The following is a 57,671-nucleotide window of genomic DNA, read 5'->3' as shown; positions in this document are numbered from 1 at the left end:
AGCGCGACCTGCGCGCTGTCCACGTCCGACAGCGAGTACTGGTACTCGGTGGCCGCCACGCGGGTATCCAGGGTGACGTCCTGCACCGGCTTGAGATACAGCGCCACGCCGGGGATGCCGGCCACGGCCTTCTGCAGGCGCGGCAGGATCTCATCCAGGCCATCGCGGTCGCCGCGCTCCTTGAGCACGATCGACAACTGGCCCTGGTTGAGCGTGGGGTTCATGGTGCCGGCGCCGATGAAGGCGGACACGCCGGTCACCGCCGGATCGCTGCGCAGGGCTTCGGCCACGGCCTTGGTGCGCTGCTCCATCTGCGGGAAGGCGATGTTCTGGTCGGCCTGGACCACGCCGGTGATCAGGCCGGTGTCCTGTTCGGGCAGCAGACCCTTGGGGATCACGATGTACAGCACCACGGTCAGCACCAGCGCACCGGCGGCGACGGCCAGGGTCAGCGGCTGGTGATCGAGCACCCAGTCCAGGCTGCGCTCGTACAGGCCGACGGTGCGCGACCACACGGTGGTCTTGCCGGCCGCGGCGGCACGCTCGTGCGCGTCTTCGCCTTCGGGCAGCGCGTCCGGCTTGAGCAGGTAGGCGCACATCATCGGGGTGAGCGTCAGCGAGATCAGCATCGACAGCGTCACCGCGATGCTCAGCACCCAGGCGAACTCATGGAACAGGCGGCCGGTGACGCCGGGCATCAGCAGCAGCGGCAGGAACACCGCCACCAGCGAGATGGTCAGCGAGAGCACCGTGAAGCCGATCTGCTGCGCGCCGATCTCGGCTGCTTCGGGGCCGCTCTTGCCCTGTTCGATGTAACGCACGATGTTCTCGATCATCACGATCGCATCGTCGACCACGAAGCCGGTGGCCACCACCAGCGCCATCAGTGAGAGGTTGTCCAGCGACATGCCGGCGAACGCCATCACCCCGAAGGTGCCGGCCAGCGACAGCGGCACCGCCACCGAGGGAATGATGGTGGCCCACAGGCGGCGCAGGAACACGAAGATCACCGCCACCACCAGGCCGATGGTCAGGATCAGGGTGAACTGCACTTCATGCACCGAGGCGCGGATGGTCTCGGTCCGGTCGTTGAAGATCTCCAGGTGCACGTCGGCCGGCAGCACGTTCTGCAGCTGCGGCAGCAGCGTACGGATGCGCTCGACGGTCTGCACGATGTTGGCACCGGGCTGGCGGCGCACTTCCAGCAGCACCGCCGGCTTGCCATCGGCCCACGCGGCCAGCTGGTCGTTCTCCACGCCATCGACCACGTTGGCGACATCGGACAGGCGCACCGGGCGGCCGTTCTTGTAGCTGATGATGGTGTCGCGGTACTCGGCGGCGCTGGTCAGCTGGTCATTGGTGCCGATCGAGTAGGACTGGGTCTTGCCGTTGAGCGAGCCCTTGGGCGCGTTGACGTTGGCCTGGGTCAGCGCGCTGCGCAGGTCTTCCAGGGTCAGGCCCATGTTGGACAGCTGCGCCGGGTTGACCTGGATGCGCACGGCCGGGCGCACGTTGCCGGCGATGGAGACCAGGCCCACGCCCTGCACCTGCGACAGGCGCTGGGCGAGGATGGAGTCGGCGTAGTTGTTGACGTCGCGCAGCGGGCGCGTGTCGGAGGTGAGCTTGAGGGTGACGATCGCCGCATCGGCCGGGTTCACCCGGTTGTAGACCGGCTGGTAAGGCAGCGAAGAGGGCAGGGTGGCCTGGCGGATCGCGGCCTGTACATCCTGCGCGGCGATGTCGATGTCGCGGTCCATCGAGAACTGCAGGATGATCGTGGACAGCCCCGCCGACGAATCGGAGGTCATGATCTCCAGCCCGGAGATCTGTCCGAACTGGCGCTCCAGCGGCGTGGTCACCAGCGAGGCCATGGTGACCGCGTTGGCGCCCGGGTATTGGGTGGTCACCACCAGGCTAGGCGCATCGATCTCGGGCAGCGCCGACACCGGCAGCTGGCGGTAACCGAGGATGCCGAGCAGCAGCAGGCCTGCCATCAGCAGCGAGGTGGCGATCGGGCGGCGGATGAAAATCGTCGAAAAGCCCACGGGCGGGTCCTTGCTGGTGCGTCGTGCTGCGTTGGATCAGGCGAACGCCGGCGCTTGGGCCGGCGTCAGGAACGTGGGGCGGGCGCGATCAGCGCGGACCGCCACCGCGGCGTCCACCGCCACCCTGCTGCTGGGCGGCCTTGAGCTCGGCTTCGGTCGGTGCGGCCGGGGTCTCGCCCGGCTTGAGCGCGGTGACCTTGGCGCCCGGCTTGAGCCGGAACTGGCCTTCGCTCACGACCCGCTCGCCGCCCTTGAGGCCCTCGGTGATCTGCACCTGGCTGTCGCCGACTTCCACGCCGCTCTTGACCGTCTGCATGGCCACGGTGCTGTCCGGCTTGACGATATAGACGTACTCGCCGTCCGGGCCACGCATCACGGCCTGGGTCGGAATGACGACGCCGCCGGCGATGGTGCGCAGCTGCATGCGGACGTTGACGAACTGGCCCGGCCACAGCGAATTGTCTTCGTTGTCGAACAGGGCGCGCGCGCGGAAGGTGCCGCTGTCGCTGCTGATCTGGTTGTCGACCACGTCCAGCTTGCCGCCATCGGTCAGTACGTGCGCATCGTTGCGGTCCAGCGCGGCGATGGCCACCGCGCCGGCGGCCTGGGCCTGGCGGACGGCGGGCAGCTGACGCTCGGGCAGATTGAACACGACGTGGATCGGGTGGATCTGGGTCAGGGTCACCAGCGCGGTGCCGGCGCTGACGATGTTGCCGGCATCAACCGCACGGATACCGGCGATGCCCGAGATCGGCGCCGTCACGCGGGTGTACTGCAGCTGCACCTGGGCGGCGCGCATGCTGGCTTCGTTGGCCGCCACGGCACTTTCGAACTGGGCCACCTGGTTGCGCTGGGTATCCAGGTCGGTCTTGGCCACGTACTGGCGGTACTCGGCCGAGTTCGAGCGCTGGTAGTTGGAGCGGGCGGTGGCGAGCTGGGCCTGGTTCTGGCGCTTGGCCGCCGCGGCCTCGTCGTAACTGGCCTGCAGGGTGCGCGGATCGATCTGGGCGAGCAGGTCGCCCTTCTTCACTTCCTGGCCTTCCTTGAAGTTCAGGCTGATCAGCTGGCCGCCGACCTGCGGGCTCACGGTGACGGTGTTCATCGCCGCGACCGTGCCCAGTGCGCTTGCATAGACCGGCACGTCCTGGCGCGCCGCCTCGATCACCGTGACCGGCACCGGGCCTGCGTTGGCCGGATCACCGCCCTGGCGCCCTTCGGCTGCCGGACCTGCCGCGTCTCCCTTCTTGCCGCCCATCAGGCGCACACCCACGACGGCAACCACCAGCACTGCGACCACCAGCAGCACGATCTTCCAGAAACGCGACATTCAATAACTCCTGAGGGGGCTGGCGGAGGGCGGGGGGCCCCGGTTGGCTAGGCGCAAAGCATACTCGTCGCCCGTGGCCTTTCATGCATGACGGATGGGACGGGCGATCAGACCGGATGTGACGGGTGAGGTTCCCCCATGAACGTTCGCCGGGGCAGAAAGTTACACCGCGGCGGTTCCGGATGCCCTACATTCAGGTTCGACCGTTGCCCTGCCCCGTGGAGACCTGCAATGCCCCGTCTGTCGCTGCTGATGTCCGCCCTGCTGCTGGCCACCCCCGGCCTGGCCGCCGCCGCCCCCGCCGAACGCCCCGAAGTGGCGGCCGCCGCGACCCGCCTCAAGGCCCAGGTGATCGACTGGCGCCGCGATTTCCACCAGCACCCGGAGCTGTCCAACCGCGAGGAACGCACCTCGGCCAAGGTCGCCGAGCGCCTGCGCGCGATGGGCCTGAAGCCGCAGACCGGTATCGCCCACCATGGCGTGGTGGCCATCATCAAGGGCGGCAAGCCCGGCCCGCGGATCGCCCTGCGCGCGGACATGGACGCCCTGCCGGTGACCGAACAGACCGGCCTGCCGTTCGCCTCCAAGGCCACCAGCACCTACCGCGGCGAGACCGTCGGGGTGATGCACGCCTGCGGCCACGATGCCCACACCGCCACCCTGCTGGGCGTGGCCGATGCGCTGGTGAAGATGCGCGCGAACCTGCCGGGCGAAGTGATGCTGATCTTCCAGCCCGCCGAAGAAGGCGCGCCGCCGCCGGAAGAGGGCGGTGCGGCGCTGATGCTCAAGGAAGGCCTGTTCAAGGACTTCAAGCCGGAAGCCGTGTTCGGCCTGCATGTGTTCTCCAGCGTGCCGGCGGGCCAGATCGCGGTGCGTGGCGGCCCGCTGATGGCGGCCTCGGACCGGTTCGGGATCAAGGTGATCGGGCGCCAGACCCATGGCTCGGCCCCGTGGAACGGGGTGGACCCGATCGTGGCCACCGCCGACCTGGTCGGCACCGCACAGACCATCGTCAGCCGCCGTGCCAACCTGTCCAAGCAGCCGGCAGTGGTGACCTTCGGCGCGATCAAGGGCGGCATCCGCTACAACATCATTCCCGATGAAGTGGAGATGGTCGGCACCATCCGCACCTTCGACGAGGGCATGCGCCAGCAGATCTTCGCCGACCTGCGCAACGTGGCCGAGCACACCGCGGCCGCGCACGGAGCCAAGGCAGAGACCGAAATCTATGAGTCCGAGGGCAACCCGGCCACGGTCAATGATCCGGCCCTGACGGCGCGGATGCTGCCGAGCCTGCAGGCCGTGGTGGGCGAGGGCAATGTCTACGAGCCGCCGCTGCAGATGGGCGCCGAGGATTTCTCGCTGTATGCCCAGCAGGTGCCGGGCATGTTCTTCTTCGTCGGCTCTACCGGCGAGGGGATCGATCCGGCCACGGCCCCGGCCAATCACTCGCCGAAGTTCCTGCTCGATGAGAAGGCGCTGGACGTAGGCCTGCGCGCGCTGCTGCAGGTGAGCCTGGATTATCTCAACGGGACGGCGGCGGCGCCTGGCGCAGGCTGACGTCAGCCGACGGCGGGCGGACGGCAGGTCCCGGCCGGTGGCCGGGGCCACAACCGGCGCCGGCGGGAGGGTTCGGATCCTTCCGCCGGCCGGGGAGGCCGTCACCCGGTCGCCGTGGCCTTTCGTTTCGCCGCCGGACGCCGCCTGCGTACCGGCGTAAAATGGCGGCATGAATACCCCCCAGGACTCCAGCCTCGGTCGCGAGGTGGCTTACCCGTCGCAGTACGATCCCGGTCTGCTTTTCCCCATCCCGCGCCGCGGCGCCCGCGAAGAGATCGGCCTGGACGAGGCGGCGCTGCCGTTCGTCGGCCATGACCGCTGGCAGGCCTATGAGCTGAGCTGGCTGGACGGGCGCGGCAAGCCGCGCGTGGCGGTGGCCACGGTCAGCGTGCCGTGCACCTCGCCGAACCTGATCGAATCCAAGTCATTCAAGCTGTACCTCAATTCGCTCAACAGCACGCGCTTCGACGATGACGCGGCTGCGCGCCTGTGCATCACGCGCGATCTGTCGGCCTGTGCGGGGGCGGTGGTGACGGTCGTGTTCGGGGTGCCACCGCTGGTGGAAGACGCCGAGGGCGAATCGCTGGACGAGCGCGACGTGGCCATCGAGCGCTACGGCCCACCGGCGCCGGAATTCCTGTTCGCCTATGCCGATGACGTGGTCACCGAGACATTGAGTTCGGCGCTGCTCAAGTCCAACTGCCCGGTCACCGGCCAGCCGGACTGGGCCAGTGTCAGCGTGCGCTACCGCGGCCCGAAGATCGACCGCGACGGCCTGCTGAAGTACCTGATCAGCTACCGCGAACACGCCGAGTTCCATGAGCAGTGCGTGGAGCGGATCTTCAGCGAGATCACCCAGCGCTGCCAGCCACAGTGGCTGGAAGTGGAAGCGCGCTACACCCGGCGCGGCGGGCTGGACATCAACCCGTGGCGGGCCAGCCCGGGCATCGCTGCCCCGGCGCGGACGGTCCGCGACCTGCGCCAGTAGGCGTTCCGCACGTCTTCACATCCACGCCATGCCCCATTAACAAGGGCTGTGACACCGTGCCTCCCATGTCGTCAATCAAGACGGGAGTGTATGGATGAGTACCGATAAGAAAGTCGACTTTTCCGGTGTCAGCGCCAGCGTTGACACCACCGCGCAGAAAGTCGATCAGGTCGATTTCTCGGGTGTGACCGCCTCGGTGGATACCACCGCGGAGAAGGTCGGAGGCACCTACACGGTGCAGAAGGGCGATTCGCTCTCGAAGATCGCCAAGCAGGAACTGGGCGATGCCAATGCGTGGAAGCGCATCTTCGAGGCCAACCGCGACGTGCTGGACGACCCGGACAAGATCCAGCCCGGCCAGACCCTGAAACTGCCGCCCAAAGCCTGATCCACTTTACTGCCCACCATCACACAGGGAGCAACCTCCATGAAGAAGTCGTCCATCAGTACTGCCGTTCTCGCTGCGCTTCTGGCCACCGTGGCCCTGGCGGGCTGCAAGAAGAAAGAAGACACCGCCGATAACAACGCACAGCCGGCGGCGACCGCGCCTGCCGCGCCGGCTCCGATGACCGAAGCCGCGCCGCAGCCGATGACCGCTGCCACCGGCGTGACCGTTTCGACCGTCACCGTGGGCAAGACCGCTGCGGCGGACAAGACCGTCAGCTCGGCCGCATTGTTCGCGCCGAAGGACGACATCATCGTCTCGATCCGCACGGACGGCAGCGCCAACAACGCCAACGTCGCGGCCAAGCTGACCTTCCAGAACGGGCAGGTCGCCGGCGAGCAGAACCAGGTGGTCAATACCACCGGTGCCGAGACCACCAACATCTCCTTCAAGAATGCCAATGGCTGGCCGGCGGGCAAGTACCGCGCGGAAGTCACGGTAGATGGTAAGGCGGCTGGATCGCCGCAGGAGTTTGAGGTCAAGTAAGCCTAGACGCCGACTCTCTCCCGGCAACAGGCTCACGATGGACGCAGCCGCGAGGCTGCGTCTTTTTTATGGGCGTCTTCCGGACCACAGCGTTCCAGTACGTTTGCGTATGGGACGGCTTTGCTCCGGGGGGCTGAAAACGCGACAATGCGGGGGTTTCCCGCCGTGCGCGCCGTTGGTTGGCGCGGTCCCCGGGGAAAGTGCGGGCCCGCTGTGCCAGGCCCTGCACGCGACACGGTTGCACGCGGCCCGGCATTGCCGTCGGCCATCATTCACGAGATCTGCAAGAGAGCCCTGATCCCCCATGTCGAACACGCCCAAGATTCTCTACACGCTCACCGATGAAGCCCCGTTCCTGGCCACGCAGTCGCTGCTGCCGATCGTCGAGGCCTACACCGCCACCGCCGGCATCGCCGTGGAAACCCGCGACATCTCGCTGTCCGGCCGCATCCTGGCCCTGTTCCCGGATTACCTGAAGGACGACCAGAAAGAGGCCGACCACCTGGCCGAACTGGGCCAGCTGGCGACCACCCCGGACGCGAACATCATCAAGCTGCCCAACATCAGCGCCTCGGTCCCGCAGCTCAAGGCCGCGATCAAGGAACTGCAGGACCAGGGCTTCGCGCTGCCGAACTACCCGGACGTGCCGACCGACGACGTCTCGCGCGACATCAAGGCGCGCTACGACAAGGTCAAGGGCAGTGCGGTGAACCCGGTGCTGCGCGAAGGCAACTCCGATCGCCGCGCGCCGCTGTCGGTCAAGAACTACGCGCGCAAGCACCCGCACCGCATGGGCAAGTGGTCCAAGGACTCCAAGTCGCATGTCGCGCACATGGATGGCGGTGATTTCTACGGCAGCGAGAAGTCGGCCACGCTGGCCAACGCCGGCAGCCTGAAGATCGAACTGTTCAAGGCCGACGGCAGCAGCGTCGTGCTCAAGGAAAAGACCGCGGTCAAGGCCGGTGAAATCGTCGATGCCGCCGTGATGAGCCGCAATGCGCTGGCCTCGTTCGTGCAGGCGCAGATCGCCGATGCCAAGGCCAAGGGCGTGCTGTTCTCGCTGCACCTGAAGGCCACCATGATGAAGGTCTCCGACCCGATCATGTTCGGCGTGGTTGTCGAAGAGTTCTACAAGGACGTGCTGGCCAAGCACGCCGACGTGCTCAAGCAGGCCGGCTTCGATCCGAACAACGGCATCGGCGATCTGTTCGCGCGCCTGCCGCAGCTGCCCGACGCCACCCAGGAAGCGATCAAGGCCGACCTGGCGGCCGAGTACGGCAAGCGCCCGGGCCTGGCCATGGTCAATTCGGACAAGGGCATCACCAACCTGCACGTGCCCAGCGACGTGATCGTCGACGCCTCGATGCCGGCGATGATCCGCGACTCCGGTGGCATGTGGAATGCCGACGGCAAGCTGCAGGACACCAAGGCCGTCATTCCGGACCGTTGCTACGCCGGCGTATACCAGGCGGTAATCGACGATTGCCGCACCCACGGTGCCTTCGACCCGGCCACCATGGGCTCGGTGCCCAACGTGGGCCTGATGGCGCAGAAGGCCGAGGAATACGGCTCGCACGACAAGACCTTCCAGATCCCGGCCGACGGCACCGTGCGCGTCACCGACGAGGCCGGCAAGGTGGTGTTCGAGCACGCCGTGCAGACCGGTGACATCTGGCGCATGTGCCAGACCAAGGATGCGCCGATCCAGGACTGGGTGAAGCTGGCCGTCAACCGCGCCCGCCTGAGCAGCACCCCCGCGGTGTTCTGGCTGGATGCCAACCGCGCGCACGACGCACAGGTGATCGCCAAGGTCGAGACCTATCTGAAGGACCACGACACCAACGGCCTGGACATCCGCATCCTGGCGCCGGTGGAGGCGACCGCCTTCTCGCTGGACCGCATCCGCAAGGGTGAGGACACCATCTCGGTGACCGGCAACGTGCTGCGCGATTACCTGACTGACCTGTTCCCGATCATGGAGCTGGGCACCAGCGCCAAGATGCTCTCCATCGTGCCGTTGATGGCCGGTGGTGGCCTGTTCGAGACCGGTGCCGGTGGTTCGGCCCCCAAGCACGTGCAGCAGTTCGTGGAAGAGGATTACCTGCGCTGGGATTCGCTCGGTGAGTTCCTCGCCCTGGCCGCTTCGCTGGAACACCTGGGCAACCGTTACGACAACGCCGGTGCCACCGTGCTGGCCAAGACCCTGGACCAGGCCAACGGCCAGTTCCTGGACAACGACAAGTCGCCGTCGCGCAAGCTCGGTGGCATCGACAACCGCGGCAGTCACTTCTACATCGCGCTGTACTGGGCCCAGGCCCTGGCCGCGCAGGACGACGATGCCGCGCTGAAGGCCCGTTTCGCGCCGCTGGCCAAGGCACTGGCCGAGAACGAGCAGGCCATCGTCGGTGAGCTGGCCGCGGTGCAGGGCAAGGCGGTCGATATCGGTGGCTACTACCGCCCGGACGTGGCCAAGGCCAGCGCCGCGATGCGCCCCAGCAGCACCTTCAACAGCGCGCTGGCTGCGCTGTAAGGCAGCGGTCCCGCCATTGCGGTGATCGATGAAGAACCCGCGCTCCGGCGCGGGTTTTTTCATGCTGGGCAAGCGCCCCGTCGCTGCCGTATGGTGGCAACAGGTTCCCTGGAAGTGGCTGCATGCGCGCTCGCTGTTCCTGCCGGTTATCTCACTGCGCTGTACGGGGTGCCGCATGAACATGGCAGCCGATGCGCTGGCGCGGCTGATCCGCGATGGCTTCGAGGACTACCATGCGCGCTTCGCGGCGATCAGCCGGCGCGCGCGCCAGCGTTTCGAACAGAGGGACTGGGCCGGGGCCCGGCAGGACGCCGTGGAGCGCATCGGGCTGTACGACCTGTGCATCGCCGGGACCGTCGATGCCCTGCGCCGCGCAGCGGGCGCGGACATCGGTGAGCGCGCGCTGTGGCTGCGCATACGCCCCGCCTACGCTGCACTGCTGGCCGGCTTGATCGACGCCGAGCTCTACAAGACCTTCTACAACACACTGGCGCGGCGGTTGTTCGCCACCCGCGGTGTGGACGGCGCGATCGAGTTCATGGCGATGGACGTGGAGCCCTCCGATGCCATTACCCATCCGGTCGCGCGACACAGCTACACGCTCTCTCACACGCGCCCGGCGGACGCGTTCATGCGCGTGCTCGGCGACTATCGGTTCGATGTGCCGTATGCACACCAGCTGCGCTGCGCCGCGGCGGTGGCCGTGCGCCTGCAGGACGATCTGGCACATTGGGGCGATTACCCGGTGCGCAGCATCGAACTGCTCGATACGGTGTTCTATCGTGAGCGCCGCGCCTATCTGGTGGGGCGCGTCTTCGGCGAGCATCGCTTCTCGCCCTGCGTGATCGCACTGGTCCATGACGAGCGCGGCCTGCGCGTCGATGCGGTGCTGAGCCGGCGCCGCGATCTCGCGCATCTGTTCGGTGTCTCGCGCAGCTACTTCCAGGCCGATCTGGCGACCGTTGGCGACGCGGTGGTGTTCCTGCGCAGCCTGCTGCCGGGCAAGCCGGTCGATGAGATCTACACCGTGCTCGGGCGCGCCAAGCAGGGCAAGACCGAGCGCTATCGCACGTTCTTCCGTCACTTCCAGGACCAGCCCGGCGAGCAGCTGGTGCACGCCGATGGCACGCCCGGCATGGTCATGGCGGTGTTCACCCTGCCCAGCTATCCGCTGGTGTTCAAGCTGATCCGCGACCGTTTCGCCTGGCCCAAGACCATGACCCGGCACCAGGTCGAAGAGAAGTATGCGCTGGTATTCAACCTGGACCGTGTCGGCCGGCTGCTCGACGCGCAGCCCTATCGGCACCTGCGCTTCCCGCGGTCGCGTTTCTCCGCGGCGCTGCGCGAGGAACTGCTGACCCAGTGCGCCGGCAGCGTGCATGAGGAGGGCGAGGAACTGGTGATCGCGCTGTGCTACGTGCAGCGGCGCTTCCGTCCGCTCAATCTGTATCTGCGCGAGCAGACCGCCGAGGCGCGTCGCATTGCCGCGCTCGACTACGCGCAGGCGATCACCGACATGGCGCGCAACAACATCTTTCCCGGCGACATGCTGCCGAAGAACTTCGGCGTGTCGCGGCATGGGCGTGCCGTGTTCTACGACTACGATGAGCTGTGCCTGGTCACCGAGTGTGCCTTCCGTGCCTGGCCGGCGCCGCGCAACGAAGAGGAAGCGCTGGCCGACGAGCCATGGTTCCAGATCGGCCCCCAGGATGTGTTTCCCGAGCGCTTCTGGATGTTCATGGGGCTGCCGGCGCCCGAGCTGGCCGCGGTGCGCGAGCACTTCGGGCATCTGTTCGATCCGGCCTGGTGGCAGCGGCTGCAGGCCGGTTTCGCGGCCGGTGATTTTCCGGATACCCCGCCGTACGCCGGGGCGCTGCGGCTGGCCTGATTGTCCACCCGATTCCCACTGCGCTACGCTGTCAGGCATCCACAAGGAGAGAGTGCGATGCGTTGTTCCCCTATTCTTGCCCTGGCATTGGCCTTCAGCGGCGTGGGCATGGTCGCGGTCCCTGATGCGGACGCACAGACCAAGCGCGAGGTGCGCGAGCAGGCCGAAGCCAGCATGGTGCTTACCGGCGAGATCGATATCGGCACCGAAGGGCAGGTCGAAGCGTTCCGTCTGGACAAGCGCGCGCAGGTCGACGAGACCATCGTCACCTTCGTCGAAAATGCCGTGAAGACGTGGCGTTTCGCCCCGGTGCTTGTGAATGGCCAGGCCGTCAAGGCACGTACCCCGGCCACCATCCGCCTGGGTGCGAAGAACAACCCCGATGGCACCGGCCTGATCACGCTGCTGGCAGCGAATTTCGAAACGTACGACGAAACCTCGACCGACAACGTCACCAAGGTGAAGATGACGCCGCCGGTGTATCCCGAGGATGTCTTCAACGCGCGCGGGCGCGGCGATGTACTGCTGCTGATACAGGTCGGGCGCGACGGGAAGGTGCTGGATGTGGCCACCGAGCAGGTCAATCTTCGTGTGATCGCCAACGAGGCGAACATGCGGAAAATGCGCGACAAGCTGGCCCGCATGTCGATGGGCGCCGCACGTAAGTGGACCTTCAAGGTGCCCTCTACCGGAGATCAGAAGGACGAGGCGAGCTGGACCATCCGGGTGCCGGTGCGATTTTCGTTCAGCGATGAGGTGGAGCGCTACGGCCGCTGGGATGCCTACATTCCCGGCCCGCACCAGCAGGCCCCGTGGCGCAGCGACAAGGCACTGAGCGCCGATGCCAATGCCGACCTGCTGCCCGCCGGCGGCGTGTTCATGGCCGACGCCGCCAGCAAGGCGCCGAAGCTGCTGACGCCGCTCGGCGGCTGAGGCTGACAGGAGCGCGGGCGTCGCGCCCGCGGTCCCTCAACTAACGCCCGGACTGCCGGGCTGCGGGTACACCACCGTGCGATTGCGGCCCTGTTCCTTGGCCATGTACAGCGCCTTGTCGGCCAGCCGCAGCGCCTGCTGCGGATCGTCGTGGTAGGTCGGGTAGTGGGCCACTCCCAGCGACACGGTGACCGTGCCGACCTGTTCGAAGACTTCGGCGGCGACCTGCACGCGCAGGCGCTCGGCGACCTGGGCAGCGTTGGCGGCATCGATGCCCGGCAGCAGGATCAGGAATTCCTCGCCACCGTTGCGGCAGAGCAGGTCGGTATCGCGCGCGTCGTCGCGCATCAGCTGCGCGATGCGCAGGATCACCGCATCGCCGACAGCGTGCCCGAAGCGGTCGTTGATGGTTTTGAAGCGGTCGATATCCAGCGCGATGATCCCGAACGGCTGGCCGCGCGCCTGCCAGTCTTCCAGGCCCTGCTGCAGGCCACGCCGGTTCTGCAGGCCGGTGAGCGGGTCGGTCATGCTGGCACGGTTGAGCTTGCCGATGCGGTCCTGCAGCAGGTTGAAGCTGTACAGCAGGGCGGTCTTGAGCTGGGCGACCTCGTAGTACCAGGCACGGATGCCGGTGACGTGGCGGATCGCGATGCCGGTGTCGCGGTTCTGCACGTTGCGCGCCAGCTGCCACAGGGGCAGCGAGATGCGCCGCGCAAACCACCAGGTGATCAGCAGCGACAGGATGCCCAGCGGGATCGCATTCCAGATCACCGAGGACATCAGCTGCGACAAGGATGCCAGGGTGGCCGTGGTCGGGCGCTGGGCCACCACGCCCCAGCCGACACTCGGTACCGGGGCGTAGCCGGCCAGCATCTGCACGCCATGGGTATTGCGCACCTGCTGGGCGCCCGAGTGGCCCTGGGTGACTGCCTGCACGGCCGGGTTCTGCAGCGCGAACTGGCCGACCCGGTCCTGCTCGATGTGGTACAGGATGCGGCCATTGCGGTCGACCACGTACAGGTAGGAACCATCGCGGTAGTAGTGCTTGCCCAGCAACGACTGCAGGATGCTGCGCTGGCGCAGGTAGATGGTGCCGCTGACGTAGCCCTGGTACTGGCCCTGCGCGGAGAAGATCGGGTGCGAGATCGCCACCAGCAGCCGGCCGGTGGCCGACTGGTACGGATCGCTGATGAACGGCGCACGCCGGGCGAGGGCGTCGCGGTTGCCGGCACTGTTGAGCAGCACGCCCTGCAGGGCAAGACTCTGCGGTGAGGTGGCCAGCACGGTGCCCCCGGCATCGACGATCAACACCGAGTTGAAGCTGTTGGTCTGCAGCTGCAGGCGGGCGGCCTCGGCCTCCAGCGCCTGGCGATCATGCCGGCGCTGGCCGAGCAGGGTGGCGCTGTAGGCCACCTGCTGCTGAGCGGAGAGCACGAAGTTCTGGGTCGATTCGGCGAGCTTGCTGGCGTACACGCGGTTGGCTTCCAGCGTGTTGCCGATCAACTGTTCGCGCTGCACGCGGTAGCTGGCATGCAGGGTGTTGGCCAGGGCGATGATCGCGCTGAGCAGGGCCAGGGCAAGGATCAACGTGCCGAGGTTGAGGCGGGCGGACAACGGGCGCATGCGGTTCACGGGCAGCAGGGTGCAGCACCAACCGGAACACGCGGATGGAACGGCAGCAGCGAAGCAGTCAGGAGCGCACGACACAGTGCCGAACCGGTGCGCGTGCCGCGCCCGCCTTTCGACGACCCCGCCCCCGGGCGGTCAACAACTCTTTGGGCGGCGATTATTGCGGATTACACCCCCACGTGGGTGAAGTGGGCACCGCGGTGGCGGCCTTCAGCGTTCCAGGCGCCTGCGCAGTACGCCGCGCAGGTGATCGGCGCCGGCCTGGTCCAGTGGTCCGAGCACACCGCGTACGGCCTCGGGGATGTGCGCGGCGGTGTGCTCATCGGCCTGGAAGACGTAATGCTGGAACATGGCCTGCCAGTGCGCGCGCTGCGCCGGCGGTAGGTCGCGGAGCGCCAGCAGCGAGAGCATCAATGCGTTCATCGGGGCATCCATCCACGCCGGCACCGGCCGCCACCAGTAATTGACCAGCACGTTGAACGCCTCCAGCCCTTCCATGTGGTGCCACCACAGCGATGGAATGAACACGGCATCGCCCGGCCCCAGCTCGGCCACCTGTGCGTGCGCCAGCGCCGCGCTGAAGCGCGGGAACCGCACCAGGTCCGGTGCGGCGAAATCGACCAGGCTGACCGCCTGCCCGGCCGGCGTGAAATCCAGTGGCCCGATATACAGATTGCCCACCTGCGATGGGGGGAACAGGGTGACGCGGCGGCGGCCGGCGGCTACGCAGGCGAGGTTGTCCGGCACGTCCTGGTGGGCGGCGATGCGCGAGCGGTTGCCGATCCAGATGCTGGCCAGCGGATCGTCCACCCCCAGTTCCAGCGCATTGGTCTGGCGGAAGCCAGGCAGGAAGCTGTCCAGCGTGGTCGATGCCACATAGATCGACGGCGGTGCCGGTGCCGGCGCGTACTTGAGCAGGGTATCGAGCACGACCTTCAACGGGATCTGCTCGCGGCGGAAATTGAAGCCACTCATGTCCGCGTTGTAGAACACCCGTCCCCGGGCCTCCGGTGGCGCCGTGGTGGCAGTGACCGGCAGCGCGCCGTGATCGAACTGCTTGAGATGGTCAACCGCCGCCTGCGCGGACCGGGTCGCTGCGGCGACCAGCGGCCACCCGGCCACCAGCCCGCGGATTACCTTCGGCGTGGTCCAACCGGGCAACTGCGCGTGCAGCTGCGCCGGATCCAGATCATGCAGTTCCTCGATCGGGCCGGGCATGGCGGACATCGGCATCCTGATGGCAGGGGCGGGTGGCGCCCACGGTAGCGCGCAGGTGAGGGAAGCGGAAGGCCGCGGGATGAGCGCGGCCTTCCGGTGCTGGAGCTCGGCAGTACCGACTCAGAACTTGTAACGGACGCCGAACATGTAACGCGGGCCGGTCTGGGTGGCGTAGCGCAGCATGTTGGTGTGGCGCGAGTAGGTGCGCATGGTCTCGTCGGTCAGGTTGATCGCTTCCAGGCTCAGGGTCAGCTGCTCGCTGACCGCGTAGCTGATGTTGAGATCAAGCTGGCCGTAGGCTTCGGTGTAGTTCGGGTTGGGGCCCTGGCCGCCGATGCCGTTGAGGAACTTGTCGCGCCAGTTGTAGGCCGCACGCACCTGCCAGGCGTTCTTGTCGTAGAACAGCACCGCGTTGGCAGAATCGCTGAGGCCGATCATCGGATACTGGTCGCCCAGGCTGAGGTTGTCGAAGGTCAGGCCGGACTTCACCTTGGTGTAGTTCGCCGCGACGCCAAAGCCGGACTGGCCGAACAGATGCTGCACGGCCACTTCCCAACCCTGGAGGTGGTCCGAACGCTGGTTGGCCGGCAGGGTGACGTCAAACCCGGCAATCGGATCACCCGGCTGGCCGACGATGCTGCCGGTCTGCTGCCCTGCGGAATTGACGCCGGTGGAGGTCACGCCCGGGTCGCCGGCATGGTTGGTGAAGATGTAGTTGCGGATGCACACCGTATCGGTGGCCACGCAGCCCGATGCCAGTGCCTCGTTCCAGTAGGCGCCGCCCACGGGGGTGTGCAGGCTGCCTGCATCCTCACGCGCGATCGTATTGCTGATGAAGTTCTTGATGTTCTTGCGGAAGAAGCCGACCGAGGCGTAGCTGGCCTCTCCGTAGTACCACTCCAGCGAGAGATCGAAGTTGTCCGAGAGCAACGGCTCCAGTGCCGGGTTGCCACGCGAGCCGGTGCCGCCCTGGGTGCGCACGATGTTGTCCAGACGCTGCCCGCTTTCAATCTGCGTCCAGCCTGGACGGCCGAGACTGCGGCTGTAGCTGCCGCGCAGCGCCAACGATTCGCTCAGGTCCAGCTTCAGGTCGAGATTGGGCAGGATGTAGTCGTACTTGCCCTTGCCACCCACGAAGGCGCCTTCGTCGGCGTAGGTGATGTTGAACTCGTTGAGCGAATTCCAGCTGATGGAGGTCGGGACGCGCACCAGCGCCTGCGATTCCACCTCGGTTTCTTCGTAGCGCACACCCGCGGCGATATGCAGCGGCATGTTCCAGTCAAAGGTAGTGCGGTATTGCAGGTAGGCGCTCTTGGACGTTTCCGTGGTGCGGATGTCCTCGGAGTATTCCGTCGGGGCGACATAGCAGGTGGGGCAGGCCGGCTCCACGCCATTGGCCACCTGGGCGGCACGATCGCGCAGGCGGTCGAAATCGAACACCAGGAACTGGCCCGTCAGGCGCGGATCGTTGTGGCCGGAGAACGCCTTGAAGTACTTGGCCATGTCATCGGCGTACCAGATGCTGTCATCGTAGTCCGCAGGCGTACCGACGCCGCCCCAGCTGTCTCGCTGCATGATGGCCGCCGCCGAGCGGTTGTCCACCTTGGTGTGGCCCACGCCGAAATCCAGCGCGGAGTAGTCGGCAAAGCGGAACACGCCCTTGGCCTGCAGCTGCTCCACTTCAGACTTGTTGTAGCTGTTCTGGAAGACCGAGCCGGTCACCAGGGCATCCGATGCCTGGATGCCGCCAGGAGGCAGTGCGATGTTGATGATGGGGAGGTCGCCGCTGTAATCGACCGTGGTCTTGCCACGCACGTAAGCGGCGACGCCCAGCACGCCCGCCGAGCCGTAGGGGCCATCGGGCTGCGATTCGGCACTGGCGCGGTTGTAGTCGAAGGTCATGTCCAGCGCGTCGTTGACCTCCCACTCGACGTTGAAGCCCACCGCTTCCATGTTGTTCTTGGTCGCCAGCTTCATGCCGCCCATGGCCACGTCGCCGTTGACCACGTCTTCGCTGTAGACGATCGGCGCGGCAACCGGGCCGTTGGTCCAGGTGCTGTCGCCGGGGCCGTAGTTGAACCACACCGACAGTTCGCTGCGCTGCTGCTGGACCTTGTTTTCGACATAGGTGTAGTCCAGCGTGGTGGTCACGTTGTCCAGCGGCTTCCACTGGAACGTGGCCTGTCCGTTGGTGCGCTGGCGCTGTACCGCATTGACGTTGTAGGCCGAGTTCTGCGGGCGGCCATAGATATCATCGGGGCCCGGGCGGTTGGTGATCCGGTCGGCATAGCCCGTGCCGGGTTGTGGCAATGCCCGCCAGTCGGTGGTGTCGCTGCCACGAAGCGTCGCCCAGCCTTCGGCCACGGTCGCCTGGTTGAAGCCCGAGTCGCGTTCCTGGTGGCTGGCACTGAGTGCAACGCCGAAGCGTCCGTCGGCGTAGGTCTGGCTGAAGATGCCCGACAGCTCGCCGGTGATGTTGGACCCTTGCAGCGTGCGCGGCACATTGTCGTTGGAGGTGTCGTGCACCGCCTTCAGGCCCAGGCTGACGACCGGCGCCGCCTCCAGTGGACGCAGCGTCTTGATGTTGATGGTGGCGCCGATGCCGCCGGTCGGATTGTCGGCGCGGGTGGTCTTGTAGACCTCCACAGCCGAAATCGATTCGGAGGCGATGTTCGCAAAGTCGAACGATCGCGAGCCGTTCAGGCCGGCACCGCCGTTGCCGAGGTTGGACGCCGGCATCTGCCGGCCGTTCAGGAGCACCAGGTTGTAGTCCGGGCCGATGCCGCGGACGGTCACCTTGGAGCCCTCGCCGCTGGAGGTACGGTCGATCGACACGCCGCTGATGCGCTGCAGCGATTCGGCCAGGTTGGTATCCGGGAACTTGCCGATGTCCTCGGCAACGATGCCGTCGACCACGCCCTGGCTGTCGCGCTTGAGGTTCATCGACGAGGTGAGGCTGCCACGGATGCCGGTGACCTGCACCGCATCCAGCGTGGTGGGGTCGACGCCATTCGGGGCTGTCGTGGAGGTTTCCCGGCCCGCGGAATCCTGCGCCCAGGCCGGGCCGGCCAGGACAGCGAGAAGTGCGGAGGTGAGCATCGCCTTGCGGGGTACGGCCTTGTACGTCTTCATGATGATCCCTCCCCAGGGAATTCGATCGTGGCGGTTCTGCGTTGTGTCGGCGCGGGTTCCAGTGCGCACGGCCCGGATTGGAGCCATGGTTGACAGCGTTGTCAACAAACGACGTCCGCGCTGCGCTTTGCCTGGCCATCGTCACGCGTTCCACGTTGCCTGCACATCGGGCACCTGCGCGGCGGAAGCACTGCAACGCAGGCGTTGTGGCCCGATTTCACCGGGACGTCGGCCGCCGGAAGGAGGATGCACATGCGTTGTGCAGTGCAGAACGAAACTGCGCGAAGTGATTTGCGTGAGCGCACCGCAGCATCGCGGGCCACGGGCAGCGGATGGCTGACAGCGCTGGACAATCGCGGTCCAAGCAGGTTCCATGTCTGGCCGCCGACTGGCCGGCTCTCCCAATCTGGAAGGACATGCAATGGACACTCCTGCTGCCGTCCGCGGACAACATGTGCAAAGCAATGGCGTTGCACTGGCCGTGGTCACCGCCATCTTTTTCATGTGGGGTTTCCTCACCTGCCTCAACGACATCCTGATTCCGCACCTGAAGGCGGCGTTCGCGCTCACCTGGGTGCAGGCGATGCTGGTCCAGTTCACCTTCTTCGGCGCGTACTTCCTGATGTCCCTGCCCGCCGGGCGCCTGGTCGCGGCGGTGGGCTACAAGCGCGGCATCGTTGCCGGCCTGGCCATCGCCGGTGTGGGCGCGCTGTTGTTCTGGCCGGCGGCACAGGCGCATGTGTATGGCCTGTTCCTCGGCGCGCTGTTCGTGCTGGCCACCGGCATCACCGTGCTGCAGGTCGCTGCCAATCCCTATGTTGCGCTGCTCGGTCCGGAGCAGACCAGCTCCAGCCGGCTGACCCTGGCGCAGTCGATGAACGCGCTGGGCACCACGATCGCGCCGTTGTTCGGCGGCCTGCTGATTCTCTCGGCCGCGCCGCGCACCGCCGATGAACTGGCCCTGCTGCCGCAGGCCGAGGCACTGGCTTACCGCGCCGCCGAGGCGCAATCGGTGCAGCTGCCGTACTTCGGCCTGGCCGTCGCACTGTTCGTGCTGGCGGTGGCGATCTGGATGTTCCGCCTGCCGGCCATTCCCGGCGTGGAAGGCGCGGCCGCCACCGGCAGTGGCCGCCTGCGCGATGCGCTGCGCCATCGCCACCTGCGCTATGGCGTGCTGGCCATCTTCTTCTACGTGGGCGCGGAGGTCTCGATCGGCAGCGTGCTGGTCAATTTCCTTTCGATGCCCGGTATCGGTGAGGGGCTGACCGAGCAGGAAGCCACGCGCTACGTGTCGCTGTATTGGGGGGGGGCGCTGGTCGGCCGTCTGCTGGGTGCGGCATTGCTGACCCGGCTGGACCCGCGCCGCATGCTGGGGGTCTTCGCGTTGATCGTGATCGCCCTGCTGACGGTGACGATGCTCGGCAGCGGCAACCTGGCCAAGTGGAGCGTGGTCAGCATCGGCCTGTTCAACTCGATCATGTTCCCGACCATCTTCGCGCTGGCCATCGCCCGCCTGGGCACGTTGACTGGGCAGGCCTCCAGCCTGCTGGTGATGGCGATCGTGGGCGGCGCGGTGATCCCGCTGGCGATGGGCTGGCTGGCCGACCATCACGGGCTGCAGGTGTCCTTCCTGCTCCCGATGCTGTGCTACCTGTTCATTGCCTTCTACGCCTGGCGCGGTTCGCGCCACAGCCACTGAGGCAGTCGCTCAGCGGCGACGCGGGGGGTGCGTGGATTCGCGCACCAGCACCGCATGGTCGACGGTGACCATGACCCCGGCCTCCGGGGAGCGGATGCGGTCGATCAACTGCTCGGTGGCCAGCCTGCCCATGGAGGCGGTCGGCTGGCGCACGGTGGTCAGCGCCGGGTAGATGTGCCCGGCGATCGGCGTGTCATCGAAGCCGCAGACCGACAGGTCGCGGGGAATGCGCAGGCCGCGCTGCCCGGCGACGCGGAACACCGCGGCGGCCATGTCATCGTTGGCGGCGAAGATCGCGCTCGGCGGCTCCGGCAGGTCCAGCAGTGCATTGGCGGCCTCGATGCCGGATTCGAACGAGAACTGCCCGTTGACCACCAGCGCCGGATCGTAGGCGATGCCGTACTGGCGCAACGCCTGGCGGTAGCCGGCCAGGCGCCACTGGCAGGCCCCGTGCGCGCGCGGGCCCTTGATATGGCCGATGCGGCGATGCCCCTGCGCGACCAGATGACCGATCAGTTCAACCACTGCGGTGGTCTCATCCATGCGCACGCCGATGCAGCCGTCCGGATGCCGCGGTGCGATGGACGCATACGGAATCTCATGCTCTTCCAGGTAGGCCAGCACCACCGCGTCATCGGTCAGCGGCGGGATCAGCACCACCCCGTCCGGGCGCGAATTCTCGAACAGCGCAGCCAGGTCGGGAAGGGTGCGGCGCGCCGTGCCGACCGGGCCCAGGATCAGGTTGTAGTGGTGCGCATGGCACGCCTCCAGCATCCCGTTCTGGATCTCCATCAGGTAGTTGCGCGAGGGATTGTTGTAGACCAGCGCCAGTGCATACGAGCGCTGCCCGGCCAGGCTGCGCGCGGAGAGGTTGGGCTTGTAGCCCAGGCGCGTCACGGCGGCCAGCACCCGCTCCCGGGTTTCCGCGCGCACGTTGGGCTCGTTGTTGAGCACGCGGGAGACCGTCTTGATCGATACACCCGCAACGGCGGCGACATCCTCGATACGACTACGCATGGTGCGGGGGTTCCTCTCGGAGGGGCGGGCGGCCAGGTGCCGATGGTAGTGCGCGTGTGTCACATCGATGTTGCCGATGCAGGCGGATGTTGCCATGCCGCCGACGTGCGTGGCGGGTTCGGGTTTTCCATGCCGCGATGCAGCAGTTCAAGCACGGCCTGGACATCATCTCCGGTGGTGATCCCCGCTGCAGCGGGACGCCGGTCGCAAGCGGGGCCGCGGGCGGTTGACAGCGTTGCCATGGGCTTATATGACAGCGCTGTCAGAGAGGGGCGCTGACCGCTGCCCGGCTGCGGTCCCGCCCGTTCCGTTCGCGCGTATTTCATCAGAGGAAGATGTCCAGTGACCAGCTCCAACAAGACGATTCTCGCCACCTGCCTGCTGGCTGCGCTGGCCTCGACGGCCGGTGCCGCACCGGCCACCGGTGAACGCCTGAAGGACTGGCCCCGTGTGACCAGCGCGATCGGGCCGGATGCTGCGCTGGAGGCGCGGGTGCAGCAGATCGTGGCGCAGATGACGCTGGCGCAGAAGGTGGGCCAGATGACCCAGCCCGAGATCAAGATGATCACGCCCGACCAGGTCCGCCAGTACTACATCGGCTCGGTCCTCAATGGCGGCGGCTCCTGGCCGGGCATGGACAAGCACGCCACGGTCGCGCAGTGGCTGCAGTTGGCCGATGCGTATCGGGCGGCCTCGCTGGCCACCGATGCGCGCACGCCGATCCCGGTGATCTGGGGCACCGATGCGGTGCACGGCCACAACAACGTCTACGGTGCCACGCTGTTCCCGCACAACATCGGGCTGGGCGCGGCCGGCGACGCCGCGCTGATCGAGCGGATCGGCCGGGCCACCGCACACGCGGTGCGCGCCACCGGCATCGACTGGGTGTTCGCGCCGACGCTGGCAGTGGCGCACGATCCACGTTGGGGGCGCACCTACGAAAGCTATTCCTCCGACCCGCACGTGGTACGCGAATTCGCCCAGGCCTACGTCAGGGGTGCGCAGGGGCGCTTCGGCGACGACGGCAATGTCGTTGCCACCGCCAAGCACTACATCGGCGATGGCGCGACCGACAGCGGCCGCGACCAGGGCGAAGCGCTGGTCGACAAGGCCACCATGATCAACGTGCATGGGCAGGGCTACTACGGTGCGCTTGGCGAAGGCGTGCAGACGGTGATGGCCTCGTTCAACAGCTGGAACGACCGCAGTGGTGGTATCGACTACGGCAAGATGCACGGCAACAAAGCGCTGCTGACCGGCGCGCTGAAGGAGAAGATGGGCTTCGACGGTTTCGTCGTCTCCGACTGGAACGGGATCGCCCAGGTGCCGGGCTGCCGCAACGACAGCTGTGCGCAGGCGATCAACGCCGGCATCGACATGGTGATGGTGCCCGATGACTGGAAGGCCTTCATCGCCAACACCATCGCCCAGGTGGAGAGCGGGGAGATCCCGATGGCGCGCATCGATGATGCGGTCACCCGCATCCTGCGCGTGAAGCTGCGCGCGGGCCTGTTCGATCACAAGCCGTCCGACAGCCGTCATGCCGGTGACGTCGCCGCCGTGCAGCACCGTGAGCTGGCGCGCCAGGCCGTGCGTGAGTCGCTGGTGCTGCTCAAGAACGAGGCGAAGGTGTTGCCACTGCGCCGCGATGCGCGGGTGATGGTGGTCGGCAAGAGCGCCGACAACCTGTCCGATCAGTCCGGCGGCTGGTCGCTGACCTGGCAGGGCACCGAGAACCGCAATGCCGATTTCCCCACTGCCGATTCGGTGCTGGGTGCGCTGCGTGCCGAACTTGGCGCACAGAAGGTTGCCTACAGCGCCGATGCGACGGCGCTGGATCCCGCGCAGTTCGACGTCGTGGTGGCCGTGATCGGCGAGACGCCGTATGCCGAAACCAACGGCGACATCCTCGCGTCCGATCCGGTCAGCCACAGCCGTGCCTATCCGCAGGATCTGGCCGTGCTGCGCGCGGCCCAGGCCAGTGGCAAGCCGGTGGTGACCGTGTACTTCTCCGGGCGCCCGATGTACACCAACGACCTGCTCAACCACTCCCAGGCCTTCGTGGCGGCGTGGCTGCCGGGTACCGAAGGCAAGGGCATCACCGACGTGCTGGTGGCTGGCAAGGACGGCAAGCCCGCGCATGATTTCCGCGGGCGCCTGAGCTTCCCGTGGCCGGGCGTGCCGTGCCCGGCGCCGATCGACCGTCCGGATCCGAAGCAGCCGCCGCTGTTCGCGCTTGGCCATGGCCTGAGTTACCGCACCCCGGGCAAGGTCGACCGCCTGCCCGAAGCCAACCCGGACAACTGCGGCGAGGTCACCACGCTGCCGATCTTCAACCGGGCCGACACGCCGCCGTTCGCGCTGCATGTGGCGGCCGCTGGTGCCACCCAGCCGCTGGGCAACGACCTCAACGCCACGTTGCGCTGGCCGGCCGCCGCGCCGGTAGTGCAGGTACGCACCGTGCAGATCAATACCCAGCAGGATGCCAAGGAAGTGACCTGGCTGGCGCCGGCGCAGTTGATCGCACGCAGTTCCTCGCGGCGCAACCTGGGCGCGCTGGCACGCAACCACGGCGCGCTGCAGTTCGATGTGCAGCTGGTGCAGCGCCCGGTGTCGCCGGTGAAGGTGAGCATGCAGTGCGGTACCGGCTGCGAGGGCGGCGTGGATATCGCGCCGGTCCTGGCCACCCTGTCGCCGGGGCAGAAGCAGACCGTGACCGTACCGCTGGCGTGCTTTGCCAAGCAGGGCGTGGACCTGGGTGCGGTGGAAGCACCGTTCGTGGTGAGCGCCGACAAGCCGTTCGCGGCGGCGTTCACCCAGGTGCGTGTATCGGTGGATGCAGACAACGCGGCGGGCGGGGTGCGCTGCCCGTAACGCGCCACCGTCGGATGCTGGCCAGCGCCGCGTAGCTCTGCGGCGCTGCGCCGGGTCCCGATGTTGGTGGGGTGGTGCATTTGCAACTTTTTGCATGGCCAGCACGGGATGTCGCCGCTCAAAATCGTGGGTTTCGAAGAGACCCACCGTTCATGCGACGCCTACTGAAAACGCTGCGGGTCATGCCCTATGCGGTGCACCGCCCGCATTTCATCGAGCCGCATCTTGCACGGACGCAGCAGCTCCTGCAGGACGGCGACTTCGCTTCTGCCGATGCCGTGCTGGCGAGCCTGCCGGCCGAGACGTACGAGTCTCTGGTGTGGCGCATATGCCGGGATCGCCGCGCCCCTCACTGGCTGACGACGTGGTCTGCGCAGCAGCCATCCTCCACTCATCCCCCGCTGATAGAGGCGTACATGGATGTTTGGGGCGCGTGGGTGGTGCGGGGCGAGACCTATGCGAATGCCATTTCTTTCCTGCGCCGAAGACGCTATCCGAAGATCATGGCACAGGCCTACGAGAAGTTTGTCCGGATCGTTGAACACGATCCGGACAACGCCATGGCGTTGGCGGGTTTGATTCATTGTGACGTCGTCATAGGCATCGGTGAAGGACAGCGCGATGCCTGGCTTAACCGGCTGCTTGAGGCAGGGCACTTTCACGGTCCCGCCATTCATCAGTATGCCCGGGGAACCCTTCCCAGGTGGGGTGGATCGCATGACGAGCATGTGCAGTTCGCCGGTTGGATCGTGGAGCACGCACCTGCCGGGAGCTGCTCGCATGTCGTGGCGGCGCAGGCCATACTGGATGACGCGTTCACTACATCCGAAGAGATCACCGATATCCGGAAGATCGCCGGACACCTTGCCGACGATGCGGTCGCGGCGTGGTTGCGCCGCGCCCTCCTGAAATGGGCCGACGCTACTCCGGTTACATTGGCTGCCCGCATCGGGGAAATCGGCACCCGCAGTGACGATGCCTATGATGGGGTATGCCTTGAAACATTCGCGCTTGCTGCGTACTTCGCCGGTGCGAACGAGGAATCACGACTGCTGTTCAAGGCGCTGCGCGGACGGTTGCAGATCGATGACTGGGAGAACTTCATTCCGCCCATGCCGATGTGGTTGTACGCCATCACGTCGAAGCGACGCGGTGCGAGACGGGTTCATGATCGCGTGTGCCGCGCCTTGGGGCTGGACCCGCGCGATGTATGCATGTAATGCAAAAAAGGCCCCGCGATGCGGGGCCTTTGTCTGTTCGCCTGAAGCGCCTATCAGCGCTTCATCGAACCGAAGAACTCGTCGTTGGACTTGGTGTTCTTCATCTTGTCGAGCAGGAATTCCATCGCGGCCATTTCATCCATCGGATGCAGCAGCTTGCGCAGGATCCAGATCTTCTGCAGCAGTTCGGGTTCGATCAGCAGGTCTTCGCGGCGGGTGCCCGAGCGGTTGATGTCGATCGCCGGGAACACGCGCTTTTCCGAGATGCGGCGGCTCAGGTGCACTTCGCTGTTGCCGGTGCCCTTGAACTCTTCGTAGATCACCTCGTCCATCTTGCTGCCGGTATCGACCAGCGCGGTGGCGATGATGGTCAGGCTGCCGCCTTCCTCCACGTTGCGCGCGGCGCCGAAGAAGCGCTTCGGACGGTGCAGGGCGTTGGCGTCCACACCACCGGTGAGCACCTTGCCGGAGCTGGGCACCACGTTGTTGTAGGCACGCGCCAGGCGGGTGATCGAGTCGAGCAGGATCACCACGTCCTTCTTGTGCTCGACCAGGCGCTTGGCCCGCTCGATCACCATTTCGGCGACCTGCACGTGGCGGGCGGCCGGCTCGTCGAAGGTGGAGCTGATGACTTCGCCGCGCACGGTGCGCTGCATTTCCGTCACTTCTTCCGGGCGCTCATCGATCAGCAGCACGATCAGGTGCACGTCCGGATGATTGGTGGTGATCGCCGTGGCCACCTGCTGCATCATCATCGTCTTGCCGGCCTTGGGCTGGGAGACGATCAGCGAACGCTGACCCTTGCCCTGCGGTGCCATCAGATCGAGGATGCGGCCGGTGATGTCTTCGGACGAACCGTTGCCGCGTTCCAGGGTGAAGCGCTTGCGCGGGAACAGCGGGGTGAGGTTCTCGAACAGCACCTTGTTCTTGGACGCTTCCAGTGGCTCACCGTTGATGGTGTCCACGATCGACAGCGCGAAGTAGCGTTCGCCGTCCTTCGGGAAGCGGATGCGGCCGGACAGGTGGTCGCCGGTGCGCAGGTTGAAGCGGCGGATCTGGCTGGGCGAAATGTAGGTATCGTCCGGGCCAGCCAGGTAGCTGGCTTCGGCCGCACGCAGGAAGCCGAAGCCGTCGGGCAGGATTTCCAGCACGCCGTCGGCGGCGACGCCGTCACCATGACGGGTCAGCACCTTGAGCAGGGCGAAGATCACGTCCTGCTTGCGGGCACGGGCCACGCCTTCGGAGATCTGCAGCTGCTCGGCGATTTCCAGCAGCTTTTGTGCCGGCATGCGCTTGAGGTCGCTCAGCGAATAGACCGGGAAGCCCTCGGGCACATTGGCCTGCTGGCTGCGCACGAACGGCTGCTGTTCGCCGTTGTCCTGCGGCATGCCGTCATCGTTGTAGCGATCGCCACCGCGGTTGCGGTCACGGCGATTGCGGAAACGGTCGCGGCGGTTGCCTTGGCCCTGACCCTGGCCTTGGCCTTGGTTCTGGCCCTGACCCTGCTGGTACGGGTTCTGCCCGCCCTGCTGGTTCTGGTTCTGGTGCCGACCATTCTGGTTGCGCTGGCCACCGTCGCCGGTGTCCTGCTGACCACCGCCCTGCGAGGGCGATGCGTCGCCACCGGCAGGAGCTGCCGGCGCCGATGCCTGCGGGGCTGCCGAAGGAGCAGCAGCCGGCGCCGGCGCGTCAGACGCGGCAGCCAGAGGCAGAGCGGGTTGTGAGGGGGGGGAACCTGCTTCGGCAGCGGTGTTGGCGGCGGCCTTGGCGACGCGCGGCTTGCGCACGCGCTTCTCGGCGGGCGCGTCGGCGCTCCCGGGTTCGGAAGTAGTGATATCGGACAAGTGCTGGATTCCTCGCTAGAAGGTGCGAGCGCCCGGCAGGGCGGCGAACGTTGGGAAAGGATCTGGAAGGAAACTGCGTCCAGAAGATGCGGCGCGCGAATGCGGCCGGATATGCCGACACTAACACCGGCTCGCGGCAGCGCGCAAGCCGGGTGGGGCAGGGTCATTCATGCGGGCGATGGGCCCGCGTGGCAGCCGGACGGGACCGGCTGCCTGCAGCGATCAGGCCAGGGCCTTGTCGAGCATGCCGGCCAGCTGGGCCTTGCCGACGGCACCGATCTGCTGGGCCTGGACTTCGCCGTCCTTGAACACCAGCAGCATCGGGATCGAGCGCACGTGGTACTTGGCGGCCAGGGCACGGTTCTGGTCCACGTTGACCTTGGCGATCTTGGCGCGGCCGTTGTAGGCGTCGGCCAGTTCGTCCAGGGCCGGGGCGATCATCTTGCAGGGACCACACCATTCGGCCCAGAAATCGACCAGCACCGGTTCCTTGGAATTCAGCACTGCGCTATCAAAGTCGGCGTCGCCGACATGTACAACCTTGTCGCTCATCTTGGTTTCTCGTCTGGTAATGCACCCGGCAGGGCCGGAGGAAGTTGAATTTGGGCAACGCCAACCGGGCGTCACCCTCGTCTGGTGCCTCGTGGCCGCGGGCGGCCAGCGGTGCGTTCGGCGGATGCCTGGACGCTCACGGGGCGCAGTGTACCGCTATCGCCGTGACCGGACAGACGCTGGTTGGAAAGAAGCGTCCCGTGATCGCCCACCTGCGTTATCGCGACGATCCTGGTTGATATGCGGGGGCCGGCACGACGCTTCCAGCCCCTTGCGCCGCCCCGTTCAACCGGCGGCAGGGCCGGTGAATGCGAGGTGGAGAGCCTTCCAGGGCCTGAAACCTGCCGCAAAAAGCACGCCGGGCGGGCATTCTCATGGCGCTGCGCGACGGGTGATCCCGGTTTGACGCCGACATTGCGCTAAACTGGGGCATTGTGCGGCGCCCTGGACCTGGAGTCCGGCCCTGCCAATCCCGGCGCAGGGGCCGTTTGCGACGGTGCCCCCCAAGATTGCAAGCCACCCCGCACCTCTGCCGGGATGGCCTTACCAAGACGGACTCATGAGCGACAAACCGCTGACCGATTTGACCTTCTCCTCCTTCGAGCTGCATCCGGCCCTGCAGGCCGGCCTTGAAGGAGCCGGATTCACCCGTTGCACGCCCATCCAGGCGCTGACCCTGCCGGTCGCGCTGCCCGGCGGCGACGTCGCCGGCCAGGCCCAGACCGGTACCGGCAAGACCCTGGCCTTCCTGGTCGCCGTGGTGAACCGCCTGCTGACCCGCCCGGCGCTGGCCGACCGCAAGCCGGAAGACCCGCGCGCGCTGATCCTGGCGCCGACCCGCGAGCTGGCCATCCAGATCCACAAGGACGCCGTGAAGTTCGGCTCCGACCTCGGCCTGCGCTTCGCGCTGGTCTACGGTGGCGTGGATTACGACAAGCAGCGCGAGATCCTGCAGCAGGGCGTGGACGTGATCATCGCCACCCCCGGCCGCCTGATCGACTACGTCAAGCAGCACAAGGTGGTCTCGCTGCATGCCTGCGAGATCTGCGTGCTCGACGAAGCCGACCGCATGTTCGACCTGGGCTTCATCAAGGACATCCGCTTCCTGCTGCGCCGCATGCCCGAGCGCACCACGCGCCAGACGCTGCTGTTCAGCGCCACGCTCAGCCACCGCGTGCTGGAGCTGGCCTATGAGCACATGAACGAGCCGCAGAAGCTGGTGGTGGAGAGCGAATCGATCACCGCCGCCCGCGTGCGCCAGCGCATCTACTTCCCGGCCGACGAAGAGAAGATCCCGCTGCTGCTGGGCCTGCTGTCGCGCAGCGAAGGCGCCCGCACCATGGTGTTCGTCAATACCAAGGTGTTCGTCGAGCGCGTCGCGCGTTCGCTGGAGAAGGCCGGCTACCGCGTCGGCGTGCTGTCCGGCGATGTGCCGCAGAAGAAGCGCGAAAGCCTGCTCAACCGCTTCCAGAAGGGTCAGCTGGAAATCCTGGTGGCCACCGATGTGGCCGCCCGCGGCCTGCACATCGATGGCATCAAGTACGTCTACAACTACGACCTGCCGTTCGATGCGGAAGACTACGTGCACCGCATCGGCCGCACCGCGCGTCTGGGCGAAGAGGGTGATGCGATCAGCTTCGCCTGCGAGCGCTACGCGATGGGCCTGCCGGACATCGAGGCCTACATCGACCAGAAGATTCCGGTCGAGCCGGTCACCAGCGAGATCCTGACCCCGATTCCGCGCGCGCCGCGTGCACCGTCGCCGGAAGGCGAGGGTGATGCCGAGGGCGACGAAAACGAGAGCGTCGGGCAGATCTTCCGTGAAGCGCGCGAAGCGCGTGCGGCGGAAGAGCAGCGTCGTGGCGGTGGCAGCAGCCGCGGCGGCAAGCCGTCCGGCGGTCGTGGCGAGCGCCGCGCCCCGGGTGAGCGCAGTGCCGATGGCAAGCCACGCCGTGAGCGCAAGCCGCGCGTGGAAGGCGAGCAGCCGGTGGCTGCCGCCGCCGATGCCGCCGCCAAGCCGCAGCTGGCCCCGAGCGCCGCGCCGTCTGCCGAAGGCAGCCCGGCCGTGGAAGGCGAGCGCGCCCCGCGCAAGCGTCGTCGCCGTCGCCATGGCCGTCCGGTCGAAGGTGCCGAAGGCGCGGCAGCCACCGGCCCGGTGACCCCGGTGCAGGTGACCGCCAAGCCGATGCGCGGCACGCCGGCCGCCGATCCGGGCGCCTCGTTCCTGACCCGCCTGGGCCGCAAGATCCGCCGGATGCTCTCCGGTTCGTAAGACCGGACGGCTGAGGTAGTGCCGGCCGCTGGCCGGCGCTACCGATCAGCCCCCATCAGGTTGCCGTTACCTACGCACCACCCTCGTCCTGCATAATCAGGGGATGAGCGTCCTGCGTTTTGACAATGTCAGCAAACAATATGCCGGCGGCCACCAGGCACTGGTGGACGTCAGCTTCGATGTCGCCCCCGGGGAGATGCTGTTCGTTACCGGTCATTCCGGTGCGGGCAAGAGCACCCTGCTCAAGTTGATCCATCTCGACGAGCGGCCCAGCCGCGGCGCGGTGATCTTCGATGAGCGCAACCTGCTGAAGGTGCGCGGCGGCAGTATTCCGCGGCATCGGCGCGAGGTCGGTGCGGTCTACCAGGACCACCGCCTGCTGATGGACCGCAGCATCGCCGAGAATGTCGCCCTGCCGCTGATCCTGCGTGGCACCCGTCGCAACGAGATCGGCAAGCGCGTGCGCTCGGTGCTCGAACGGATGGGCCTGGGCCATCGCGAAAAAGCGCTGCCCTCGCAGTTGTCGGCCGGCGAGCAGCAGCGCGTCGGCATCGCCCGTGCGATTGTCGGCGAGCCCAAGCTGCTGGTCGCCGATGAACCAACCGGCAATCTCGATCCGACCCTGGCGGCAGAAATCATGGCGTTGTTCGCCGAACTGCCCGACCGCGGCACCAGCGTGCTGGTGGTCAGCCACGATCTGGCCCTGCTGCGGCGCATGCGCAAGCGCGTGCTGATCCTGGACCACGGCCGCCTGGTCGATGACATCTCGCCGCAGGACCTGGCCGAATGAACACTCCGGTGACCAAAGAAACCGCCGCGCCTTCGCGTCTGGGCGTGTGGCTGCACCATCATGGCCACAGCGTGGTCTTCAGCCTCGGCCGCGCCTGGCGCAAGCCGTGGGCGACCCTGCTCACGGTGATGGTCATGGCGCTGGCGCTGGCCCTGCCGCTGGGCCTGTCGATCGCGCTGGACAACCTCAAGCACTTCGCCGGCAGCGTGCAGCAGTCGCGCGACATCAACCTGTTCCTCAAGACCGATGCCGGGGCCGATGCGGCCGGCCAGGTCGCCCAGACCCTGCGCGCCCGCGCCGACGTGGCCAAGGTGACCGTGCAGACGCCGGAGCAGGGGCTGCAGGAGCTGCGCGAAAGTGCCGGGCTCGGCGAAGCGATCGATGCGCTGCACGACAACCCGCTGCCGACGCTGCTGATCGTGACCCCGGCCGAGGGCGCCGATGACGCGCGCCTGGCGCAGTCGCTGGAAGGCCTGCCGCAGGCCGACCTGGTCCAGCACGATGCACTGTGGCGCAAGCGGCTGGATGGCTGGCTGGGCTTCGGCACGCGCCTGGTGCAGGTGTTGTCGGTGCTGCTCGGCCTCGGTGCCGCGCTGGTGGTCGGCAACACGGTGCGCCTGGATATCCAGGCCCGCCGCGATGAGATCGGCGTGCTGCAGCTGCTCGGTGCCAGCGATGGCTTCATCCGTCGCCCGTTCCTGTACCTGGGCGCGTGGTACGGCCTGGGCGCCGGCGCGGTGGCGCTGGCCCTGATCGGTGTCGCCGGGCTGGCGCTGCGCCCGCCGCTGGCCGCGCTCTCGCACAGCTATGGCAGCCCGTTCGTGCTGCATGGTCTGGACCTGCTGCATTCCTCGTTCGTGCTGCTCGGCACCGTGGTGCTGGGCTGGCTGGGCGCCTGGCTGGTGACGGGGCATTTCCTGCGCCAGACCCGTCCCACCGAAACCTGAGCCCCGCATGCGCCCGCAAGCCCTCAAGCACCTCGTCGACGACGCACCGCGCGTGATGGTCGTCGACGGCTCCCGGCTGGTCCGCAAGTTGATCGCCGATGTGCTGCAACGCGAACTGCCGGCGGTGGAGGTGGTGGGCTGTGCGAGCATCGCCGAGGCGCGGGCGGCGCTGGATGCCGGCCCGGTCAGCCTGGTCACCACCTCGCTCACGCTGAGCGATGGCGACGGGCTCGACCTGGCGCGCATCGTGCGCGACGCCGCGGGGCAGGCCTACGTACCGGTGATCGTGGTCTCCGGCGATGCGCAGCAGCATCTGGAGCAGCGTCGCTTCACCGAGTACGTCACCGATTATTTCGACAAGGCGCTCGGTCACGAAGCGCTGGCCACCTTCATCCGCGGCTATGTGCAGCCGGAGACGATTCCCGGCGCGACGATCCTGTACGTTGAAGACAGCCGCGTCGTCGCCGAGGCGACCAAGCGCATGCTCGAACGGCAGGGCCTGAACGTGCTGCACGTGCTGACCGCCGAAGATGCGTTCGCGCTGCTCACCGCCGAGTCGCTTGGCCGCAGCAGCCATCGCATCGACCTGGTGCTGACCGATGTCACGCTCAAGGGCGAGCTCAGTGGTCGCGACGTGGTGCAGCGCGTGCGCGTGGATTTCGGCTACGGCAAACGCCGCCTGCCGGTGCTGGTGATGACCGGCGACGGCAATCCGCACAATCAATCCGGTCTGCTCCAGGCCGGTGCCAACGATCTGGTGCAGAAGCCGATCGAAGAGCGGCTGCTCATCACCAAGGTGCTGTTCCAGCTGCGTCTGTCCCGCCTCAACGACAAGCCTGCAGTGCGATGAATGACGATGTAGTACCCAGCATCCAGCTCGAACCGAGCTGGAAGACGCGTATCGGTGATTACCTGCTGCGCCCGGACATGCGGGAGTTGTCCGCTTTTCTGCGCCAGCGCAAAGCGGCCGGAGCCCAGGTGTTCCCACCGGGTCCGCAGATCTTTGCCGCCTTCGATGCCACGCCCTTCGACCAGGTCAAGGTGGTCATCCTCGGCCAGGATCCGTATCACGGGTACGGCCAGGCGCACGGCCTGAGTTTCTCGGTGATGCCGGGCGTGCCGGTACCGCCGTCGCTGCTCAACATCTACAAAGAGATCGAGGCCGATCTGGGCATCCCGCGCCCGGACCACGGCTGCCTGCTGCCGTGGGCGCACCGCGGGGTGCTGCTGCTCAATGCGGTGCTGACGGTGGAGGCGGGCAACGCCGGCTCTCACCGGCGGCGTGGCTGGGAGGGCTTCACCGACCATGTGGTGGATACGCTCAACCGCGAGCGCGAGGGCCTGGTGTTCCTGTTGTGGGGCAGCTACGCCCAGCAGAAGGGCAAGGTCATCGATACCGGCCGGCACCGCGTGCTCAAGGCACCGCACCCTTCGCCGCTGTCGGCGCATCGCGGCTTCCTGGGCTGCCGCCATTTTTCGATGGCCAATGAGTACCTGCAGCGCCGCGGCAACGCGCGCATCGACTGGTCGCTGCCGCCGCGTGCCGCGCTGGAACTGCCGGCCTGAGCGCCCGGCCGTGGCCTACACGGCCAGCATCTCGATGATCGACTGCGCCACCTGCCGCTTGCGCGGTGGCAACCGCCGCAGCAGCGACAGGATGTTGCCCTCCAGGTCATCGCGCACGTAGTCCTGTGCGGGCGCGGTCAACATCAGTTCCTCCCCGCTGGCCTTGCACACGCCGCGACCGGTGGCCAACCACTCGAATCGCACCCGCGTACTGACGGCGATGTGCACCAGGTGCGACACACTCGGATGCGTTCCTCCCCGGCGCTCCCATTGCGCGACGGCACTGCGCTTGACCCCGGTTTCCACTGCCAACTGCGTCTGTGACATCCCTGCGCTGGTGCGTGCTGCGCGAATTCGATCCGACATCGCCAACATGGCCTTCCCCTTTCTCGTTCCTTGAACAGTGGATGGTTATCGATACTTACCGGGCAGCGATTCTTTTTTCGGTCTGTACAGAACTGCTTGCCGCCCTTGCCGTTGCAATCGCTCCGCCGATGAATCCACGAGCGACAGTGAAACTTCCCCCTGCACGCGACACGGCCGGTTTGACGGTTTACCTGCGTGCACGTAGTTAATCCCTCAAGCCGGCCATGACGCGCCGGGACATCCAAAACATCGGAAGCAGGCCGATGCCTGTCGATCATGGTCGGTATCCACCGGCCCGTGAAAGACCGCTTCGGCCAGGACGCAGGGGATGGCCGATGGATAAAGTTTCTGTTGTGAAGTTGGCGTTACGGCGATTCAGTTTGAGAGCGGTTTCGCTGTTATTTGTGATGCTGTTCGCATTAAGTGCCGGTATTTCATCGGCCGCCGCGCAATCGGCCTGCACGGCTGGCGCCTGCGTGAGTGCAGGCCCGCGCCTGGCCTCGATCGATTCCACCCAGAGCCCGGTGCTCAATCTGCTGTTCGGTGCGTTGCTGCCGGGCACCGCGGTCAATCTCAGCGTGGCCGACTGGAACAACCTGGCCGGGGCGAACATCAATCTCAACGCGCTGCTGACCCAGCTCAACGGCGGCGTGGTGGTCAGCGATCCCAGCCAGGTGCTCAACGCCAGCATCACCCTCGGCCAGTTGCGTGCGGCGATGGTGCAGGTCCTGCAGGCGGACGGGCAGACCGCGGCCGCCAATGTCCTCAATGCGTTGCCGCTCGGCGCGGCGGGCGTAGGCGGCAGCATCCGCCTGGCCGACATCCTGCAGATCGCACTGCCCACCGGCTCGCTGGCGACCGTGCGCCTGAACGTGCTGGACCTGCTCACCGGCGGTGTGCAGCTTTACAACTTCCGCAACGTACTCACCACACCCACGCCGATCACGGTCAACACCGCGGCACTTGGCCTCAACGGCGTGGCCAACGTGCGCCTGTGGCTGCAGGTGGTCGAGCCGCCGGTGTACACCTGCGGCGCGGCCGGCGCGGCGTTCCACAGCGCGGCGATCCGCATCAAGCTCGATCTGGACCTGGTGCAGGGTTTGAACACGGGCACGCTCTCGGCGGCGCTCAGTGGCCTGAACCTGCTGGGCGTCACCCTCTCCAACACCAGCATCACCGCCGATGTCCTGCATCTGCAGGTCTACGCCGATGTCGCACGCGCCGAAGGAGCGATCTCGGCGATCAACCTGGTCGGCAACGCGGTCACGCTGCAGGCGCGTCCGGGGCTGGTGAACCTGTATGTCGGCCAGATCAGCGATGCGACCTTCTTCAACCGCACGACGGTGCTCACCGATACCGCGCTGAGCGCGGCGACGCTGACCTCGCTCAGCGTGCGGGTGCGGGTGTCGGCCAATGTGCTCGGCCTGCTCACGCCGATCGCCGACATCACCATCCCGCTGACGGTCAGCATCCGCAGTTTCGCCACTGCCACGCCCGGCCTGCAGAGCGCGAGCTTCACCGGTCCGTATCCACAGACCCGCACGCTGAGCGCCGGCACGGTCAGTGCGGCGACGATGGTCTCGACCCTGGTCAACTCGCTCAGTATCCAGGTGACCAGTGGCAACCCCACGGTCACGCTGCTGGGCGGCATCGCACTGCCGCTGCCGGTGGCGGACCTGGTCAACGGCATCGTCAACACGTTGCTGACGCCGATCCGCACCCAGGTCAACGCTGTGGTCACGCCGGTGCTGACCGCATTGCTGGGCGGGCTGGTGGACAACCTGCTGGCCCTGCTCGGCATCCGCATCGGACAGGCGGTCTTCACCGTCGAAGGCATCACCCAGGCCTGCGCGGCGACACTGCAGCTGGTCAAGGACCTGCAGCCCACCAGCGATACCGGGCGCTTCAATCTGTCCATCACCTACAACGGCAGCACGGTCGGCTCGGCCAGCAATGTCGGCAACAACGGCGCGACGGCCACGGTGATCACGGTGCCCGGCGGCAGCTACGCGCTGGCCGAAGCGGCCGCGGCCGGTACCACGCTCAGCCGCTATGCCAGCACCTGGCAGTGCACCGACCAGAACAACACCGTGGTCTCTTCCGGCAGCGGCGGCAGCTTCACCCTGCGGGCGCCGGCGATGACGGCCACGGCCGTGACGCTGGTGTGCCGGATCACCAATCGAACGCGCCAGGCGGATCTGTCGATCACCAAGACCGACGGCAGCGGCACCTACACCCCGGGCGGCACCGCGACCTACACGCTGCTGGTCCGCAACGACGGCCCGGATGCCGTCACCAATGCCGTGGTCACCGACAGCCTGCCGAGCGGCACCACGCTGCGCGGCGCATGGACCTGCAGTGCCACCAGCGGCAGTACCTGCGCGGCGGCCAGCGGCGGCGCGGTGGGCGGCAATGCGGTGAATGCCGGGGTGAATCTGATCAACGGCGGGCAGGCCACGATCAGCGTCCCGGTCAGTTTCAGCAACAACCCGGGCGCGTATTAGCGGCCGGTGCAGTGCAGTGCGTGCAGGGGACGCCCCCTGCGGATGAATGACAGGACCACCGATGCCGCGTGCCTGCAACAGGCCAGGGCAAGCTTTCGAGGATGAACGCATGGCAGCAACGGGCAGGCAGCGCAGGGCAGGCAGGGCTTCGGCCGGCATCGCGCAGGCCATGGCCGTGCTGGCATTGCTGCTGCCACCGCCGCTGCTGGCACAGAGCTACCCGAACCCGCTCAACAACACCGCCACCGTCACCGCGCCCACCGATGTGGCCGACCCCACGCCCGGCAACAACAGCGCCACCGATACCAATGCCCTGGCGGTGCAGGCGCAGCTGAGCGTCAGCAAGGCCCTGGTCAGCGCGACCCCGGTGGCCGCCGGTGGCGCGGTGCAGTACCGCATCCAGGTCAACAACGCCGGGCCGTCCGCGGCCAGCGGCGTGGGCGTGGTCGATACGGTGTCTTCGCTGCTGACCAACGTCACCTGGAGCTGCCAGCCGACCACCGCCGCGTCGTCGTGCGCCCAGCCCAGCGGCAGCGGCAATGCCGTGAACGTGCTGGTCAACGTCGGCGTGGGTGACAGCGTGGTGCTGCTGGTGAATGGCACCGCACCTGCCGCCACCCCGGCCACGGTACCGGCCAACACCGTGTCGCTGGTACTGCCCACGGGCACCACCGACCCGACCCCCGGCGACAACACTGCCAGCACGCCAGCGGTGCCGGTGCAGGCCAATGCGCTGGTGGCGGTCAACGACAGCTTCGCCACGCCCCTTTCTTCCACCACCGGTGGCAGCACGCCCACGGTGTTGGGCAACGACATCTTGAACGGCTCCCCGGTGGTGGGCGGCAACCTCATCATTTCACTGCAGAACGCGCCGGCCGGCTTCACCATCAACAGCGCAGGCGTCATCGCGGTGCCGGCCGGTGCCGCTGCGGGCGCAACGTCGATCGGCTACCAGATCTGCGAAAACGCATCGCCGACCAACTGCGCCACCGCCAGCGCCAGCCTGATCATCACGCCCACCGCCGTCGACGACAGCTTCAATGCCCTGGCCGGGGCGGCCACGCTCAGCGGCAACCTGGCCAGCAATGACAACGCACCGGCCGGTGCCACCTACAGCACCTCCGGCACGCCGGTGCCCGGGGCGACCATCAGCAGCACCGGCACCCTGACCTACGCGCCCACCGGGGGCATCACCCAGCCGGCATCGATTCCCTACCAGGTGTGCCTGCCCGCGCCGAATGGCAGTGTCTGTTCCACCGCCACGGCATCGGTGCTGGTCGACGCCAATGTGCTGGTCGCTGTCGATGACACCTTCAGTGCGCCCTTGCTCCCTGGTGCCGGCGGGACGACGCCCACGGTGTTGGGCAACGACACCTACGATGGCAACGCGGTGCCGCAGGCGCAGGTGACGCTCAGCCTGGTGGGTGCGCCCACGGGGTTCTCGATCAACCCCAACGGCACCCTCGTCGTGCCGCCGACCGCTGCCGCCGGCCCGCTGTCGTTGACGTACCGGTTCTGCGACAACGCGGCGCCGGCCAACTGCGCCACTGCCACCGCCACCCTGGTGATCAGCCCGGATGCCGTGGACGACACGGTCAGCACGCCGGGTGGCGGGCGGCCGCTGACCGCCAACCTGGCCGGGAACGACAACTTCCCGAGTGGCTCGGCCTTCAGCCTGGCGACCCAGGCCGCCCGCGGCACTGCCGTGGTCAACGCCGATGGCACCTTCACCTATACCCCCGCCGACGCCAACACCGGGCCGGACAGCTTTACCTACCAGCTCTGCCTGCCGGCCCCCAACGCGACCGTCTGCGACACGGCCACGGTGAACGTGAGCGTGGCCGCCAACCAGCTGGCCGCCGCCGATGATCTGTTCGCCACGCCGCTGCAGCCGGGCACCACCCCCACCAGCCTGCTCGGCAATGACACCCTGAACGGCACGGCGGTGACGCCGGCAGGCGTCAGCCTGACACTGAGCGGTGCACCGGGCAGCATCACCACCAACACCGCCGGCCAGCTGCAGGTAGCGGCAGGCGCTGCAGCGGGGGCCTATGCCTTCACTTACCAGATCTGCGAACTGCCGGGCGGCACCAACTGCGCGACGGCCAATGTGCAGCTGGTGATCGCCCCGGAAGCGGTGGACGACAGCTTCGCCGCGACCGCCGGCGTGGGGTTGGCCGAGACCGTGGCCGGCAACGACAACGTGCCGACCGGCGCAGTGTTCAGCCTGCTGGCGGGCGCGGCCCACGGCACGGTCAGCGTCACGGCCGATGGCAGCTTCAGCTATACCGCGCAGGGCACGTATTCCGGGCCGGACAGCTTCCGCTACCAGGTCTGCCTGCCGGCCCCCAACGGTGGCATCTGCGATGCCGCGACCGTGACCCTGAACGTGGCCGTTGCCGCCGTGGTCGCCGGCAATGACGACTTCACCGCCACGCCCGTGCAGGGCGACGGGGGCGCCACGGCCAGCGTGCTGGCCAACGACACCCTCAATGGCGCGCCGATCACCGCGGCGCAGGCGACGCTGTCGCTGATCAATGCGCCGCCGGCCGGCTTCACCCTCGCGCCCACCGGCGAACTGCAGGTGCCTGCCGGAACGCCGGCCGGCCCGGTGAACCTGACCTACCAGCTGTGCCAGGCGGGTACCGGCAACTGCACCACGGCCAGCATCGCGGTGGTGATCGCGCCGCAGGCGGTGGCCGACAGCTTCACCACGCAGGTCGGGCGTCCGGTCAGCGGCAACGTCGGCGTGAACGATCGCGTCGCCGCCGGCACTACCTATGCGGTCACCGGCACCGCGCCGCAGGGGCTGGTGTTCAATGCCGATGGCAGCTTCACCTACACGCCGCCGGCGCAGTACACCGGCACCACCCCCTTCAGCTACCAGGCCTGCCTGGCTGCCCCGTACAACACCGTCTGCAGTACCGCCACGGCAACCCTCAACGTCAACGCGGGCACCCTGGTCGCCAACGATGATGATTTCCGCGACAGCCTGCTGAACCCGGCCACCGGTGGCACCACCCTCAGCGTGCTGGCCAACGACACCATCAACGGCGCGATTCCGCCTGCGCCGGCCGAGGTGATCCTGAGCCTGCTGGGTGCACCGGCCGGCTACGTACTCAACACCAACGGCACCGTCTCGGTGCCCGGTGGTGCGGCCGCTGGCGCGGTCAGCTTCGGCTACCGCCTGTGCGAGGCGGCGCTGCCGACCAACTGCGATGACGGTGCGGTGCAGCTGCTGCTGGCCCCGGTGGCGGTGAACGACACTGTCAGCACGGCCGTGGGCGTACCGGTCAGTGGCAATGTCGACAGCAACGACAACGTCCCCGCTGGTGCCACCTTCAGCGTGACCGGCACCGTGCCGGCGGGCCTGGTGCTGGCCGCCGGCGGCGGCTTCACCTACACGCCGCCGGCCGGCAGCCAGGGTCCGGTCACCTTCGCTTACCAGGCGTGCCTGCCGGCCCCCAATGCCACCGTGTGCGCGGGGGCGACGGTGACCATCAACGTCAACGCCGGCACCCTGGCCGCGGGCGATGACGATTTCCGCGCGACGCCGATCGGCGCCGGTGGCGGCAGCACCGTGTCGGTGCTGCTCAATGACAGCCTCAACGGGACCCAGCCGCCGGCCTCGGCCGATGTGCTGCTGAGCCTGGTCGGCGCGCCGTCGGGCTTCACGCTGGATGCCAATGGGGTGTTGAACGTCGATGCGGGCGTGCCGTCCGGCGCGCTCACGCTGACCTACCAGCTGTGCGAGACCGCGTTGCCGAGCAACTGCGATTCGGCACAGATCCGCCTGGTGGTCTCGCCGACCGCTGCGGCCGACGTGTTTTCCACACCGGCCGGGCAGCTGCTCTCGGGCAGCGTGGCCAGCAATGACAATGCCCCGGTGGGCGCGGTGTTCACCGTGTCGGGCGCCGCACCGGACGGCCTGCAGCTCGGCCGCGATGGCAATTTCCAGTACACGCCGCCGGCCGGGTTCACCGGGCCGGTGAGCTTCAGCTACCAGGTGTGCCTGCCGGCGCCGGACGGCACGCTGTGCAGCACGGCCGGGGCAACCATCAACGTCAACGCCGGCACCCTGATGGCGATGGACGATGACTTCAGCGGCACGCCGCTGGCACCGGGTGCGAGCACCAGCACCAGCGTGCTGCTCAACGACAGCCTCAATGGCAGCGTGCCGCCGCCGGCCGGCAGCGTGACCCTGACCCTGGTGGGCGCGCCGTCGGGTTATGCGCTCACCGCCGCGGGCCTGTTGCAGGTGCCCGCCAGCGCCGCCGCCGGTGCCACGGTGCTGAACTACCAGGTCTGCGAAACCGCCGCGCCCAGCAACTGCGCCAGTGCCAGCATCCGCCTGGTGGTGACGCCGTCGGCGCAGAACGACAGCTACTCCACTGCCGCCGGCCAGCCGTTGAACGGCAGTGTCGGCGACAACGACAACGTGCCGGCCGGTGCCGTGTTCGCCATCGTCGGCAGCACACCGCCGGGGCTGAGCTTCGGCGGTGGCGGCAGCTTCACCTACGTGCCGCCGGTTGGCGCGGCCAGCCCGGTGACGTTCACCTACCAGGTCTGCCTGCCGGCGCCGAACAGCGCGCTGTGCGCCACGGCCACGGCCGACATCAACATCACCGTGGGCAGCCTGGCGGCCAACGACGATGACTTCAGCAGCGCGCCGGTCAATCCGGTCACCGGTGGCAGCACGCCCTCGGTGCTGCTCAACGATGCGTTGAACGGCAGCACGCCGCCGTCGGCCGCCGATGTGCTGTTGAGCCTGACCGGCGCACCGGCCGGCATCACCCTGAATCCGGATGGCACGGTGAGTGTCGCCGCGGGCGTACCGGCCGGTGGGCGAACGCTGGCCTACCAGCTGTGCGAAGCAGCGGCGCCGGGCAACTGCGCCAACGCAGATCTGCGCCTGGTGGTGGCACCGTCGGCCATTGACGATGCGCTCTCCACGCCAGCCGGCGTGGTCCTGAACAGTTCGGTGGCGGGCAACGACAACGTCGGCAGCGGTGCGCAGTTCAGCGTGGTCGGCGCCCCGCCGGCCGGGCTGGTGTTCAATGCCGATGGCAGCTTCGCCTACACCCCGGCAGCGGGCTTCAGCGGCGCGGTCACCTTCACTTACCAGGCCTGCCTGCCTGCGCCCGACAGCGCCCTCTGCGCCACGGCCACGGCCACGCTCAACGTCAACAGCGGCACCCTGGTCGCGGTGGACGACAGCATCGCCGCGCCGGTCGCCGGCGGCACCGCCACGCCCAGCGTGCTGGGCAACGACACGCTCAACGGTGCGACGCCGCTGGCAGATGAGGTGGTGCTGAGCCTGGTCGGCGCGCCGTCCGGTTTCTCGATCGCCGCCGATGGCACGATCGCGGTCGCCACCGGCACCGCATCGGGCGCGGTCTCGCTGACCTACCAGGTCTGCGAAGCGGCGGCGACCACCAACTGCGCCACCGCCAACGTGGCCCTGGTGGTCGCGCCCGCGCCGGCCAACGATGCCTTCGCCGTGCAGGCGGGGCTGACCGTCACCGCCACTGTCGCCAGCAACGACGGCATGCCGGTGGGTTCGACCTTCGCCGTGCAGGGCACGCCGCCGGCCGGGGTGACCTTCAACGCCGATGGCAGCTTCACCTATGCACCGCCGGCCGGCACCACCAGCCCGGCCAGCTTCGTCTACCAGGCCTGCCTGCCCGCACCGAACACCGCGGTGTGCGCGACGGCCACGGTCACGTTGAACATCAACAACGGCGCCCTGCTGGCCAACGACGACAGTTTCGGTGCGATCGCGCCGGGCGGCACCACGGCCAGCGTGCTGGCCAACGACACCCTCAATGGCCTCAGTCCGCCGGCACCGGCCAACGTGGCGCTGTCGCTGGTGGGCGCGCCGGCGGGTTTCAGCATCTCCCCCACCGGCGCGGTGTCCGTGCCGGCCGATGCCGCCAGTGGCGCCACCACGCTGACCTACCAGGTCTGCGAAACGGCGGCCGCCAACAACTGCGCCACCGCCAGCATCGCGCTGGTGGTGCGGCCAACGCCGGTGAACGACACGATCAGCGTGCAGGCCGGCCAGGCCAACACCGGCAATGTCGCCGGCAATGACGCCATGCCAGCCGGTTCCAGCTGGAGCGTGCCATCGCCGCCGCAGGGCCTGGTGTTCAACGCCAACGGCAGCTTCACCTACACCCCGCCGGCCGGCACCCTGGGCGCCGTCACCTTCAGCTACCAGGCCTGCCTGCCCGCGCCGGATGCCGCGGTGTGCGGCACCGCCACGGCAACCCTCGACATCGCCGTGAATGCCATCGTCGCCAACGATGATGCCTTCGCCGCGCCGCTGATCGCAGGCTCGGTCACCCCCAGCGTGCTGGCCAACGACGTCCTCAACGGTGTCACTCCGCCGCCATCGGCCGCCGTGCAGTTGCTGCTGGTGGCCGCGCCGGCCGGGTTCGTCATCAACAACGACGGCAGCGTGCAGATTCCAGCCAGCGCTGCTGCCGGCGCGACCTCGCTCACCTACCAGCTGTGCGAAACCGCTTCGCCCACCAACTGCGCCACCGCGGCCATCACCTTCGTGGTGACACCAGCGCCGCAGGCCGATGCGTTCGCCGTGCAGGCCGGTGCCAGCCTGACCGGTGCCAGCGTGGCGACCAACGACGCGATGCCGGCAGGCGCCAGCTGGGCGGTGCAGGGCACCCCGCCGGCCGGCCTGGCGTTCAACGCCGATGGCAGCTTCAGCTACACGCCGCCGGTGGGTACCACCGGTGCGGTCACCTTCAGCTACCAGGCCTGCCTGCCCGCGCCGAACGCCACGGTGTGCGGTACCGCTACGGCCACCATCAACGTCAACACCGGTACCTTGGTGGCTGCCAACGACAGCTACAGCGGCATCGCCGAAGGCGGCACCACGCCCAGCGTGCTGGCCAACGACAGCCTCAACGGCACGACACCGCCGGCGCCCGCCAGCGTGCAGCTCAGCCTGGTCGGTGCACCGGCCGGTTTCGTCATCAATCCGGACGGCAGCATCGCCGTGCCGACGGGGGTGCGGTCCGGCGCGACCACGCTCACCTACCAGATCTGCGAAACCGCCGTGCCGGGCAACTGCGATACCGCTACCGTGGCCCTGGTCATCGCACCGTCGCCGCAGGCCGATGCGTATTCGCTGCAGGCCGCTGGCACGATCAGCAATGGCAACGTTGCCGCCAACGACAACCTGCCGGCCGGCGCGCAGTTCACCGTGCAGGGTCCCGCGCCTGCCGGCCTGGTCTTCAACGCCGATGGCACCTTCACCTATACCGCGCCGGCCAATACCCCCAGCCCGGTGACCTTCACCTACCAGGCTTGCCTGCCCGCGCCGGATGCTGCCCTGTGCGGCTCCGCCACGGTGACGCTCAACATCAACGATGGCACCCTGCTGGCCCTCGATGACAGCTTCACGGTTGCGCCGGGTGGCAGCGCCGGTACCAGCGTGCTGGCCAACGACTCGCTCAATGGCGTTTCGCCGCCGGCCGCCGGGACTGTCCTGGTCAGCCTGGTGGGCGCACCGGCCGGCGTCGTGCTCGGCACGGATGGCGTGCTTACCGTGCCCACCGGCATCGTCTCCGGCCCGCTGACGCTGACCTACCAGGCCTGCGAAGCGGCAGCGGCCGGCAACTGCGACACCGCCAGCATCGCGCTGGTGATCCTGCCCGCACCGCAGAACGATGCCTTCAACGTGCAGGCCGGGCAGGTGCTGTCGGCCAACGTGGCCGGCAACGATACGATGCCGGCCGGTTCCAGCTGGGCGCTGCAGGGGACTGCACCGGCCGGCCTGCAGTTCAATGCCGATGGCAGCTTCAGCTATACCCCGCCCAGCGGTACCACCGGCCCGGTCACCTTCAGCTACCAGGCGTGCCTGGCCGCGCCGAACGGCGCGCTGTGCGGCACCGCCCAGGTGACGCTGAACGTGGCCAACGGCACCCTGCTGGCCGGTGACGACACGCTGGCCGGCATCGCCCCGGGCGGTACCTCGGCGGCCAGCGTGCTGGCCAACGATTCGCTCAATGGCGTCAGCCCGCCCGCGCCGGGCGACGTGGTGCTGAGCCTGGTCGGTGCCCCGGCCGCGTTCACCCTCAACCCGAACGGCACCATCAGCGCCGGCAGCGGTGCGATGTCCGGCCCGACCACGCTGACCTACCAGATCTGCGAAGCCGTGGCGCCCGCCAACTGCGCCAATGCCAGCGTCACCGTGGTGGTCAACCCGGCGCCGCAGGACGATGCCGCCGCCGTGCAGGTGGGGCAGAGCCTCAATGCCAGCGTGGCCGGCAACGACAACATGCCGGTCGGTTCCAGCTGGAGCCTGCCGGGTACGCCGCCGGCCGGCTTCAGCTTCAACGCCGACGGCAGCTACACCTATGCGCCGCCCGCCGGCACCCGTGGTCCGGTGGTGGTGGCCTACCAGGTCTGCCTGCCGGCACCCAACGCCAACCTGTGCGGCGCCGCCACGCTGACCCTCAACATCAACGACGGGGCGCTGGTGGCTGTGGACGACACCCTGGCCGGCATCGCCCCGGGCACCACCTCCGGGGCCAGTGTGCTGGCCAATGATTCGCTCAACGGCACCACGCCGCCGGCACCGGCCTTGGTGGTGCTGAGCCTGGTGGGCGCCCCGGCCGGTTACGCGATCACCGCCGATGGCACCCTCAGCGTGCCATCCACCGCGGTGGCCGGTCCGCTCACGCTGACCTACCAGATCTGCGAAGCCGCCGCCGCCAACAACTGCGACACCGCCAGCGTCACCGTGGTGGTCAGTCCGGTGCCACAGCCGGATGCGTTCGCCGTGCAGGTCGGGCAGACTCTGTCGGCCAGCGTGGCCGGCAACGACAACGTGCCGCCCGGCGCGCAGTACAGCGTGCAGGGCACCGCACCGGACGGCCTGGTGCTGACCGCCACCGGCGCCTTCACCTATACGCCGCCGCCGGGCCGGCTGGGCCTGGTCACCTTCAATTACCAGGCCTGCCTGCCGGCACCGAATGCCGCGGTGTGTGGCGTCACCACCGCCAGCATCAGCGTCAACAACGGCACCCTGGTGGCCGGCGATGACACCTTCAGCAACATCGCGCCGGGCAGCACGGTGGGGACCAGCGTGCTGGCCAATGATTCGCTCAACAGCGTGTCGCCGCCGCCGGCGACGTCGGTGACGTTGTCGCTGGTGGGTGCCCCGTCGGGCTTCTCGATCAGTGCCGATGGCCTGCTCACGGTCGGGACCGGCGTGCTGTCCGGGCCGACCACGCTGACCTACCAGATCTGCGAAGCGGCCTCGCCGGCCAACTGCGACACCGCCAGCGTGCTGGTGGTGGTCAGCCCGGCGCCGCAGGCCGATGCGTTCGCCGTGCAGGCCGGGCAGACGCTGGCCAACAGCGTGGCCGGCAACGACAACATGCCGGTCGGTTCGACCTACAGCGTGCAGGGCACGGCCCCGGCCGGGTTCGTCTTCAACGCCGATGGCAGCTTCACCTATGCACCGCCGGCCGGCACCGCCGGGCCGATCACGGTGGCCTACCAGGCCTGCCTGCCCGCACCGAACGCGGCGCTGTGCGGCACCGCCACGCTCACCCTGAACATCAACAACGGTGACCTGGTCGCCGGCGATGATGTGATCACCAATGTGGTGGCCGGCGGCACATCGGTGGCCAGCGTACTGGCCAACGACCGCCTCAACGGCGCCAGCCCGGCCCCGGCGGCCGATGTGCGGCTGTCGCTGGTGGGGGCTCCGGTCGGCTTCATCCTGAATCCGGATGGCACGATCAGCATCGGCACCGGCGTGCCGGCCGGCGCCACCGCGCTGACCTACCAGCTCTGCGAAGCGGCGGCCGCCAACAACTGCGATACCGCCAGCGTCACCGTCGTGGTCGGCCCGTCGCCGCAGGCCGATGCGTTCTCGGTGCAGGCCGGGCAGCAGCTGGCCAGCACCGTGTCCGGCAACGACAACATGCCGGCCGGTTCGACCTGGACCGTGCAGGGCACCGCCCCGGCCGGGCTGCGCTTCAACGCCGATGGCAGCTTCACCTACACGCCGCCGGCCGGCACCCTCGGTGCGGTCTCCTTCACCTACCAGACCTGCCTGCCGGCACCGAACGGCAGCGTCTGCGGCAACGCCACGGTCACGCTCAACGTCAACACCGGCACCCTGGTGGCCGGCGATGACAGCTTCAGCAACATCGCCCCGGGCACGGCCACGCCCAGCGTGCTGGGTAACGACTCGCTCAATGGGGTGTCGCCGCCGCCGGCCGCATCGGTGGCGCTGAGCCTGGTGGGGGCGCCCACCGGTTTCGGCATCAATCCCGATGGCACTGTGAGCGTCGGCGCCGGCGTTGTGTCGGGCAGCACCACGCTGACCTACCAGATCTGTGAAGTGGCGGCGTCCAGCAACTGCGCCACCGCCAGCATCACCGTGGTCGTCAGTCCGGTACCGCAGGCCGATGCCTTCAGCGTGCAGGCCGGGCAGTCGGTGAACAACACCGTGGCCGGCAACGACAACCTGCCGGCCGGTTCGAGCTTCAGCGTGCAGGGCGTGACGCCGGCAGGCCTGGTGTTCAACACCGATGGCAGCTTCAGCTACGCACCGCCATCGGGCACCACCGGTGCGGTCAGCTTCACCTACCAGGCCTGCCTGCCGGCGCCGAACGCGGCGCTGTGTGGCACCGCGACGGTCACCTTGAACGTCAACAGCGGCACCCTGCTGGCCGGCAACGACAGCTTCACCGGCATCGCCCCGGGCACGTCCACGCCCAGCGTGCTGGCCAATGATTCGCTCAATGGCGTGTCGCCGCCGGCCGCCGGCAGCATCACCGTAAGCCTGGTCGGTGCTCCGGCCGGCTTCGGCATCGCTGCCGACGGCACGATCAGTGTCGGCACCGGCGTCACCTCCGGCACCACCACGCTGACCTACCAGGTCTGCGAGGCGGCGGCCGCGGGCAATTGCGCCATCGCCACGGTGAACGTGGTGGTCAGCCCGGCACCGCAGGCCGATGCCTTCAGCGTGCAGGCCGGGCAGGTGCTGTCCAACACGGTGGCAGGCAATGACAGCCTGCCGGCCGGTTCGAGCTTCAGCGTGCAGGGTGCCACGCCGCCCGGCCTGGTGTTCAACACCGATGGCAGCTTCACCTACACGCCGCCGGCCGGCACCACCGGCGTCGTCGGCGTCACCTACCAGGCCTGTCTGCCGGCACCGAATGCAGCGCTGTGCGCGACGGCCACGGTCACCTTCAACATCGCCACCGGTACCCTGCTGGCGGCCAATGACAGCTTCGGCGGCATCGCCCCGGGCGGCACCACGCCCAGCGTGCTGGCCAACGATTCACTCAATGGCGTGTCGCCGCCGGCTGCCGGTACGGTGACTCTGGGCCTGGTCGGTGCACCGGCCGGTTTCGCGATCAATGCCGACGGCACGATAAGCATCGGCGGCGGCGTTACCGCCGGTGCCACCACACTGACCTATCGCGTGTGCGAAGCGGCGGCGCCGAGCAACTGCGCCACCGCCACGGTGGCCGTGGTGGTCAGCCCCGTGCCGCAGGCGGACGCCTTCTCGGTGCAGGCCGGGCAGACGCTGTCCAACAGCGTGGCAGGCAATGACGGCATGCCGGCCGGCTCGAGCTGGAGCGTGCAGGGCACTGCGCCCACCGGCCTGGTGTTCAACCCCGATGGCAGCTTCACCTACACGCCACCGGTGGGCACCACCGGTGCGGTCACCTTCACCTACCAGACCTGCCTGCCGGCACCGGATGCGGCGCTGTGTGGCACCGCGTCGGTGACCCTCAACGTCAACACCGGCACACTGCTGGCCGGCGATGACAGCTTCACCGGCATTGCTCCGGGCGGCAGCACGCCCAGCGTGCTGGCCAACGATTCGCTCAACGGTGTCAGCCCGCCGCCGGCGAACGCGGTGACGCTCAGCCTGATCGGTGCGCCGGCCGGCATCGGCATCAATCCGGACGGCACGCTCAGCGTCGGCAGCGGCGTGCCCTCGGGCCCGACCAGCATCACGTATCAGGTCTGCGAGGCAGCCGCGCCCACCAACTGCGCCAATGCCACGGTGAACCTGGTGGTCAGCCCGGCACCGCAGCCGGATGCCTTCAGCGTCCGCGCCGGCCAGGTGCTGGCCAATTCCGTGGCGGGCAACGACAGCATGCCGGCCGGTTCGAGCTGGAGCGTACAGGGCGCAACGCCGCCGGGCCTGGTGTTCAACGCCGACGGCAGCTTCACCTATACGCCGCCGGCCGGCACCCTGGGCGCGGTCACCTTCACCTACCAGGTGTGCCTGCCCGCGCCGAACGCGGCGCTGTGCGGCACGGCCGCGGTCACCCTCAACGTCAACACCGGCACGCTGGTGGCCGGCGATGACAGCTTCAGCGGCATCGCCCCGGGCGGCACCACGCCCAGCGTGCTGGCCAACGATTCGCTCAACGGCGTCTCGCCACCCGCCGCTGGCACCGTCAGCCTCACCCTGGTCGGCGCACCGGCAGGCCTGAGCATCAATCCCGATGGCACGATCAGCATCGGGACCGGGGTGACCTCCGGACCGGCCACGGTCACCTACCAGGTCTGCGAAGTGGCCGCGCCGGGCAACTGTGCCACCGCCAGCGTGACCGTGGTGGTCAGTCCTGCCCCGCAGCCGGATACCTTCAGCGCGCAGGCCGGGCAGACCCTGGCCAACAGCGTGGCCGGCAACGACAACATGCCTGCCGGTTCGGTGTGGAGCGTGCAGGGGGCCACGCCGCCAGGCCTGCTGTTCAACGCTGATGGCAGTTTCACCTACACCCCGCCGGTGGGTACCAGCGGGCCGGTGAGCTTCACTTACCAGGTCTGCCTGCCGGCACCGAACGCAACGCTGTGCAGCACGGCCATGGTGACCTTCAACGTAGGCGGCGCGGCCAACGTGGTGCTGGCGGTGAATGACGACTTCAGCAGTACGCCGGTCGATCCCTCGGTGGGCGGCACCATCGTCCGCTCGGTGCTGGACAATGACAGCTTCAACAACGTGTCGCCGCCGCCGGTGGGCAGCGTGGTCGCCAGCCTGACCGGCAGCACGCCGGGCTACACGATGAACAACCAGGGCCAGATCATGGTGGCCCCGGGTGTGCAGGCCGGGCAGGTGCAGCTGGCCTACCAGCTGTGCGAGAACGGGGTGCCGACCAACTGCACCACCGCCATCGCCACCGTGCTGGTGCAGGGCCCGGTGGGCGCGCTGCTGGCGGTGGATGACACGGGAGGCCCGGTCGGGCCGGACGGCCGTACCCGCCTGCTCAACGTCTTCAGCAACGACACGTTCAACACCGCGCCGCTGGATCCGGCCCAGGTGAGCATCGCGCCGGTCGCCACCAACGCATTGAGCATCAGCAGCGATGGCTGGGTGGATGTTGCCGCCGGCCTGGCGCCTGGCAGCTACAACACCACCTACACGATCTGCCTGCTCAACCAGCCCACCGTGTGCGATACCGGCACCGTGACGGTTGCGGTCACCGCCGGCGAGCCCGGCGTGGATGCCGAAGATGATCGGGTGGAGATGCCGCAGGACGGCGTGATCGAGATCGACGTGCTGGGCAACGACCGCGTCAACGGTACGCCGATCGATCCGGACACCGTGACCGTCAGCATCACCGCGCCGCCCCCGTATGGCACGGCCACGGTACTGCCGCGTGCCCGCATCCGCTTCGCCGCGCTGGCCAACTTCTCCGGCGAGCAGCGCTTCGATTACCAGGTCTGCGACATCGCCGACCCGGCCATGTGCGCCAGCGCCACGGTGACGGTGGTGGTCGATCCGAACGTGCTGACCCTGACCGACGATGCCGTCACCGCGGAGACCTCCGCGCCGCTGGTGATCAACGTGCTGGCCAACGACAGCGCCCGCACGGCGCCGCTGGATCCGGGCTCGCTGCAGATCGCGGTGGCGCCCACGCACGGCAGCGTGGCGTGTGCCAACGGCAGCTGCACGTACACGCCGGCGGCGAATTTCGCTGGCACCGACAGCTTCCGCTACCGCGTCTGTGATGTGTCGATCCCCACCCCGCTGTGTGCCGAGGCCAACGTCGCGGTCACCGTGGCCGGCCAGCAGGCGGTGCTGCGCCTGACCAAGGTAGCCGGCAAGCGCAGTGCGCAGATCGGTGACCTGGTGCGTTACACCGTGACGATCGACAACGTGGGCGAGGTGGATGCCAACGGCGCCACCCTGCTCGATACGCTGCCGCCGGGCTTCACCTTCGTGCGCGGCGGGTTCGCGGTGATCGACGCCGACAACGACGCACGCACCAGCGGGGTGCAGCCCTTGCGCATCGATGGCATCGACGTGGCTGCCGGTGGGCGGGCGACGGTGGTGTACTACCTGCGCGTCGGCGCGGGCACCGGCACCGGTGTGCACACCAACCGGATCACCGCCATCGACGGCGAGAACCGCACGATCGGCAACACGGCCTCGGCCGAGGTGGACATCAGCACCGATCCCTTGCTCGATGAAAGCCTGATCGTGGGCAGCGTCTTCGACGATCGCAACGGCAATGGCATCCAGGATGACGGTGAGCGTGGCATTCCCGGCGTGCGCATCGCAGCGGTGGAAGGCCTGCTGATGGAAACCGATGCCTTCGGCCGCTATCACCTGGTCGGCATTCCGGGCGGCGAGGCGCGCGGGCGCAACTTCATCCTCAAGGTGGATCCCTCAACGCTGCCGGCCGGGGTACGCTTCACCACGCCCAACCCGCTGGTGCGCCGTATCACTCCGGGGCTACCGGTGCGCTTCGATTTCGGTGTGCGCATGCCTGACGGTGCATTGAGCACGACTGCCTCGGCCCCGGCTGCGCCCGCAACGGCATCGCGACCGGCGCGGATTGAACTCGGCGACGCCTTGTTTGCCACGGGCAGTGCGCAGCTGGGAGCAGACCGTGCGCCGGTGATCGACACCGCTGCCCGGGCGTTGTCGACGCGCGGAGGCGGGCGCCTGCAGCTCAGCGTGGGCGCCGGCGCCGGGCAGGAGGCACTTGCCCTGCAACGTGCGCAGGCGCTGCGCCAGGCACTGCGAGCGCAGCTGTCCGGGCCAATCGCCGCGGCAACCACGATCGAGGTGCTGGGCGCCGACGGACGCGTGCTGCACCGCCTGCGCCTGGACGATCCCCCCGAGCCTGCCAGTCCCGGCCGCGCGGCCGGGGAGGGGCGCTGACATGGACATGACCCTGAGCCCGATCTCCCGCCGCCTTTCCCTCGGCCTGGCCAGCGCATTGCTGCTGGCCGCACTGCCGGCCGCCGCCCAGCAGGCCGGGACGGCACCGTCACCCGCACCGATCCGCTGTGAGGCCGACAGCTGCCGCAACGATGACGGCCTGCTGCTGCGCATCCGCGATGACGGCGCCGATGCGCTTGCGCTGCCGGGCCGCGCCGGGCCGGTGGTGACCGACGTCGTGCCGGTGTCGCCGGCCGTCACGCCGGATGTCGCTGCGCGCGGTGGCCAGTTCATGGCCGAGCTGCCCAACGGTGGCATGGTGTGGGCCACCGAAGACCCGACCATGGTGCCGCCCAGCCTGAGCGTGCAGGCCGCGGCCACCGTGCCGTTCGAAAATGGCCGGGTCATCCGCCCGCTGCGGTTCCACAGTTACAACAACTACGCCTCGTTCATCCAGAAACTGGAGGTAACGCTGTATCGCGGTACCGATACCGATCTGGTCACGCCGCTGGCGCGCATCGAGCTGCCGGCCGACTACGTTGGCGACGCCGAATGGAGCGGTGAACTGCCAGCGCAGATCAAGCTGCGCACCGGCGATGAGCTGATCTACGTCGCACGTGCGTACGGCGCCGGCGGCGCCTTCGATGAAACCCGCCTGCAGCGCATCCAGCTGGTCACCCCGGCCGATTTCGACCGTGGCCTGCAGGTCACCCGCGAGAACGTGCAGAAGACGCTGGGCCAGGCACTCGATGGCGACAGTGCGCAGGACCTGCAGCTGAGCAACAGCATCTACGGGCAGAGCATGCTGCGCCTGCAGAACATTCCCATCCACGGCTCGCGCGTGCGTCTGTACGGCCGCAACCTGGAGCCCAACAGCCGCGTGCGCATCAACGGCCAGGACTTCCCGGTCGATCTGGAGCAGAAGTTCGCGGCCGAGTTCCTCGAGCCGGTCGGCGAGCATCGGTACGACGTCAGTGTCGAATCCCGTGATGCGCCCTCCGCACAGCGGCAGCTGGACGTGGATGTCACCGGTCGCTACCTGTTCCTGGTTGCCATTGCCGATGTCACCGTCTCCAGGAACAGCGCCAGCGGCAATCTGCAGCCGCTCGCCGCCGATGATCGTGACGACGACAGCTTCCTCAGCGAGGGCCGGCTGGCGTTCTATCTGAAGGGCAAGCTGCGCGGCAAATACCTGGTGACTGCACAGGCCGACACCCAGGACCGTGAGCTGAAGTATCTGTTCCGCGATTTCACCCAGGCCGACGCACAGGATGTGTTCCGTCGTCTCGACCCGGATCTGTACTACCCGGTGTATGGCGATGACTCCACCACCTACCGCGACGTGGATACGCAGGGGCGCTTGTACCTGCGCGTGGACTGGGACCAGAGCCAGGCCGTGTGGGGCAACTACGCCACCGGCATCACCGGCACCGAGTACGGCCAGTACATCCGCTCGCTGTACGGCGGTGCATTGAACTGGCGCTCGCTGGAGGCCACGCCGCTGGGCGAGGCGCGCTCGCAGGTGAAGGTATTCGGCTCGGAGGCGCAGTCCGCGCCGGGCCACAGTGAATTCCTCGGCACCGGCGGCAGCCTGTACTACCTGCGCCACACCGATGTGCTGCCCGGCTCGGAGCAGGTCGTGCTGGAAGTACGCGATCGCACCACCGGCCGCACCGAAACGCGCGCCACCCTGCAGGAAGGCGTGGACTACGAGATCGACAATCTTCAGGGGCGCCTGATCCTGACCCGTCCGCTGGCCCAGCTCACCCGCGAGAACGTGCGCAGCATCACCCGCGACATGCCGCTCGATGGCTACGACCAGTTGCTGCTGGTGGACTACGAATACGTGCCGCTTGGCTTCAGCAGCGACGACGTGACCTACGGTGCGCGTGGCCGCCAGTGGCTCGGCGACCACGTGGCGATCGGCGGTACCTGGATCGACGAGAACCGCAGTGGCGAGAACTACAGCCTCAAAGGCGCCGACCTCACCCTGCAGGCCGGGCGCGGCACCTACCTGAAGATGGAACAGACCCGCACTGAAGCCACCGCCGCCCCGGTGTTCTATTCGGACAACGGCGGCCTGAGCTTCATCCGCCGCAACCCGTACGAAGGCCGGCGCTCGGGCACCGCCAGCGCGGTGGAAGCGCGGGCCAACCTGCGCGAGCTGGGCTGGACCACGCAGGACTGGAGCCTGGGTGCCTGGTGGCGCGATGTGGATGCCGGGTTCTCGGTCGCGCGCCAGGACACCGGCCTGCCGATGCAGGAATACGGTGCCGAGTTCCTTGGCTACCTCACCGATGATTTCAGTCTGTACGGCCGCCACACCCGCACCGAGCAGGGCGACCTGGCGTTGGAGCAGAGCCAGCTGACCGCCGAGTGGCGGCTGGGCAACGACGGCCAGCTGACCGGCGAACTACGCCGCGTGCGCGAAGAACAGGAACTGCAGAGCGTGGATGCACTGCTGGCCGCGATCGGGTACCGCCAGCGCTTCGGATCGTCATGGGAGCTGTACGGCACCGGCCAGGTGACCCTGGATGACGATGGCGGCGCGTACGAGAAGAACGACCTGCTCACCCTCGGCGCGCGGTATCTGTTCGGCGACCGCAGCAGTGTCGGTGCGGAAGTCAGCGGTGGCAGCCGTGGCCATGGTGCCAAGGTGGATGGCGAGTACCGCATGGCGCCCGACCACAGCCTGTACGGCAGTTACAGCTACAGCACCGACCGCACCGGCACAGATCCGTTGTTCGATACCGGCCTGCAGAGCGGCTGGACGCTGGGCCAGCGCTGGCGGTTGAGCAACCAGGTCAACGTCTACAACGAGAGCCAGTATCTGAAGGACCGTCGCCAGGACAGCGCCGGCATCGTGCATACCTTCGGTATGGATTTCTATCCCGGACAGGGCTGGAACCTGGGCTTCACGATCATGGACGGGGAGCTGGAGTCCACCGTGGGTCGCGTTGATCGCCGTGCCTACAGCGTGAGCGGCGGGCGCACCGATGCGGTGGCGCAGTGGAACAGCAAGCTGGAGTACCGCCGTGACAGCGGCGCCGAGCAGCGCGAGCAGTGGGTGACCACCAACCGCCTGCTGTACAAGCTCAACGAAGACTGGCGCTTCGCGCTGCGCGCCAACTATGCCGATACCGAAGACCGGATCGACCGCCTGGCCGACGCCAAACTGGTGGAGACCAACATGGGCTTTGCCTGGCGCCCACACGACAACACGCGCTGGGCCGGCTTCGGCAAGTTCACCTATCTCTACGATGTCGCCTCGCTCGGGCAGGAGGGTGGCAACCTGTACGACCAGCGTTCGCAGATCCTCTCACTGGAAGGCATCCGCCAGCTGGGCGCACGCTGGGAAGTGGCCGGCAAGCTGGCCTCGCGCTGGGGCGACTACCGCACCGGCCGTGGGCACGGGGCCTGGCTGGACAGCCGTGCCGACTTCGCCGCGCTGCAGCTGCGTTATCGCCTGTTCGCCCAGTGGGAAGGCCTGGCCGAGCACCGCTGGCTGAAGGTGCGCGACGGCGGCGTGCGCAAGGGCTGGCTGGTGGGCGTGGACCGCCGGGTCGGGGAGAACTTCAAGGTCGGGGTGGGCTACAACTTCACCGAGTTCAGCGATGACATGACCGAGCTGAAGTACGACCAGAAGGGGTTCTTCCTGAACATGGCCGGGTATTACTAGCTTTGGTCAGGCCTGCCACGCAACGCGCGTGGATTACGGCTTCGGTGGGCTCGGGCCTGCCACGCATGGCGTGGAATGGGCTCCGGTGAGTTCGGGCTGCCACGCATGGCGTGGCACTACCGGGGATTGCGGTGTTGGCGGTTGGCTTTGGTGGGTGGAGGGGCGCCGGGGGTAGAGCCAGGCCATGCCTGGCTGAACTGCCGACAACCTTTCTGGGCTGAATGGCCGCTGCCGGCAGCCTGTTCAGCCAGAAAACACGCGCCAGCACCCCATTCATCCCTCTATCCTGTTGATTTCATGGGAGTTGATGGTTTGTTTCCGGCCTCTCGCCACTGTCATCATTTCGCGGTACGTTAGATGTGCAATCTGTACCAGCATCCCATGAACAGAACGCTGGAACTTCTTTCCCCTTTAGCAGTCCAATTCCGGGACTGCTAAGATGAGTGCTATGAGCCAGAACACCTCTACTGCCCTTGTGGCAAACAATCTCCCGATTCCCAGTGCGCTCGGTTCGCTGGACGCCTACATCGGTGCCGTGCACCAGATCCCGGTGCTGTCGGTCGATGACGAGCAGGACCTGGCCCGCCGCTTCCGCGACGAGCTGGATCTGGACGCCGCGCGCGAGCTGGTCCATTCCCACCTGCGCTTCGTGGTGCACGTCGCCCGTGGCTACAACGGCTACGGCCTGGCGCTGGGCGACCTGATCCAGGAAGGCAACATCGGCCTGATGAAGGCCGTGAAGCGCTTCGACCCGGACATGGGCGTTCGCCTGGTGTCGTTCGCGGTGCACTGGATCCGTGCGGAAATGCACGAGTTCATCCTCAAGAACTGGCGCATCGTCAAGGTCGCCACGACCAAGGCGCAGCGCAAGCTGTTCTTCAACCTGCGCAAGTCCAAGACCCGCCTGGGCTGGATGAACGCGGCCGAGGTCAGCGCGGTGGCCAAGGACCTGAACGTGTCCGAGCGCGAAGTGCTCGAGATGGAGTCGCGCCTGTCGGGTCGCGATATCGGTTTCGATCTCTCCAGCGATGACGATGACGATCATGCACCGCCGTCGCCGGCTGCCTATCTGCGCGCCAACGAAGAAGATCCTTCGATGGCGTATGAGCGGATGGACAGTGAAGACAATCAGCTGCAGCTGCTGCGCGAAGGCATGGCCGAGCTGGATGCGCGTTCGCGCGACATCATCCGCCGTCGCTGGCTGGACGCGGACAGCAAGGTGACGCTGCAGGAGCTGGCCGATGAGTACGGCGTGTCCGCCGAACGCATCCGCCAGGTCGAAGCGAATGCCCTGAAGAAGATGAAGGCGCTGTTTACTGCGTAATGCAGTGACTGGCGTGGTCACGCGAAAAGGCCCGGCGTGATGCCGGGCCTTTTCTGTTCTGGCAGCACTGCACCCGTGTTTGCCCACTGATCTTTCCGAGCGGCCCCGGTGGGCACCAGTTGGTTCTTCCTGTTTGGCTATGAGAAGAACGAGCGCGCGACAATCAGCGCTACGGAACGGGATGCGCTCCAGTTGTATGCCTCGGAATTTCTGGGAATGAGCTCGACACAGTTGGATCGCGCTGTGAAATGCGGCGACCTGCAGGAGATATGTCATGACAAAGACCTCTGAACGCGGGCGCGCGAAGAGCCGACTTCTGGAGGCCGTGCACGATGCTGCCGTGCACCTGCACGCGCATGGGGTCATCGATAGGCGTCGATTGAGCTGCTACGACGCCTTGTGCCTGGAGCCGGTGCCCGCGTACAGCAGCGCCCAGATTCGTGCACTTCGCACGTCGCTTGCGCTCAGCCAGCCGGTATTCGCAGGCGTTCTCAACACCAGCGTTTCAACGGTGCGCAGTTGGGAGCAGGGCGACAAGAAGCCCAGTGGGCCATCGCTGAAACTGTTGAACCTGATCGACCGGAAAGGCCTCGACGCCGTCCTCTAGAACAACGGCCCGGCAATGCCGGGCCGTTGCGCTGTACGGCAGCCCTCGCTGCCCTTGACCCGCCTCAGCCCCGCTCGCGCGCGATCGCCCGCCAGCCGATATCACCGCGGTGGAACTCATGCGCCCAGTGGATGGCACCGACGCCGGTGTAGGCGTTGCGCTGTGCCTCGCCCACCGTGCCGCCCAGTGCAGCCACGCACAGCACACGGCCGCCGGCGCTGAGCACCTGGCCCTGCGCGTCCAGCGTGGTGCCGGCATGGAACACCTTGGCCGTCGCGGCGACAGCGTCCAGGCCGTGGATCACGTCACCGGTGATCGGCGTCTCCGGATACGGCGAGGCCGCCATCACCACGCCCAGCGACGGGCGCGGGTCCCACTGCGCCTCCACGGTATCCAGGCGCTCGTCGATCGCCGCTTCGACCAGGTCCACCAGATCCGACTGCAGGCGCAGCATCACCGGCTGGGTTTCCGGGTCGCCAAAGCGCACGTTGAACTCGATCACCTTCGGCGCGCCATTGGCATCGATCATCAGGCCGGCATAGAGGAAGCCGGTGAACGGAATGCCGTCGGCGATCATGCCCTGCACGGTCGGGTTGACCACCTCGCGCATCACGCGCGCATGTACTTCATCGGTCACCACCGGGGCTGGCGAGTAGGCGCCCATGCCGCCGGTGTTGGGGCCGGTGTCGCCGTCGCCGACGCGCTTGTGGTCCTGCGAGGTCGCCATCGGCAGCGCGGTCCTGCCGTCCACCATCGAGATGAAGCTGGCTTCTTCGCCGTCCAGGAACTCTTCGATCACCACGCGGGCGCCGGCATCACCGAACGCATTGCCGGAGAGCATGTCGCGCACCGCGTCCTCGGCCTCGGCCAGCGTCATCGCCACGATCACGCCCTTGCCGGCGGCCAGGCCATCGGCCTTGACCACGATCGGGGCGCCCTTCTCGCGCAGGTAGGCCAGCGCCGGCTCGACCTCGGTGTGCACGGCGTAGAACGCGGTCGGGATCTTGTGGCGGGCCAGGAAGTCCTTCGCATACGCCTTGCTGCCTTCCAGCTG

General features: G+C 67.7%; 31 protein-coding genes (2 of these 31 only partly in view). 21 read left to right on the top strand and 10 right to left on the bottom strand.

Features of this window, described 5'->3' with window-relative positions; translation table 11 throughout:
- Window positions 1-2,045, bottom strand: the 5' portion of a protein-coding gene (locus PV764_RS15830; protein ID WP_019183493.1) for an efflux RND transporter permease subunit. It extends 1,195 nt beyond the left edge of the window; the window shows 2,045 of its 3,240 coding nt (coding positions 1-2,045); its start codon is at window positions 2,043-2,045; its stop codon lies off the left edge, out of view.
- Window positions 2,046-2,133: 88 nt separating this feature from the next.
- Window positions 2,134-3,372: an efflux RND transporter periplasmic adaptor subunit gene (locus tag PV764_RS15825; protein ID WP_070472267.1), complete on the bottom strand. Its 1,239-nt coding sequence runs from the start codon at window positions 3,370-3,372 to the stop codon at window positions 2,134-2,136.
- Window positions 3,373-3,603: 231 nt separating this feature from the next.
- Here PV764_RS15825 and PV764_RS15820 point away from each other — a divergent pair, with 231 nt between their 5' ends.
- The 7 genes from PV764_RS15820 to PV764_RS15790 all read left to right on the top strand — a co-directional run bounded on the left by PV764_RS15820 (window position 3,604) and on the right by PV764_RS15790 (window position 12,202).
- Window positions 3,604-4,932 carry a M20 family metallopeptidase gene (locus tag PV764_RS15820; protein WP_421117073.1) on the top strand — a complete coding sequence of 443 codons (1,329 nt, stop codon included), beginning with the start codon at window positions 3,604-3,606 and terminating at the stop codon, window positions 4,930-4,932.
- Window positions 4,933-5,101: 169 nt separating this feature from the next.
- A complete protein-coding gene (queF, locus tag PV764_RS15815; protein ID WP_284128696.1) occupies window positions 5,102-5,920 on the top strand; it encodes an NADPH-dependent 7-cyano-7-deazaguanine reductase QueF in 819 nt (272 codons plus the stop codon).
- A gap of 94 nt (window positions 5,921-6,014) precedes the next feature.
- On the top strand, window positions 6,015-6,308 hold the full coding sequence (locus tag PV764_RS15810; RefSeq protein ID WP_070426094.1) for a LysM peptidoglycan-binding domain-containing protein: 294 nt from the start codon (window positions 6,015-6,017) through the stop codon (window positions 6,306-6,308).
- Window positions 6,309-6,347: 39 nt separating this feature from the next.
- Window positions 6,348-6,851 carry a hypothetical protein gene (locus PV764_RS15805; RefSeq protein WP_421117072.1) on the top strand — a complete coding sequence of 168 codons (504 nt, stop codon included), beginning with the start codon at window positions 6,348-6,350 and terminating at the stop codon, window positions 6,849-6,851.
- Window positions 6,852-7,155: 304 nt separating this feature from the next.
- On the top strand, window positions 7,156-9,381 hold the full coding sequence (locus PV764_RS15800; RefSeq protein ID WP_019183499.1) for an NADP-dependent isocitrate dehydrogenase: 2,226 nt from the start codon (window positions 7,156-7,158) through the stop codon (window positions 9,379-9,381).
- A gap of 175 nt (window positions 9,382-9,556) precedes the next feature.
- Window positions 9,557-11,269, top strand: coding sequence for a bifunctional isocitrate dehydrogenase kinase/phosphatase (gene aceK / locus PV764_RS15795; protein WP_026069825.1), 1,713 nt, complete (start codon window positions 9,557-9,559; stop codon window positions 11,267-11,269).
- Window positions 11,270-11,326: 57 nt separating this feature from the next.
- Entirely contained in the window at window positions 11,327-12,202 is an 876-nt protein-coding gene (locus PV764_RS15790) for an energy transducer TonB (protein WP_421117071.1), read from the top strand.
- Window positions 12,203-12,238: 36 nt separating this feature from the next.
- Here PV764_RS15790 and PV764_RS15785 read toward each other — a convergent pair whose 3' ends face one another.
- The 3 genes from PV764_RS15785 to PV764_RS15775 all read right to left on the bottom strand — a co-directional run bounded on the left by PV764_RS15785 (window position 12,239) and on the right by PV764_RS15775 (window position 18,181).
- Window positions 12,239-13,825 carry a sensor domain-containing diguanylate cyclase gene (locus tag PV764_RS15785; protein ID WP_019183502.1) on the bottom strand — a complete coding sequence of 529 codons (1,587 nt, stop codon included), beginning with the start codon at window positions 13,823-13,825 and terminating at the stop codon, window positions 12,239-12,241.
- A 216-nt stretch (window positions 13,826-14,041) separates the two neighbouring features.
- Entirely contained in the window at window positions 14,042-15,058 is a 1,017-nt protein-coding gene (locus PV764_RS15780; RefSeq protein ID WP_019183503.1) for a cupin-like domain-containing protein, read from the bottom strand.
- Between the two features lie 111 nt (window positions 15,059-15,169).
- Complete coding sequence (locus PV764_RS15775) at window positions 15,170-18,181, bottom strand: TonB-dependent receptor (protein ID WP_046273073.1); 3,012 nt, start codon at window positions 18,179-18,181, stop codon at window positions 15,170-15,172.
- 421 nt (window positions 18,182-18,602) lie between these two features.
- On the opposite strand from PV764_RS15775, the gene PV764_RS15770 reads away from it, so the two are divergent.
- Window positions 18,603-19,880, top strand: coding sequence for a sugar MFS transporter (locus PV764_RS15770; RefSeq protein WP_046273074.1), 1,278 nt, complete (start codon window positions 18,603-18,605; stop codon window positions 19,878-19,880).
- A gap of 9 nt (window positions 19,881-19,889) precedes the next feature.
- Here PV764_RS15770 and PV764_RS15765 read toward each other — a convergent pair whose 3' ends face one another.
- A complete protein-coding gene (locus PV764_RS15765; RefSeq protein ID WP_046273075.1) occupies window positions 19,890-20,897 on the bottom strand; it encodes a LacI family DNA-binding transcriptional regulator in 1,008 nt (335 codons plus the stop codon).
- Between the two features lie 342 nt (window positions 20,898-21,239).
- On the opposite strand from PV764_RS15765, the gene PV764_RS15760 reads away from it, so the two are divergent.
- On the top strand, window positions 21,240-23,771 hold the full coding sequence (locus tag PV764_RS15760) for a glycoside hydrolase family 3 N-terminal domain-containing protein (RefSeq protein WP_421117070.1): 2,532 nt from the start codon (window positions 21,240-21,242) through the stop codon (window positions 23,769-23,771).
- Between the two features lie 152 nt (window positions 23,772-23,923).
- Window positions 23,924-24,991, top strand: a complete 1,068-nt coding sequence (locus tag PV764_RS15755) for a hypothetical protein (RefSeq protein WP_421117069.1) — start codon at window positions 23,924-23,926, stop codon at window positions 24,989-24,991.
- Window positions 24,992-25,044: 53 nt separating this feature from the next.
- Here PV764_RS15755 and rho read toward each other — a convergent pair whose 3' ends face one another.
- Window positions 25,045-26,835 carry a transcription termination factor Rho gene (rho, locus tag PV764_RS15750; protein ID WP_019183508.1) on the bottom strand — a complete coding sequence of 597 codons (1,791 nt, stop codon included), beginning with the start codon at window positions 26,833-26,835 and terminating at the stop codon, window positions 25,045-25,047.
- A gap of 222 nt (window positions 26,836-27,057) precedes the next feature.
- Complete coding sequence (trxA, locus tag PV764_RS15745; protein WP_019183509.1) at window positions 27,058-27,387, bottom strand: thioredoxin TrxA; 330 nt, start codon at window positions 27,385-27,387, stop codon at window positions 27,058-27,060.
- Between the two features lie 559 nt (window positions 27,388-27,946).
- Here trxA and rhlB point away from each other — a divergent pair.
- From rhlB to ung, 5 genes are all read left to right on the top strand, one after another.
- Window positions 27,947-29,659 (top strand): ATP-dependent RNA helicase RhlB, encoded by a 1,713-nt coding sequence (gene rhlB / locus PV764_RS15740; protein WP_421117068.1) that lies wholly within the window; start codon window positions 27,947-27,949, stop codon window positions 29,657-29,659.
- Window positions 29,660-29,762: 103 nt separating this feature from the next.
- Entirely contained in the window at window positions 29,763-30,449 is a 687-nt protein-coding gene (gene ftsE, locus PV764_RS15735; RefSeq protein ID WP_019183511.1) for a cell division ATP-binding protein FtsE, read from the top strand.
- Window positions 30,446-31,396, top strand: coding sequence for a permease-like cell division protein FtsX (gene ftsX, locus PV764_RS15730; protein ID WP_421117067.1), 951 nt, complete (start codon window positions 30,446-30,448; stop codon window positions 31,394-31,396). Before ftsE ends, ftsX begins: the two co-directional genes overlap by 4 nt.
- A 7-nt stretch (window positions 31,397-31,403) precedes the next feature.
- Window positions 31,404-32,246 (top strand): response regulator, encoded by an 843-nt coding sequence (locus tag PV764_RS15725; protein WP_019183513.1) that lies wholly within the window; start codon window positions 31,404-31,406, stop codon window positions 32,244-32,246.
- Window positions 32,243-32,962 carry a uracil-DNA glycosylase gene (gene ung / locus PV764_RS15720; RefSeq protein ID WP_421117066.1) on the top strand — a complete coding sequence of 240 codons (720 nt, stop codon included), beginning with the start codon at window positions 32,243-32,245 and terminating at the stop codon, window positions 32,960-32,962. The genes PV764_RS15725 and ung overlap by 4 nt, the downstream gene beginning before the upstream one ends.
- Window positions 32,963-32,977: 15 nt before the next feature.
- On the opposite strand, the gene PV764_RS15715 is transcribed toward ung, so the two are convergent.
- Window positions 32,978-33,328, bottom strand: a complete 351-nt coding sequence (locus PV764_RS15715) for a helix-turn-helix domain-containing protein (protein WP_257785241.1) — start codon at window positions 33,326-33,328, stop codon at window positions 32,978-32,980.
- 476 nt (window positions 33,329-33,804) lie between these two features.
- Between PV764_RS15715 and PV764_RS15710 the strand changes: the two genes are divergently transcribed.
- From PV764_RS15710 to PV764_RS15685, 6 genes are all read left to right on the top strand, one after another.
- Window positions 33,805-35,832: a hypothetical protein gene (locus PV764_RS15710; protein ID WP_421117065.1), complete on the top strand. Its 2,028-nt coding sequence runs from the start codon at window positions 33,805-33,807 to the stop codon at window positions 35,830-35,832.
- A gap of 109 nt (window positions 35,833-35,941) precedes the next feature.
- Window positions 35,942-51,007 (top strand): Ig-like domain-containing protein, encoded by a 15,066-nt coding sequence (locus PV764_RS15705; protein ID WP_421117064.1) that lies wholly within the window; start codon window positions 35,942-35,944, stop codon window positions 51,005-51,007.
- A 1-nt stretch (window position 51,008) separates the two neighbouring features.
- Window positions 51,009-54,686 carry a TonB-dependent receptor gene (locus tag PV764_RS15700; RefSeq protein ID WP_421117063.1) on the top strand — a complete coding sequence of 1,226 codons (3,678 nt, stop codon included), beginning with the start codon at window positions 51,009-51,011 and terminating at the stop codon, window positions 54,684-54,686.
- A 448-nt stretch (window positions 54,687-55,134) separates the two neighbouring features.
- Window positions 55,135-56,010, top strand: a complete 876-nt coding sequence (rpoH, locus tag PV764_RS15695; RefSeq protein WP_019183519.1) for an RNA polymerase sigma factor RpoH — start codon at window positions 55,135-55,137, stop codon at window positions 56,008-56,010.
- A 108-nt stretch (window positions 56,011-56,118) separates the two neighbouring features.
- A complete protein-coding gene (locus PV764_RS15690; RefSeq protein WP_343313222.1) occupies window positions 56,119-56,301 on the top strand; it encodes a type II toxin-antitoxin system RelE/ParE family toxin in 183 nt (60 codons plus the stop codon).
- Window positions 56,285-56,617 carry a helix-turn-helix domain-containing protein gene (locus PV764_RS15685; protein WP_019183521.1) on the top strand — a complete coding sequence of 111 codons (333 nt, stop codon included), beginning with the start codon at window positions 56,285-56,287 and terminating at the stop codon, window positions 56,615-56,617. The genes PV764_RS15690 and PV764_RS15685 overlap by 17 nt, the downstream gene beginning before the upstream one ends.
- 64 nt (window positions 56,618-56,681) lie before the next feature.
- Here the strand turns inward: PV764_RS15685 and purD are convergent, their stop codons facing one another.
- Window positions 56,682-57,671 carry the 3' portion of a phosphoribosylamine--glycine ligase gene (gene purD / locus PV764_RS15680; RefSeq protein WP_421117062.1) on the bottom strand. It continues 297 nt past the right edge of the window, so the window shows 990 of its 1,287 coding nt (coding positions 298-1,287); its start codon lies beyond the right edge, outside the window; its stop codon occupies window positions 56,682-56,684.

It is taken from the genome of Stenotrophomonas sp. AS1 (assembly GCF_048957655.1).
GTDB classification, from domain to species: Bacteria; Pseudomonadota; Gammaproteobacteria; order Xanthomonadales; family Xanthomonadaceae; genus Stenotrophomonas; species Stenotrophomonas bentonitica_A.
This window is presented reverse-complemented; position numbering and strand designations above follow the sequence as displayed.

What these genes read in the sequence shown, in the direction of transcription:
- PV764_RS15755 (WP_421117069.1), top strand. Translation starts at nt 23,924, where the DNA reads ATGCGACGCCTACTGAAAACGCTGCGGGTCATGCCCTATGCGGTGCAC.
- rhlB (WP_421117068.1), top strand. Translation starts at nt 27,947, where the DNA reads ATGAGCGACAAACCGCTGACCGATTTGACCTTCTCCTCCTTCGAGCTG.
- PV764_RS15685 (WP_019183521.1), top strand. Translation starts at nt 56,285, where the DNA reads ATGACAAAGACCTCTGAACGCGGGCGCGCGAAGAGCCGACTTCTGGAG.
- PV764_RS15715 (WP_257785241.1), bottom strand. Translation starts at nt 33,328, where the DNA reads ATGTCGGATCGAATTCGCGCAGCACGCACCAGCGCAGGGATGTCACAG.
- PV764_RS15775 (WP_046273073.1), bottom strand. Translation starts at nt 18,181, where the DNA reads ATGAAGACGTACAAGGCCGTACCCCGCAAGGCGATGCTCACCTCCGCA.
- PV764_RS15780 (WP_019183503.1), bottom strand. Translation starts at nt 15,058, where the DNA reads ATGTCCGCCATGCCCGGCCCGATCGAGGAACTGCATGATCTGGATCCG.
- PV764_RS15765 (WP_046273075.1), bottom strand. Translation starts at nt 20,897, where the DNA reads ATGCGTAGTCGTATCGAGGATGTCGCCGCCGTTGCGGGTGTATCGATC.
- ftsX (WP_421117067.1), top strand. Translation starts at nt 30,446, where the DNA reads ATGAACACTCCGGTGACCAAAGAAACCGCCGCGCCTTCGCGTCTGGGC.
- queF (WP_284128696.1), top strand. Translation starts at nt 5,102, where the DNA reads ATGAATACCCCCCAGGACTCCAGCCTCGGTCGCGAGGTGGCTTACCCG.
- PV764_RS15785 (WP_019183502.1), bottom strand. Translation starts at nt 13,825, where the DNA reads ATGCGCCCGTTGTCCGCCCGCCTCAACCTCGGCACGTTGATCCTTGCC.
- aceK (WP_026069825.1), top strand. Translation starts at nt 9,557, where the DNA reads ATGAACATGGCAGCCGATGCGCTGGCGCGGCTGATCCGCGATGGCTTC.
- PV764_RS15825 (WP_070472267.1), bottom strand. Translation starts at nt 3,372, where the DNA reads ATGTCGCGTTTCTGGAAGATCGTGCTGCTGGTGGTCGCAGTGCTGGTG.
- trxA (WP_019183509.1), bottom strand. Translation starts at nt 27,387, where the DNA reads ATGAGCGACAAGGTTGTACATGTCGGCGACGCCGACTTTGATAGCGCA.
- ung (WP_421117066.1), top strand. Translation starts at nt 32,243, where the DNA reads ATGAATGACGATGTAGTACCCAGCATCCAGCTCGAACCGAGCTGGAAG.
- ftsE (WP_019183511.1), top strand. Translation starts at nt 29,763, where the DNA reads ATGAGCGTCCTGCGTTTTGACAATGTCAGCAAACAATATGCCGGCGGC.
- PV764_RS15820 (WP_421117073.1), top strand. Translation starts at nt 3,604, where the DNA reads ATGCCCCGTCTGTCGCTGCTGATGTCCGCCCTGCTGCTGGCCACCCCC.
- PV764_RS15790 (WP_421117071.1), top strand. Translation starts at nt 11,327, where the DNA reads ATGCGTTGTTCCCCTATTCTTGCCCTGGCATTGGCCTTCAGCGGCGTG.
- rpoH (WP_019183519.1), top strand. Translation starts at nt 55,135, where the DNA reads ATGAGCCAGAACACCTCTACTGCCCTTGTGGCAAACAATCTCCCGATT.
- PV764_RS15770 (WP_046273074.1), top strand. Translation starts at nt 18,603, where the DNA reads ATGGACACTCCTGCTGCCGTCCGCGGACAACATGTGCAAAGCAATGGC.
- PV764_RS15800 (WP_019183499.1), top strand. Translation starts at nt 7,156, where the DNA reads ATGTCGAACACGCCCAAGATTCTCTACACGCTCACCGATGAAGCCCCG.
- PV764_RS15810 (WP_070426094.1), top strand. Translation starts at nt 6,015, where the DNA reads ATGAGTACCGATAAGAAAGTCGACTTTTCCGGTGTCAGCGCCAGCGTT.
- PV764_RS15705 (WP_421117064.1), top strand. Translation starts at nt 35,942, where the DNA reads ATGGCAGCAACGGGCAGGCAGCGCAGGGCAGGCAGGGCTTCGGCCGGC.
- PV764_RS15725 (WP_019183513.1), top strand. Translation starts at nt 31,404, where the DNA reads ATGCGCCCGCAAGCCCTCAAGCACCTCGTCGACGACGCACCGCGCGTG.
- PV764_RS15805 (WP_421117072.1), top strand. Translation starts at nt 6,348, where the DNA reads ATGAAGAAGTCGTCCATCAGTACTGCCGTTCTCGCTGCGCTTCTGGCC.
- PV764_RS15700 (WP_421117063.1), top strand. Translation starts at nt 51,009, where the DNA reads ATGGACATGACCCTGAGCCCGATCTCCCGCCGCCTTTCCCTCGGCCTG.